45 protein-coding genes and 11 pseudogenes (1 of these 56 running past the window's edge) are annotated in these 57,671 nt (G+C 40.5%); 35 read left to right on the top strand and 21 right to left on the bottom strand.

Annotated features, from left to right (window positions below; genetic code table 11):
- From MD535_RS19775 to MD535_RS19760, 4 genes and pseudogenes are all read right to left on the bottom strand, one after another.
- A pseudogene (locus tag MD535_RS19775) lies at positions 1-306 on the bottom strand (IS6 family transposase) (its annotated part extends 331 nt beyond the left edge of the window); the annotation flags it as partial.
- Positions 307-454: 148 nt separating this feature from the next.
- Positions 455-871 carry a GFA family protein gene (locus MD535_RS19770; protein ID WP_171388290.1) on the bottom strand — a complete coding sequence of 139 codons (417 nt, stop codon included), beginning with the start codon at positions 869-871 and terminating at the stop codon, positions 455-457.
- Positions 872-1,216: 345 nt separating this feature from the next.
- Entirely contained in the window at positions 1,217-1,438 is a 222-nt protein-coding gene (locus tag MD535_RS19765; RefSeq protein WP_171388289.1) for a hypothetical protein, read from the bottom strand.
- A gap of 150 nt (positions 1,439-1,588) precedes the next feature.
- Positions 1,589-2,509 (bottom strand): annotated as a pseudogene (locus MD535_RS19760) (IS5 family transposase).
- A gap of 473 nt (positions 2,510-2,982) precedes the next feature.
- On the opposite strand from MD535_RS19760, the gene MD535_RS19755 reads away from it, so the two are divergent.
- The 3 genes from MD535_RS19755 (at position 2,983) to MD535_RS19745 (ending at position 7,242) form a co-directional block, all read left to right on the top strand.
- Positions 2,983-4,587 (top strand): hypothetical protein, encoded by a 1,605-nt coding sequence (locus MD535_RS19755; RefSeq protein ID WP_237300743.1) that lies wholly within the window; start codon positions 2,983-2,985, stop codon positions 4,585-4,587.
- Positions 4,588-4,764: 177 nt separating this feature from the next.
- Complete coding sequence (locus MD535_RS19750) at positions 4,765-5,133, top strand: hypothetical protein (protein WP_265676755.1); 369 nt, start codon at positions 4,765-4,767, stop codon at positions 5,131-5,133.
- Between the two features lie 1,098 nt (positions 5,134-6,231).
- Complete coding sequence (locus MD535_RS19745) at positions 6,232-7,242, top strand: AbrB family transcriptional regulator (RefSeq protein WP_237300744.1); 1,011 nt, start codon at positions 6,232-6,234, stop codon at positions 7,240-7,242.
- Between the two features lie 102 nt (positions 7,243-7,344).
- Here the strand turns inward: MD535_RS19745 and MD535_RS19740 are convergent.
- Positions 7,345-7,476: pseudogene (locus MD535_RS19740) on the bottom strand (GNAT family N-acetyltransferase); the annotation flags it as partial.
- 522 nt (positions 7,477-7,998) lie between these two features.
- On the opposite strand from MD535_RS19740, the gene MD535_RS19735 reads away from it, so the two are divergent.
- Positions 7,999-9,795, top strand: coding sequence for an FAD/NAD(P)-binding protein (locus MD535_RS19735; RefSeq protein WP_265676754.1), 1,797 nt, complete (start codon positions 7,999-8,001; stop codon positions 9,793-9,795).
- A 19-nt stretch (positions 9,796-9,814) separates the two neighbouring features.
- On the top strand, positions 9,815-10,987 hold the full coding sequence (locus tag MD535_RS19730) for a YbfB/YjiJ family MFS transporter (RefSeq protein WP_237300746.1): 1,173 nt from the start codon (positions 9,815-9,817) through the stop codon (positions 10,985-10,987).
- A gap of 119 nt (positions 10,988-11,106) precedes the next feature.
- Here MD535_RS19730 and MD535_RS19725 read toward each other — a convergent pair whose 3' ends face one another.
- Positions 11,107-15,324, bottom strand: a complete 4,218-nt coding sequence (locus MD535_RS19725; RefSeq protein WP_265676753.1) for a beta-prism lectin domain-containing protein — start codon at positions 15,322-15,324, stop codon at positions 11,107-11,109.
- A 1,506-nt stretch (positions 15,325-16,830) separates the two neighbouring features.
- Between MD535_RS19725 and MD535_RS19720 the strand changes: the two genes are divergently transcribed.
- From MD535_RS19720 to MD535_RS19685, 8 genes and pseudogenes are all read left to right on the top strand, one after another.
- Positions 16,831-17,421, top strand: coding sequence for a winged helix-turn-helix domain-containing protein (locus MD535_RS19720; protein WP_237300748.1), 591 nt, complete (start codon positions 16,831-16,833; stop codon positions 17,419-17,421).
- 318 nt (positions 17,422-17,739) lie between these two features.
- Positions 17,740-18,873 carry an ABC transporter substrate-binding protein gene (locus tag MD535_RS19715; protein ID WP_390902965.1) on the top strand — a complete coding sequence of 378 codons (1,134 nt, stop codon included), beginning with the start codon at positions 17,740-17,742 and terminating at the stop codon, positions 18,871-18,873.
- The gene (locus MD535_RS19710; protein WP_237300750.1) at positions 18,866-19,927 is read left to right on the top strand and encodes a FecCD family ABC transporter permease; all 1,062 of its coding nucleotides are present in this window, start codon (positions 18,866-18,868) and stop codon (positions 19,925-19,927) included. The genes MD535_RS19715 and MD535_RS19710 overlap by 8 nt, the downstream gene beginning before the upstream one ends.
- On the top strand, positions 19,927-20,694 hold the full coding sequence (locus MD535_RS19705) for an ABC transporter ATP-binding protein (RefSeq protein ID WP_237300751.1): 768 nt from the start codon (positions 19,927-19,929) through the stop codon (positions 20,692-20,694). The genes MD535_RS19710 and MD535_RS19705 overlap by 1 nt, the downstream gene beginning before the upstream one ends.
- 20 nt (positions 20,695-20,714) lie before the next feature.
- Positions 20,715-21,503 (top strand): nicotianamine synthase family protein, encoded by a 789-nt coding sequence (locus tag MD535_RS19700; RefSeq protein ID WP_237300752.1) that lies wholly within the window; start codon positions 20,715-20,717, stop codon positions 21,501-21,503.
- Complete coding sequence (locus tag MD535_RS19695; protein WP_237300753.1) at positions 21,500-22,774, top strand: opine metallophore biosynthesis dehydrogenase; 1,275 nt, start codon at positions 21,500-21,502, stop codon at positions 22,772-22,774. Before MD535_RS19700 ends, MD535_RS19695 begins: the two co-directional genes overlap by 4 nt.
- A gap of 10 nt (positions 22,775-22,784) precedes the next feature.
- Positions 22,785-23,618 (top strand): DMT family transporter, encoded by an 834-nt coding sequence (locus MD535_RS19690; RefSeq protein ID WP_237300754.1) that lies wholly within the window; start codon positions 22,785-22,787, stop codon positions 23,616-23,618.
- Between the two features lie 77 nt (positions 23,619-23,695).
- Positions 23,696-23,913: pseudogene (locus tag MD535_RS19685) on the top strand (IS110 family transposase); the annotation flags it as partial.
- Positions 23,914-24,403: 490 nt separating this feature from the next.
- On the opposite strand, the gene MD535_RS19680 reads toward MD535_RS19685, so the two are convergent.
- The 4 genes from MD535_RS19680 to MD535_RS19665 form a co-directional block, all read right to left on the bottom strand.
- A complete protein-coding gene (locus MD535_RS19680; protein WP_237300755.1) occupies positions 24,404-25,702 on the bottom strand; it encodes an aromatic amino acid transporter in 1,299 nt (432 codons plus the stop codon).
- 216 nt (positions 25,703-25,918) lie between these two features.
- Positions 25,919-26,557 carry an IbrB-like domain-containing protein gene (locus MD535_RS19675; protein ID WP_171388194.1) on the bottom strand — a complete coding sequence of 213 codons (639 nt, stop codon included), beginning with the start codon at positions 26,555-26,557 and terminating at the stop codon, positions 25,919-25,921.
- On the bottom strand, positions 26,547-27,803 hold the full coding sequence (locus tag MD535_RS19670; protein ID WP_171388193.1) for a phosphoadenosine phosphosulfate reductase: 1,257 nt from the start codon (positions 27,801-27,803) through the stop codon (positions 26,547-26,549). The genes MD535_RS19675 and MD535_RS19670 overlap by 11 nt, the downstream gene beginning before the upstream one ends.
- Positions 27,804-27,965: 162 nt before the next feature.
- Positions 27,966-29,096, bottom strand: coding sequence for a carbohydrate porin (locus tag MD535_RS19665; RefSeq protein ID WP_265676752.1), 1,131 nt, complete (start codon positions 29,094-29,096; stop codon positions 27,966-27,968).
- Between the two features lie 236 nt (positions 29,097-29,332).
- Here MD535_RS19665 and MD535_RS19660 point away from each other — a divergent pair, with 236 nt between their 5' ends.
- From MD535_RS19660 to MD535_RS19645, 4 genes are all read left to right on the top strand, one after another.
- Positions 29,333-30,532 (top strand): ParA family protein, encoded by a 1,200-nt coding sequence (locus MD535_RS19660; protein ID WP_108167740.1) that lies wholly within the window; start codon positions 29,333-29,335, stop codon positions 30,530-30,532.
- Entirely contained in the window at positions 30,532-31,605 is a 1,074-nt protein-coding gene (locus MD535_RS19655) for a ParB family protein (RefSeq protein WP_105058899.1), read from the top strand. Before MD535_RS19660 ends, MD535_RS19655 begins: the two co-directional genes overlap by 1 nt.
- Positions 31,606-32,424: 819 nt before the next feature.
- Positions 32,425-32,601, top strand: coding sequence for a hypothetical protein (locus tag MD535_RS19650; RefSeq protein ID WP_171750932.1), 177 nt, complete (start codon positions 32,425-32,427; stop codon positions 32,599-32,601).
- A gap of 114 nt (positions 32,602-32,715) precedes the next feature.
- Entirely contained in the window at positions 32,716-33,348 is a 633-nt protein-coding gene (locus tag MD535_RS19645; protein WP_171388191.1) for a winged helix-turn-helix domain-containing protein, read from the top strand.
- 68 nt (positions 33,349-33,416) lie between these two features.
- Here the strand turns inward: MD535_RS19645 and tnaA are convergent, their stop codons facing one another.
- Positions 33,417-34,832, bottom strand: coding sequence for a tryptophanase (gene tnaA, locus MD535_RS19640; protein ID WP_237300775.1), 1,416 nt, complete (start codon positions 34,830-34,832; stop codon positions 33,417-33,419).
- Between the two features lie 467 nt (positions 34,833-35,299).
- Here tnaA and MD535_RS19635 point away from each other — a divergent pair, with 467 nt between their 5' ends.
- Both MD535_RS19635 and MD535_RS19630 read left to right on the top strand, forming a co-directional pair.
- Entirely contained in the window at positions 35,300-36,586 is a 1,287-nt protein-coding gene (locus MD535_RS19635) for an opine metallophore biosynthesis dehydrogenase (protein WP_265676751.1), read from the top strand.
- 91 nt (positions 36,587-36,677) lie between these two features.
- Positions 36,678-37,106: a GNAT family N-acetyltransferase gene (locus MD535_RS19630; RefSeq protein WP_171388189.1), complete on the top strand. Its 429-nt coding sequence runs from the start codon at positions 36,678-36,680 to the stop codon at positions 37,104-37,106.
- Positions 37,107-37,226: 120 nt separating this feature from the next.
- On the opposite strand, the pseudogene MD535_RS26210 reads toward MD535_RS19630, so the two are convergent.
- Positions 37,227-37,684, bottom strand: a pseudogene (locus tag MD535_RS26210) (metal-dependent hydrolase).
- 116 nt (positions 37,685-37,800) lie between these two features.
- On the opposite strand from MD535_RS26210, the gene MD535_RS19625 reads away from it, so the two are divergent.
- On the top strand, positions 37,801-38,100 hold the full coding sequence (locus MD535_RS19625) for a hypothetical protein (protein ID WP_265676750.1): 300 nt from the start codon (positions 37,801-37,803) through the stop codon (positions 38,098-38,100).
- A 1,039-nt stretch (positions 38,101-39,139) separates the two neighbouring features.
- Here MD535_RS19625 and MD535_RS19620 read toward each other — a convergent pair.
- A pseudogene (locus MD535_RS19620) lies at positions 39,140-39,480 on the bottom strand (hypothetical protein); the annotation flags it as partial.
- Positions 39,481-40,802: 1,322 nt separating this feature from the next.
- Here MD535_RS19620 and MD535_RS19615 point away from each other — a divergent pair.
- From MD535_RS19615 to MD535_RS19605, 3 genes and pseudogenes are all read left to right on the top strand, one after another.
- Positions 40,803-41,828: a DNA mismatch repair protein gene (locus MD535_RS19615; RefSeq protein WP_105058895.1), complete on the top strand. Its 1,026-nt coding sequence runs from the start codon at positions 40,803-40,805 to the stop codon at positions 41,826-41,828.
- A complete protein-coding gene (locus MD535_RS19610; protein ID WP_171388188.1) occupies positions 41,825-42,739 on the top strand; it encodes an AAA family ATPase in 915 nt (304 codons plus the stop codon). The genes MD535_RS19615 and MD535_RS19610 overlap by 4 nt, the downstream gene beginning before the upstream one ends.
- A 135-nt stretch (positions 42,740-42,874) precedes the next feature.
- Positions 42,875-43,304: pseudogene (locus MD535_RS19605) on the top strand (recombinase family protein).
- Between the two features lie 3 nt (positions 43,305-43,307).
- Here MD535_RS19605 and MD535_RS19600 read toward each other — a convergent pair.
- Positions 43,308-43,610 (bottom strand): type II toxin-antitoxin system RelE/ParE family toxin, encoded by a 303-nt coding sequence (locus MD535_RS19600; RefSeq protein WP_171388187.1) that lies wholly within the window; start codon positions 43,608-43,610, stop codon positions 43,308-43,310.
- The gene (locus tag MD535_RS19595; RefSeq protein ID WP_171388186.1) at positions 43,610-43,870 is read right to left on the bottom strand and encodes a type II toxin-antitoxin system Phd/YefM family antitoxin; all 261 of its coding nucleotides are present in this window, start codon (positions 43,868-43,870) and stop codon (positions 43,610-43,612) included. Before MD535_RS19595 ends, MD535_RS19600 begins: the two co-directional genes overlap by 1 nt.
- Before the next feature lie 127 nt (positions 43,871-43,997).
- Between MD535_RS19595 and MD535_RS19590 the strand changes: the two are divergent.
- Both MD535_RS19590 and MD535_RS19585 read left to right on the top strand, forming a co-directional pair.
- Positions 43,998-44,505, top strand: a pseudogene (locus tag MD535_RS19590) (recombinase family protein).
- 121 nt (positions 44,506-44,626) lie between these two features.
- Positions 44,627-45,571, top strand: coding sequence for a hypothetical protein (locus MD535_RS19585; protein WP_237300759.1), 945 nt, complete (start codon positions 44,627-44,629; stop codon positions 45,569-45,571).
- A 760-nt stretch (positions 45,572-46,331) separates the two neighbouring features.
- Here MD535_RS19585 and MD535_RS19580 read toward each other — a convergent pair.
- Both MD535_RS19580 and MD535_RS19575 read right to left on the bottom strand, forming a co-directional pair.
- Positions 46,332-46,826 carry an ATP-binding cassette domain-containing protein gene (locus MD535_RS19580; protein ID WP_265676749.1) on the bottom strand — a complete coding sequence of 165 codons (495 nt, stop codon included), beginning with the start codon at positions 46,824-46,826 and terminating at the stop codon, positions 46,332-46,334.
- 138 nt (positions 46,827-46,964) lie between these two features.
- Positions 46,965-47,096 carry a cysteine peptidase family C39 domain-containing protein gene (locus tag MD535_RS19575; protein ID WP_265676757.1) on the bottom strand — a complete coding sequence of 44 codons (132 nt, stop codon included), beginning with the start codon at positions 47,094-47,096 and terminating at the stop codon, positions 46,965-46,967.
- A 585-nt stretch (positions 47,097-47,681) separates the two neighbouring features.
- Here MD535_RS19575 and MD535_RS19570 point away from each other — a divergent pair.
- The 3 genes from MD535_RS19570 to MD535_RS19560 all read left to right on the top strand — a co-directional run bounded on the left by MD535_RS19570 (position 47,682) and on the right by MD535_RS19560 (position 49,988).
- The gene (locus tag MD535_RS19570; RefSeq protein WP_265676748.1) at positions 47,682-47,867 is read left to right on the top strand and encodes a hypothetical protein; all 186 of its coding nucleotides are present in this window, start codon (positions 47,682-47,684) and stop codon (positions 47,865-47,867) included.
- 98 nt (positions 47,868-47,965) lie between these two features.
- The gene (locus MD535_RS19565) at positions 47,966-48,466 is read left to right on the top strand and encodes a hypothetical protein (protein ID WP_265676747.1); all 501 of its coding nucleotides are present in this window, start codon (positions 47,966-47,968) and stop codon (positions 48,464-48,466) included.
- Complete coding sequence (locus tag MD535_RS19560) at positions 48,441-49,988, top strand: TcdA/TcdB catalytic glycosyltransferase domain-containing protein (RefSeq protein WP_237300763.1); 1,548 nt, start codon at positions 48,441-48,443, stop codon at positions 49,986-49,988. The genes MD535_RS19565 and MD535_RS19560 overlap by 26 nt, the downstream gene beginning before the upstream one ends.
- Before the next feature lie 153 nt (positions 49,989-50,141).
- On the opposite strand, the gene MD535_RS26335 is transcribed toward MD535_RS19560, so the two are convergent.
- The 3 genes and pseudogenes from MD535_RS26335 to MD535_RS19550 form a co-directional block, all read right to left on the bottom strand.
- The gene (locus MD535_RS26335) at positions 50,142-50,288 is read right to left on the bottom strand and encodes a hypothetical protein (RefSeq protein WP_390902964.1); all 147 of its coding nucleotides are present in this window, start codon (positions 50,286-50,288) and stop codon (positions 50,142-50,144) included.
- A 24-nt stretch (positions 50,289-50,312) separates the two neighbouring features.
- Positions 50,313-50,465: pseudogene (locus MD535_RS26330) on the bottom strand (HlyD family efflux transporter periplasmic adaptor subunit); the annotation flags it as partial.
- A gap of 89 nt (positions 50,466-50,554) precedes the next feature.
- A complete protein-coding gene (locus tag MD535_RS19550) occupies positions 50,555-51,115 on the bottom strand; it encodes an HlyD family secretion protein (protein ID WP_265676746.1) in 561 nt (186 codons plus the stop codon).
- 536 nt (positions 51,116-51,651) lie between these two features.
- Here MD535_RS19550 and MD535_RS19545 point away from each other — a divergent pair.
- The 6 genes from MD535_RS19545 (at position 51,652) to MD535_RS19520 (ending at position 55,955) form a co-directional block, all read left to right on the top strand.
- Positions 51,652-51,894 (top strand): hypothetical protein, encoded by a 243-nt coding sequence (locus MD535_RS19545; RefSeq protein WP_265676745.1) that lies wholly within the window; start codon positions 51,652-51,654, stop codon positions 51,892-51,894.
- Between the two features lie 18 nt (positions 51,895-51,912).
- Positions 51,913-52,740 (top strand): CPBP family intramembrane glutamic endopeptidase, encoded by an 828-nt coding sequence (locus MD535_RS19540; protein WP_265676744.1) that lies wholly within the window; start codon positions 51,913-51,915, stop codon positions 52,738-52,740.
- Positions 52,740-53,021 (top strand): hypothetical protein, encoded by a 282-nt coding sequence (locus MD535_RS19535; protein ID WP_261891674.1) that lies wholly within the window; start codon positions 52,740-52,742, stop codon positions 53,019-53,021. Before MD535_RS19540 ends, MD535_RS19535 begins: the two co-directional genes overlap by 1 nt.
- A gap of 91 nt (positions 53,022-53,112) precedes the next feature.
- Positions 53,113-53,898, top strand: coding sequence for a hypothetical protein (locus MD535_RS19530; RefSeq protein ID WP_237300767.1), 786 nt, complete (start codon positions 53,113-53,115; stop codon positions 53,896-53,898).
- A 302-nt stretch (positions 53,899-54,200) separates the two neighbouring features.
- Positions 54,201-54,593 (top strand): Rid family detoxifying hydrolase, encoded by a 393-nt coding sequence (locus tag MD535_RS19525; protein WP_105058885.1) that lies wholly within the window; start codon positions 54,201-54,203, stop codon positions 54,591-54,593.
- An 852-nt stretch (positions 54,594-55,445) separates the two neighbouring features.
- Positions 55,446-55,955 (top strand): hypothetical protein, encoded by a 510-nt coding sequence (locus MD535_RS19520; RefSeq protein ID WP_265676743.1) that lies wholly within the window; start codon positions 55,446-55,448, stop codon positions 55,953-55,955.
- Positions 55,956-57,076: 1,121 nt separating this feature from the next.
- Here the strand turns inward: MD535_RS19520 and MD535_RS19515 are convergent.
- A pseudogene (locus MD535_RS19515) lies at positions 57,077-57,181 on the bottom strand (IS5/IS1182 family transposase); the annotation flags it as partial.
- Between the two features lie 151 nt (positions 57,182-57,332).
- Here MD535_RS19515 and MD535_RS19510 point away from each other — a divergent pair.
- A pseudogene (locus MD535_RS19510) lies at positions 57,333-57,671 on the top strand (hypothetical protein); the annotation flags it as partial.

Raw genomic sequence — 57,671 nt, 5'->3', positions numbered from 1 at the left:
ATCAATGACATGACCGTACTTATCAACCGCTCGAGAGTAATATTTCCACTGACCTTTGGCGTTAATGTACGTCTCGTCCATTCGCCACGAAGAAGCGAAAGGCTTCTTTATTTTACGAACCTGGTACTCAAGCAAGGGGGCATATTTAATGACCCAACGGTTCAAGGTTGAGTGGTCAACATTGATTCCGCGCTCTGCTAACACCTCTTCTATTTCACGATAGCTTAGCTTATAGGAAATATAGTAACTAACGGACTGCAGGATGATCTCAGAAGGAAAATGACGGCCAGTGAACTTAATAGTCATAATGTTAAAGCCGATGAATGTTGAGGGTAAGCATAACCTACCACCCTTGTTTGCGACAAAACCGCCCAAAGTAAGTTAGTGCTACGAAACCCACTAAACCTCAATAGATTAGAAAAAGTATTTTAATATCTTAAACACTTGTTCACCGCTAGCTCGGCTGCTTAGGAAAAACCTTTACATTAGTTGATATTTGATACCAATCTAGCTTTTCGCTAACCCAAACATGTGCTTGAGGTTCGAAAATATCAGCTGCAGATAGCTCAGTTGGTTTGAGCTTTAATTTAACTGTTTCCGGTGCATCCGGATTGAAATGGTAAATTCTGTTTCCACAATTTGGACAGAACATCGCGCAATTACGATTGCCACTATCAGCTAAACGCTCCCAACTTTTCAGTTGACCAGAAAACTCTATTTTCTCGGCATCGACAACTGCTGTGATGCTAAATGGACTAGTAGACAGTTTTTGGCATTCTGTACAGTGGCAAGCAAAAACCATTAGTGGTTTTTCATATAAGTCATAGGTCACTTGCCCGCACTGACATGCTCCTTTAAGTGGATATTCCATTTATTGTTCCTCCTCGTAACATATGGCAGCTAACATCGAATTAAGTAACGAGCGACGCTACCGTCTAACCTAAGTCATTACACCGTAAACATAAAAATCAACTTGAATTGAAAAATCCGAGAAGTGTGTCTCTCCCCCTGTAAAGGGGAAATTTTAAATTTAATTTCAATAACTTAAGTGAGAATTATAGCCTAAAACCATTTTTATGTAGCTAATATGTAACTTTATAGTTCTACAGACTTAAACTTCACAACAAACTGTTTATGAAACATTTCTGGACAGCAATGAGCCAGCAGCCAAAAGAACAAACGCGAGAACTATTGGTTCTCGCGTAATAATTTAACCTTACTGGTGCGCTTTCTTGCTTATCGGCTTTAAAACTTTCATAACTAACGACTGTTTCCACATACCAATACCTGTTAAAGCAAGTGCTGGTATTAGACCCCATAGCGTAGCTGTAATATATGCTTCATAGCTTCCTAAGGGTGAATAGAAGGCCGCACCAACAAATAGCGCTAACGCTATGTGTATCCATCTCATAACTATTCTTATGTTCTTACCATTCATGACGCTTTCCTTCTGATGTTATTGTAAGTTCCATGATAAAGCTGCTTTATCTATAGTTCTTATAATTGCGACAAACGGTGTTTACAGAGCGTGAGTGGCTTTGTTGCGTAATTAAATTTAGAGATAGAGCCAACCCGTTTCGCGTATTTCTTAGTCAATACGACAAGTTTCAGGCATACCTAACCTAGTAAGCTTGTTCAACGCTTTTATCATCGCGTAAGTTTCACCCACCTGGGCATTGTAATTTCTTAAGCTCAATTTCCCTCCTAGCAACTCTTTAACTCGATACATCGCTGTTTCTGAGAGTGAACGTTTGTGGTACCCAGACCGCTCTTTCCAATACTTATTTGAGCCGTATAATTTCTGGCAACCCACGGCGAGATTCCGAGGGTGACCACGCTCCCAGAAGGCAGCCCCTTCTCTTGGGGGAATAAGTGCAATGGCTCCCTTAATCTTAATAGCAGCGTGACACGCTCTCGTGTCGTAAGCGCCATCACCAGACACCTCAAGGATACCTCGGCGTGTTTGTTTCAGTAAGTTCGGGAGTACTTCTCCATCTGTAACCGTCGATAAACTTAGCTCGGCAGCAATGATCTCATGAGTGTTGGTATCGACGGCAATATGGAGCTTTCGCCAGACTCTACGCTTGCCATCCGTAACGTGTTTTTTGACTTTCTATTCGCCTTCGCCATAAACCTTAAGGCCAGTAGTATCAATGGCTAGATGCTGTATCGCTCCTCTCGTTTTAGTCTTAAATGAAACCTCAACTTGCTTGGCTCTACAACTGATGCAGGTGTAATGCGGACAACTTAACGGTACATGGGCTAGCCTAAATATCGAGTCGATAAATCCTTGAAGCGCTCTCAATGGCATAGAAAAAACTCGTTTGACCATGAGTGCTGTCGTGATAGCTAAATCACTGAACCAACGCGGCCTCCCGCGCTTATTCTGTTTGCTTTGCGCCCACCCGCTTATTGCTTCTTCATCAATCCAAAAGGTCAGAGAACCACGGTTAATGAGTGATTGGTTGTATTGCTTCCAGTTGGTTGTTTTGTAACGAGGCTTAAGCATAGGACTACGAGAGAGAATGGAGGTAGCTGAGCAGATCGTAGGTTCTTGATTTAGTTCCATTGAATTACGCAACAAAGCCTAGGGAAGTTCAGGTTCAGATAGACGATCCGCATCTTTATGAACCTCTTCGGTTTACGCTGGATTTTATTTTAGATGTAAATAATATATTAATTATAAATTATATTATTTAATAAATTATCAATCACCACTCAAGGCAGGACCATTAACGTACTGTATTTAATATAAAAATACCAAGATGAAAATTAATTACCAATAAATTTCACATTTCCCACCTTTTACCTACGCTATTTAATTTTTATATAATTATATAACATTAAAAAAGAACGAGGTCCCCTTCAAATAAAATTATTATCGAGGAGAGCTAGGGTTTTCTTAGCTATTATATCTCGCTGACTTTATTAAAGAACGACCAATTAAAATTAAGTATTTTATTTATTATTTAGGTTGACGTAATGAAAATTATATTACCCCTTGTTAGTCTTTCACTTCTGCTTCTTCTTGGTTGTAAAGAAAAAGCGGGCTCTGAGGTGCAGAAGATATTTGCCGGTGAATTACTCCTCTCACCAAATGAAATGGTTGGTTTCTCAGAAATCGTGGAGAGCGAACCTCAAATACCTGCTGCAATGAACCCAGAGTTTGAGGTCATGTCAGGGAAAGAGTTCGTAAAACTGACCAAGGATAAAAAGATCGTTGCGCTCAAAAATGGTCAAGCGCAGCTAAAAAATAAACGGAATGGTGATTTATATCACTTAAAAATTGATTCAAATGACTTAGGGACAAAATTTTTAAACATAGCTTTCATCGATTTATACTCGGGACTTGTGCTGACTGAAGATGTACCCCTTACCGTAGGTCATCACTACGCCTTAGGAATGTCTAGCCGCTTCCCATTAAAGCAAAACGATGTGAAATTAAAGACCCCGATGGGGAAACTCGTCCAACAAGATGCCCTCGGTAATATCTTCCTTACTCCTACCGAGGAAAACCTTCAAGACAAAGAAGAGGAACTTTTAATACAAATCCAAGTGAACGGTCGGGAATACGCGAAATATTTTAAAATACAACAAAAACAGTTAAGTGGAAGCAAGCTAATTACTGATCCTCAAAAGCGTTTCTTGCCTGTCGGGGCAAAAGTCTCCCCTTTGGTTTCGTATATTAACGCGGACGGGAAGGTTCACCCTGTTAGAGCGGAGTTGTTAACTTATGTAATTGAAGGACAAAAACTCTCTCTGGCAGAACTCCACGATTTTCTGTCAAATCCAAGGAACATAGGACGTCATGAGATCTTAGTTAAACACCCTAATATAGTCGAGACGGCGAGTTTAAATTATGAAATTGTAACGTTGGGCGATTTTGTGACAATGTTCGAAACCACTGTCAACCTGCCATCTTTACCAGAAGTATTACAAGCACATATCGATGTTCCATATCGTCTACTTATCACAAGCAACGGAGTAGATGTCACATCCTTAGTCGAAATCGAGGTAAGCCCTGACGGGGCTGGGAGGATTGAAGACGGTTTTCTTATTATGTCTGAAAACGCCTTAGTCTCTGTCTCGATTAACGGGAGTAAGCTTTCTTCGTACCTACCCCATCAGCCCGATTATTACAAAGTGAAGGTAGATAACACAGATCTACGTTTAAACCTTAATGTAGCAGATAGCCTCTACACGAGAAGGGATAAAGGCTTGCCCGTCCGTTTATTATTGAATGACGTTAATGTCACTAACCGTAACCTAGAAGTTGAATTCATTAACTCCAACGGTGAAAAAGTCCCCGGAAGTAAAGGAAAAAAAGCCTGGTCAACCTGTAATTTGAGTTTTTCTGAGCCTCGGGCAATGGTTCTTTTTGATGACAAAATTTATGGAGTGCCAGGAAACCAAACGCATGAATCATTGTTCACGTTTGACTGCCGCGAAAGAGATTATATCAACCCCATCCAAGCTATAGATTTTGTGGCGATAAGCAGTATGGGGAGCAATGAGATAATAAACCGCTCTGGCGCACCTTCATTAAAGCACATCGAAGTAAATGGCGTTTATAGGATATCGTATTAATCACCTATAAGCTTGAGATTGATTACAACAACATCAAAACATCAGATACTCACATATATAATCAAAATCATCATTCAATGACTCTTGCCAAAAATATTGAATTAAATGGTCAACAGCTATCTTTCGAAGATATACCTTACCTAAAATTGGGGAGTCCAATAATGGTAAGTGCTATAAATGAAGAAGGTGAAAATACGTGTCATTCAAGGTCCACACTTAGATACGTCAATACCCGTAGGCTCAACTGGTCGCTTGGCATTTAAAAGAAAAGACGGGACAGACTATGAAATTAAATTCAATCGAACCACCTCTTTTTTAAGGTCTTATCAATACATGTCTACAATGTATGGTAATATTTTCTCGAAATCAGGGGGGAATATTTTACCAGTAGATACTAAATTAAATGTAATCAATGTGATAGGCTCAGCTTATCGAAATGGCTTTGGTATCAGTGATAATCTTATGGCCGAACTAAAACAACCTATTCAATATGACTTCGAGATTATCGATCCATCAGGAAACTTATTATTTTACCAGTCCCGCTAACTGATTATCCATTGATTAACAAAAAAATAGACTAAGAATGTCGTCTGGAGCGGCATTCTTTTCTAAAAAATCACCTCAAACATCAAGATTAACGTTTAAAAACTTACACTATAAATAGCCTCCACCCTATTACATCGCACTTATCTATTTTTCGCTGATGATTCAATAAAATTTTATATTCTTACAGATAACTATTAGATAAAACCTACCCCTCTATTGGAAGGGGTTGTGGTGTAAATTTTACCACGCGCTGTATCTAAATTAATACTCCAAGTACTGACAAGATTCTAGAACGCACCATCACATCAAGCAATCCCATAAAATAAATATCATTTAGAGACTGGAGGCATTTCGCAGACAGTATCTAACTCTAAATCCCATCATAAAATCTTAATGAAAATAAATTAAATTTAAATTATTACCAAATAGCCTTCATATTCGTTATTTTGATTTATATAATGATTTAAAATTTAACTAGAATCCCCTATCTAAGGAGAACAATTTACTAGATTTAAATATATTTCCATTCAATTAACTTTAGTCGTTGAAATCATGGTTTTTCTTATAAAAAAAGAGTACGTTGCTATGATAAATAAAAAACTAGAAAAAACAATTCAAAAAAAACGAGGTTTAGAGACTCTATTACGCTATCTTCGGATTAAGTTAAAAAGTAGAAAAAATAAAAATGCATCTCTCGATGTGAGATACCTTTCTGACCATTTAAAAAAAGACATTGGGGTATATGATAAGTACCGCTAACATAATTAATAAATCTTCGTCCTCTTGCTTACTGGTTATGTCGCAAAGTTTGGTTGACTACATACGCACTAATTTTTAGATGCAATTAGGCTGCTAGCACAAAATTAATCCCAAGCAGATAAGCCTTCAGGATTGTAGAGCTGTCTATTTTCATAGCTCCAGTTCTGCAAGCGGCAGAACTGGCTCCATCATCAGGTTCCTATCCCAGGCAAGGAGGCATCTTACCTTTCCGGTAACTTTGCTCAGCTATTAGACAATGGTCAATAACATAGATGTGATTAATAACCAAATTTCCGCTTTATTATCATCTTTCAAGCTGAACAAGAGGGAAACCAAAACATGTATCTAGCCTCATTCATAGCTTTGGTTGGCTCGCTATTATTTACATATTTCGGGATACCATTAGGTGCAATGTTCGGTGCTCTGATTGCTCTTTTATTAACGTCAAAAGCAGGGTTTACTCTAACTCTTCCCAAAAGCACATTGACTGGTGTCCAGTTAATCCTTGGGACCACAGTGGGCTCAATCGTCCCTGTACAAACTCTTTCCAAGGGTTATCCGATATTACTTTTTATAGGACTCGTCCTTTGTATGTCAGCACAAGTTCTCACCTCCTATATCTGGCTTTATAAGCGAGAGAAATGGTCAAAATATGAAAGCCTACTTGGGTCGGTTCCGGGAGCAATGGCCGCGGTTCTTGTCATTAATGAAAAGCACAATTCGCCTTCTAGTAAAGTAGTTTTCACTCACACAGTTCGACTCATATTCTTAATCATTGCTTCCGCTCTTCTTGTCTCAACGGACAAATCACCAATTCCTGGACCTGCTATTTCATTAGACAATCTTTGCATACTTCTCCCACTTTTCCTCGCCTACTTTTCAGGTTTACTTTTCGATAAAATTGGGACTCCTGCACCGTATATGGTAACTGGAATGTTAGCAACTATGTTTGTAAACGCAGGGTTACCGTCATACAATTTTCTTGTCCCGACAGAACTTGTATTTATTGCGACATCCGCTCTAGGGGCATTGATAGGGATCCGTCTAAAAGATATAACCGGTGCAGATGTCTTCTCTTATGCGCGAGCAGGGATCATTGCTACAACGTTAAGTCTTACAGTAACGGTTAGTTTTGCTTATATATTCAGTAAGCTAATTGATAAGGAGTTCCTAGTACTCTTGATGTCATGGGTTCCAGGCAGTGTTGAGTCTATGACTGTTGCTGCTATTTATCTTGGGCTAGAGCCTGCACTAATTATGCTTAGTCATATCATTCGCATGATAATCCTTCATTCTATTCCTCTCTGCTCCAATGTTTATAAACATTTACGAAGCAATTATGAAAGGTGACATTGGCTTAGTTTCATTAAAAAACCTCGGTTAATATTAACGCTATTCTCCTAGGTTAGTCCAAGTAACCTGAACTCTGTAAACGCATGCGAGCCTTTGGGGTCAATTCATATAGCCAAGCCAATCAATATGACCACTTCCCCATTCCTTTGCACTCATTGGTTTTATATAAAGCTCATCGACCTGTTCAACAGCAACACCATAATTCGTGTGTTCATGAAGCCTTAACCAAGAGTTGCTTCCCTTGGTTTACTCGCCACCTTAGGTATTTTAACTTTGGTGTCGTAACTCACACTTATTTACAGAACTCCAAGTGTGACTCACCAAAACCCTAGTCATAAAGTTTGGTGCACTTATGTTATTCCAAAAAACATTTTAATCACCATTCCCAAAAACCCACTTCATATCTAAGCCATTCAACCTCCTCATCGGCACCATGCCATTTATGTCAGTTAGGAGCCTCGAAGGTATTAATAACGAAAGAAGCCACCGAGAGGTTTTATGTCTAAATTTTTGTTCAGATTAAGTGCAACTTCGTTGAATTGATCACTACCGACCGAATAATTTTGAGAGAAACTCAAGAGCAAGGGGCATAAATTATTATTACTTCGATGTGTTTCTATTCTTACGCTGTTAGCCTAAAGATTTGATGGGGTAGAATATGACCCCGACGCTGATGAAAATAGGCCATTTGCTCGAAATTATCCGAGGTTTAAATCAGGCTCACCGTGACATCTTTAATCAACAAGGCTCCTTATGAAAAATAGTACGATTGGCATCATTGGTATTGGCCCTCGAGGACTAAGCGTTTTAGAGCGTATAATAGCCCTCTCAATAGATCCCCCCCATCAACCATTAGATATAAAAGTATTTGACCCAAACCTTCCAGGCTCTGGGTGTCATAATGTCAAACAACCGAATCATTTACTCGTAAATACAGTCAGCTCTCAAATCACTATGTTCGCTGATGAGAGTGTGAGTGAAGCTAAAAATATAATTTCAGGGCCTAATTTTTATCAATGGTTGTGCGAAAGACCCAAAGATGAGCTAAGTCCTAAAACAATATTGCCGAACGAATACTATTCTCGTGCTCTTTTTGGTGAGTATCTGAATTGGGTATTTCACTACCTTGTTGATATGTCCTTTTCACATATCACGATCGACTATGTACCTTCTGAAATTATTGATATCACCAAATTAGATGATAACTCTTGGAATTTGCTTGATGACCGAAGCCTTATCACCAATGTTGAATACCTCTACTTAACTACAGGGCACACGAAAGCCAAATATATAAACCCTGATACTGCCCAAGAAATTTTTAATCCATACCCATTAAAAGAAAAACTAAAAAATATCACTTCAAATCAAACGGTCGCTCTCCAAGGGCTCGGATTAACGGCTTGTGACATTCTGGCAGAGTTGTCGATTGGGCGTGGCGGAGAATTCATCCGCCCTCAAAAAGGTTGCCTTCAATATTTACCTTCTGGAAATGAGCCCAAAATCATCGCCTATTCACGCTCTGGTCTGCCTTTGTCCGGAAGAGCGGAAAACCAAAAAGGAACATCTAAGCAGTACCATGCTAAGTTTCTAACACCTGAGAAGGTCGCCAACTTTAGAGAACGAGGGGACGTCAGTTTTATAAAAGACATACTGCCTTTGCTTATAAAAGACATGGAGTATGCGTACTACGAAAGCTACCTAAGCCAAAAGAAAGGGCTTATTGCGGCCCAAAAATTTTGTAACCAGTTTCTATACTCACGACTGAATGAACAGAAAGTGCTCGTTGCTAAAACCATTTCGATTGAAGATAGGTTTAGTTGGGAGAAACTTACCGCACCAGTCCCAAGCTACGCGCTTGCCTCTCCAGACGTCTATATTGCTTGGCTGATAGATTTCCTTGAAGCCGATATTAAAGAAGCTAAAAAAGGGAACCTCAGTAGCCCAATAAAATCGGCTAGCGACGTATTACGTGACTTAAGAGATCTCATTCGAAGTGTTATCGACTTTAAAGGCCTGACGGAAGAATCACATCGTTGGGTTGATTCTGTGTTTATTCCTTTGATGAACCGGCTCGCCGTAGGTCCACCAAAAGAAAGAATAGAAGAGATGGTCGCTTTGCTAAAAAGTGGTGTACTCAAGTTAAATCTTGGCCCTTCGCCAGACGTAAGACATAGTTCGAATACAAACTTGTTCACTCTCAAATCAACAGTGTGGCCTGAACTACAAGAACAAGCCAACATAAAAATTCATGGAAAGATCACAATACACAGCCCGGAAGACGATGGGACTGAGCTCTGGAAAAACCTTTTAGCTAAACAATATACAAGGCTTTACTTCAATGGAAATTATCATCCCGGTGGGATTGATGTAACACCAAACATGAATGTGATCGATGCAAACGGAATCGAGCAAAATAACATTTGGGCGCTGGGCATTCCGACAGAAGGCAATAAATTTTACACCTTTATCATACCTAGACCTGGTGTTAACTCTACGGCGCTTGTCGATGCAGGTAGGTCGGTCCGGGCTCTCTTTAAACAGTTGTCTTAGGCCCAGGCTTAAGATGAAGATGTCACAAGTTAAACTATTAAACCGCACCTCTTTCGCAGGGCTAGTTGCAATATTAGTCGGGAATGGCATTGGACGCTTTGCCTACATAGCCTTAATGCCTGTGCTCATTCAAAACCGTTGGTTCTCAAGCGAAGATGCCTCCATTCTTGGCGCTGCAACGCTCATTGGTTATATTTTAGGGCCCCCTGCTTCAAGTTTTTTACAGACATATTACTCAATAGCTACACTCATACGTGCCTCTCTGTTATTAAGTAGCTTTAGTTACCTTGGCTGTGCTTTGAATTCTGCTCCCTTTGAATGGTTTTTGACATTGAGAACCATCGCTGGAATATCGGGAGCTGTTCTTATGGTACTCGTCCCACCAATGATCGTTCGCCTTCACCCCCAAGATATGAAAGCAAGAATCAGTGGCGTAGTGTTTTCAGGAATTGGTTTGGGTGCGATGATTTCAGGCACGTTCACACCTCTACTTATCTCTCAAAGTGTCGAAAGCGCATGGCTTGGTATAGGAGCGATCGCTTTCCTCGCGACTGTCTTAACATGGAACACATGGTCTCTCGAGGTTAAACCAAATCACGGCGCTCAAAGTCCCTCTAGATTGAGTGCCTTATCTAAATATGAGCGTGTAAGTATTAGCTGTGTACTTTTAGCTTATGCCTTTAACGCCATTGGTTACCTACCGCATTCTCTCTTTTGGGTCGATTATCTTGTTCGTGAGCTAGGAATGAGTTTCGCGAGCGGGGGTTTTTATTGGGCAGTCTTTGGTATAGGAGCTGCGGTTGGACCAATCGTGACCGGTATATTAGGTGATAAGTTCGGACTTAAAAAAGCACTATTGGTGGCTTTTTCGTGTAAAGCTATAGGGGTAGCACTTCCCTTGCTAAATACCAATATGATTGCACTTTTTGCTTCATCTCTACTCGTTGGTATGTTTACCCCTGGCACCGTAACACTCGTATCAACTTACACCTTAGAAATTGTTGGGACACAACTCCATACGAAATTTTGGGGGGCAATGACAATGGCCTTTGCTATATCGCAAGGCGTAGGTGCCGTTGTGATGGCTCATTATGCCCCACAACTCAACAGCTATAACGCCCTATTTATAATCAGTGCGAGCGCACTCATTTTATCGATAGTCTGCATTACATTTACATCAACCAAAAAGTAACCATAACACTGCTCAAACGATCAGTTAAAAAAGAAATCGATCATGAAACTCTCCCCCATTTTTTTCTAGAGTTGGACGACCTTGGTATTATACGTCAGACGTAATAACTTTTATCGCTCTCAGTCTTCTATCACAGCAGACGGCAAAGCGTACGCTCCTTTCTGTATCACCTTTTCGGCATAATCAAAGCCAACCCTAAATCGAAAAACCCCAACTGGGTTAATCGACTTGGCTCCCAGTTTAGAGAAAGCTCTCCCAGCTTTGGTTCGAAAAGAAGAAGTCTGTGGATTGGTGGTGATACTGACCCGATTGTGACTGATGTCTTCCTCTGGAATAGAACCGGGTGCCTCTCCCACCAAGTAGTGAGCTCGCCCATCTTCGCTGTATTGGACTCGCCCTGAAGGAGCCTCTGTCGCGGTTCTCCTGCGGATCTTATCACCGCTTGTCGCGTATCGATATTCGATCGATACTGGTAAGGTGATATTACCGTCGGCTTCAAAGAACATAGTCGGGCGCTTGTCCAATCCCTGAAAAGCCGTCTCTACCGCTTCGGTGATATCTGACAGAGCATGACACAGCGTCACCGGGTCTCTTTCGGCTATCACTCCCACCACAAAACCTACAGCGCATCCTGCCACTGAAGATACGATATCTCCGGCCAACCAAGCCGCAAAATCTTCCTTATCCTTGGTCGCAATTTCAACAACATAACTCCCAGAGGCGGGGGTCGCTTTTAATGATATCTCCGGTTTGAAAGTAGTGCCCGGCGTCTTACCTCTCATCACTTTTTGCGTTTTCCACAAATTCAGTCTTGCTACCAGGCTGCCGGTAAATTTTTTGTAATAGATATCGTGTGAGCCCATGTAGCGCCAGTCGGTACTGTTGACCGACGTGAGCTGAAATGGCAGCTTACCGCCATGCTTTCTCACCAGCATTGGCAGAATATCAAAGCCAGCTTGTGATGCCTTCGCGTCTTTAAATTGTGGCATACTCCCGCTGACCACCTTTAATGCATCTCGGAAAGCAACCGACATCCACATCGTTGGCATATTACAGTCAGTGTCTGTATCGGTTTTGCAGTAGCCGTTAGCCGATTTTTTCCACGGATTGCCTTTCAGTGCTGGGCTTGGGGCATTGATAATCACTTCCAGCTCAAATACATCAACCAATCCCCTGAGATCCTGACTAGACACATCCAGCCCTAAGCGCAACAGCCAGGAAAATTTGCCATTACCACCAATGTGCTCATTGACGGTGTAGTAGTCCGGCCAGCCCTCCAACGTCGCAAAGCTGTTATCAGCAAATTGTATTGTTTGTTTGTCGACATTAGGATGCTGAGGTAAGTCAGCCAGCAAGGACGGCAACGCAGCGGTATGGAGCGATGGGTCAATCAGAACCGCATCCCTAAAACGCGCGCCAGCATCTCCCGGTGATTGGCACTGACTGACGTTAACCTCAAAAATTTTACAACGCCACCAATTGACCAAATGACCCAATTCTTCGAAATAAAATTTATAAAAATCCGCACTGTTGCGTGATACCAGATCAGAATTCATAACGATCATCGCGTGTTGATCGGTAAAGACCAGACCGGCAGGACGCTTTCCTATGGCTGTAGAATCCACCCAATAGGGTTGGCGCTGCTGATAGTACGCTGGGTCAGCAATGACTTTATACAATTCGTTGGTGACCTGATCGCGTGTCCATGATGTATAAGCAGGGTTGGATTTAGCCACATCTTCATATCCTGTTCCAAAAGAATGATTGAAAATGTTCGCCAGTTTTGTGGCGAAGAGGCTGCCGCCACTCGCATACTCAATCTCAGTCAGAGAATTCGAATCAAAGACCGTCGGGGCGGCTAAGAACGAAGCGAAGTTGCTATTCTGAGGCGTAAACTTTTGCTGGACATTGATTTCCTGCTCACTATCGCCTTGCCAGAAGTCATAGTTAATACGTTGAGCTTGAGAACGCCAGTCAACCAGATTTTGATAGTCAGACTGGATAAGGTTTACTTCACCCGGTTTATCTCGCCACAGGCCCGCTTGACGAATGCTCTCAATCACCTCATCGCCTAAATCATTGATGGCATCGGACACGACGTCTTGTAAACCTTCGCCAATAGTTGAGTCATTACTTAAATCAGTCAGCACGTCGGTCAGAAACTTTATTTCCTTTTGGTTTAACGTCCCTGGTTCAGTGGTGAGCTCGACCACCCCTTCGACTGCTTCTCCCACTGGACCCGCTAACCCCAATAACATGCGTCTGAGATTTTTCGCAGAAGGGTGGCGAGCATAATCGACAATGTGTTTGATTTCTGGGCCAACTAGTGGCAGATCTTCAATCGTCTTCAACAGAACATGCTCCGGGCTGGCATCATTAAGGTACTTCGTCATTGCAGCCTGATAATCCGTTTTGGCTTGTTGCGCGCTTTTATCGTAGCCCGCTTTAAGTGTTTTAAGGTCATCTAAGGTCTTACTTTCTTCCAGAAGTAGACCCGCAAAATGGGTTCCATCATTCTGAGCCCATGTTTCATGTAATTTATGCCAACGGCTCCCACGCGCCAGTTGCACTTTTTCCCGGGATGATTCTAGAGTCGCTTCATACTCTTGATTGAGAGCGTCAAGTGCATCTCGTAAATCATTATACTCATCGGAAGTGACGCCACATGCTACCGCCATCCACCATACCCACGCCCACGCACATTGCTCCCTCTTATCACGTTTTTTACTGGCGACACGTTCTTGTAAGGACGAGATGCGCGGTAGGTAAATGTCTTTAATCCTTTTCGCTTCATAGGCTTCCATCGTCGTGAAAAGGGTCTCCATATTGCTCAATGTAGCGTCGATGTTGGCTTGCACTGTCTGGTGGCGGAATGTTTGTCCCAATGAGGTCGCTTTGGCACACCAGTGCCCGGGTATATCGATTAAGGTTTGATTGCAAGTGACGGGCCGAGCACGACGGACAATGTCTGGATAGTCATTAATATTACGTCCTTCCTCAAACCACTCGCCGCCAAGGAAGGTCCAGATTTTCCTATCTCCAGTCGAAAGTCGATGGACTTTCCCGTTGGGTAAATAGACTGTCACTGGTGACTCCGTCAAGCTAACATCCACAATGACGCGCTTGCCTTGTTCGATAGGTGAACGATGTGTGTAAGTCTCACCCGCACTTGTTCCTGGTGGGATGAACAGGGCTTGCCCGTTAGATGCTAAAGCCTGTATATAAGCTTGTGAATTATTTGATACGGAATAGGTCATAGTCTGTTCGAAGGCTTCGGGTAGCACTAGACTCGCTAAGGTTCCTGTCCCTTGAAGATTCCCATCGAATTTAAGAATTAATTGATTGATGTTGCTAAGATATCCCGCAATCCGATTGGCATTGGTTCCCATGTTTTGCAAAATGAAAGGATTAGTAATCTCGTGCTGCTGGGTGTAATCAAGCTGAGTGACACAGAGTTCTCCATCTATAGAGTAACATTGGGGCTCCCCTTGCAAGCTATCCGAATACCACGAATTGAGCTCCGATGAATTGCCTGCAAACCATTTAAACTCGCTGTTTTTGGCCAAATGGCATGAGTCATCCAGGCTTTCATAGCCAGTGAAACCTAAGACGTTTTCATGGTTTTGCACTGCTGGGCGAGTAACAAAACCGTTATGGCTCCCACACTCAAGAATGGTCAGACGATCGTAATTTAGCTCGTGCGTTGGCACATCAATGATCGTTGTCCCATCGTAGGTCAATAAACCAATCCGTTTTGAGGTCGGCATAACTGCATACAAAAAACCCTCGCCAGCCTGACTAAGTGCTCTTTTTATTTTTAACTGAGGAAAATTTTCAGAAAAATCGTCACTTGGAGGGGCACTGTCTAACCGGGGATAGTTAAATCTGAGGCCATCAATAAGCCAGCCATTAGACCAGAATGAGATACTAATTAAATCTGGTTGAATCTCGTGTTCACTTTTGACAATGTTGGACGAAAAATCAGAACTGCCAAAGGATTTTTTATCTCCGTTGTTATAATGAAATTCGATTTTTACTATCGATGGTTCATCAGCACTTCCCCAATAAAAGTTGCCGCTATATATGACCATTTTATTTAAACCAGCGGTATCTAAGGACGAAATGATGCCGCCCTCACCACCGATCTGATAGATTTTTTCTTCAGAGTCATAAGTGTAAACAAATCCATCAATCGCGGCCCCGTGACGAATTGACAACTCATTGAGCTTACTCATCTCAACATTGACTGCGTATTTGGCATCAGTTCTGCCAAATTCATAGTGAAAAAACCTTTCGTTCGGAGGCTGAAACGCTGAAGAAATAGTGCTGAATACCAAAAAAAATATCCCAAGAAACGTCTTTGTTCCTAAGAGAAATCTGCGTTCAATAACCATATGTCCCTCCAGCTTCCCCGTAGGGCGAATAACATAACTTTATTGATAATGAAATTAGAATAGCGAACAAATAAAGAGACATAATTTATACATAATTATGTCTCTTTATCATAAATCTTAGTTTTCTCGTAAGCGTCTTCAAATCATTGAATTCCTAATATCGACACAGATATCGCCAAATAAGGCGGCATCTATCATTCTGAGTGGTATTCGGTGAGACGGACTATTTCTTCGATTTGAAGGCGCATTATTGGTCAAGCGGCTGCAATTCTTACCGGAAGGGAGCGAGGTAGTAAGCGATAACCCAACCTATAAAACATGGGAAATCAGCAAAAAAGATTTAGAATGTAAAGATTTCCAAGAAAACAGCACTTCCTCATAGCTTCTGCAGAGAGAAAGTACTGTTATAGTAATCAATTATAAACAACCTACTCTCGTAGGTTTGATGCTAGGATGAATAACAGTCCCATTAGTATGAGCTAAATATATTCGTTCATTTTCTAGAACGCATACAAATTCTGATGATGGTTCAACTTGGCTTCTACAAGAAGACGGGTATTTTATCATCAATGGAGAATGTACAATCAGCGGCACTGCAACGAAATCTAATTTTTACTATAACGTTGTTAATGCTGAAGCAACAGGTTGTACTGATTTAGCTAAAAATGGTACTAATTATAATGGGGTTGTAGTTGCCTTCAATTATAAAGGTCAAAGATACCTCAATGGTCTGTTCAAGAATAGTTCAGGAATTCTGCAAGCAAATGTAACCTCAAGCTAAATTTTCTCCAATATACGAATGTAGTTGTCAGGTGAGGAGTTAAACAACTACATTCACTGCGTATCGGAACCTTTTACTTGATTATCGTCACAAAAACTAATTAAATAATAAATTATTCACATCTTGCCAAGTATCGAGCTGCCATTTTCATCAAAATGAGCGACTTCCACGCTTGATAAAAAACCTTTAGAAGTTTCAGTGACCCTGATGTAATCGTAGAACTTCACCTGTGTCCGGCTCTCTCTTCACTGATTTGTATAAAAACTCATTAAATCGTGCCGAAACCAAGCAATTACTCTATATTTATTTTTTATAAAAAATAGAATAATGTCTCTTGATTAGTACCTATATATGTATTAATTTAAATATTATTGTCACACGAAGAAAGGAGATTAAAATGATGAAACTTAGCCCTTTTTACTTCTTTATCTCCCCGAGAATGTCTTGGTATATCCTTGATCCATCAATAAAAAACAACTCAGAAACCTCTAATAACTAATTGGAGTGTAAGTATTTAGCATTATAATCTATGGTTATTTAGCCTACATTTATGCCAAATAAATTATAATCTACATTCATCTCCTTGTTGATAACTTGAAATCATCATCAAAAGACGGGGGGAACTAACTTCGAATTTCACTGATGATGTCATATTAGATGGTAAAGTTATGCTACGACCAAAACTTGAAAACTTAAACGCCTCTATTGGAAACTGTTTATTACAACGTAATGAATCAGGCGCAGAATTAATTCTTAGTAATAAAAAATCATTTTCTATCACAGCACCTGAGAGTTGTATACTTGAGACTCTCATTAAGAATGATAAGCTCATCTCTACCAAAGAAGAGTTGGTCATTTCCGCTTGGGGGAGCCCGGATATCATTGGTTCCAACTCTTTACCAGTTGCGATTACTAATCTAAGAAAAGTCTTAAAACTTGATAATATCAAAATCGTTAATATTCCAAGAAAAGGTTACAAACTTAATATCCCTGAATCTGAAGCTTCGCTAGACTTACCTAAACAGATAAAATTAAATCACTACCCTAAATACGCATTTTGGAGTATTTATTCAACGATCTTAATTACAATAATAATAGGTGGTTATTTCTCTTTCTGGCATGAATTTGAGATTGTCAATGTAAATGTCAATAATCAATCTAGTCAAATATGTTTAACTAAAAAAGATGAACTAGAATTAATCTTAACATCTTCTGAAAAACAAGTCGCTTTTACCGCAGCCTCTCAGACGGTTCCATAATCTCTCGTCATTTATAATTATGCTAAAGAGTACAACATATAATCACTGGCTCTAGTGTACGATTTATTTAAGGTAATTAAGTAAATCGTACAACCCTTTATCACTCTCTAACAACAAGGTAAAAAATTTTTCAAAATAATTTTATAGTTAATGACACCTATATACTAAGGCACAGTCCTACTCTCTTAAAATAAAATGGCCATTCACCTCAAGCTTTGCCTCTCCGACTTCCTTGGAATTAATTATCAATAATTAATTTAAAACGTTATAACATAACAATTAATGTGAGTTGTGTTTTATTAATTAGAGATAATATCAATGAAATGTAGTTGTAGTTATCACTTGAACTTGAAATACCTCAGCATTGCAATTTTGGCTTTGAGCTGTATTACCAAGGCTTTTGCTTCGATTCACGTCAAGGACGTACTCGGAAGGGAGATAGATTTGGAAAAACCAGCAAGCAATATTTTCCTAGGGTTTTATTTTGAAGACTATCTGGCCATCGTGGGACCAGATGCGTACAAAAAAGTGGCTATTTTCCCAAAAAATTCTTGGAAAGATTACCGTCAATCTCAATGGGCAACATATAAAAAAATCATTCCAGAGTTAGAAACGATTATCGATTCAGGCTCTCTTTACACTGGTACTTTTGATTTCGAGAAGCTCTTATTAACTAAGCCAGATGTTGCGCTTATTGCGGCATGGCAATATGAGGCTCTTGATGAAAAAGTTGAAATCCTTGAAAAGAGTGGCATCAAAGTTGTAGTTGTGGACTTCAACGCTCAAACGCTTGAAAACCACGTTGCTAGTGCACGTATTATAGGTCAAGTAATGGGCGCAGAAGAGCGCGCAGAGACTATTGCAACAGAATACGAAAGCGCCATTAACCTGGTAAAACAACGTGTTATGAAACATCTGGAAAACAAAAAAGTACGCAGTGTGTATGTTGAAGCGGGTACAGGTGGGCCGAGTGAATACGGTAAATCTTACTCAACGACAATGTGGGGCAACCTTTTGAACATGGCGGGTGCCGATAATATCGCCAGTGGGATGTTTGAAGGTTCTGCTCAGCTAACGCCCGAATATGTTTTGAGTCAAGATCCAGAGGTAATCTTTATATCCGGAGCCCACTGGGCTAAGCATAGCGACAGCGCACTGCTTGGCTTCGACAGCACAATGGAAGAAGTGCAGGCTAGATACCGCCCATACCTAAACCGTCCTGGATGGAAACAACTCACTGCGGTTCAAAATGGTGACGTTTACGGTATGTACCACTCAGGAACTCGTACTATTTACGATCACGTCTTCTTATTATACCTAGCGAAGTCGATTTACCCAGAAGCATTTAAAGACATTGAACCTAAGACATTACACCAAAATTTTTTTAAGAACTACATGCCGCAAGCGCTCAAAGGCACTTTCATGATTCAGGTGGAAGTAAACCATGAATAAAAGCATTAAAATGACGTCTAACCTTAATTCCAGCGGCGGTATTTATCAACGAATGCAGAAGCAGCGGAGTAAGATTTTGCTGGTCACCTTTCTGGCGATGAGCCTTTCCGCTTTGTTTGATATTGGTACTGGATCATCGTGGCTCGGTGTTGAGCAAGTTCTTGAAGCTCTCCTTGGTGGCCCCTCTGGTGACAACTTATCAACACTCATCGTCTGGCAACTTCGGCTCCCCATCACTCTCACCTGTATCATGGTTGGTGCCTCACTCGGCCTCGCTGGCGGCCTGATGCAAACCCTGCTAGCCAACCCCCTAGCAAGCCCCTATACCCTTGGCATCTCCGCCGCTGCTGGATTCGGTGCTGCCATGGCTTTATTAACCGGTTTTTCAGTGTTTGGTTTGCATTGGTTAGGCGTGCCGTTTGCCGCGTTTTTGACGTCTGGATTAGCGAGCCTAGCGATCTACCTTATTGGTAAGAGTCGAAATATGGACACCAAAGTACTCATTTTATCGGGTATTGTCGTTCTGTTCTTTTTCCAAGCTCTCCAGTCATTAACCCAATATTTAGCGTCACCAGAGGTGCTACAACAAATTGTTTTTTGGTTATTTGGCAGTTTGTTGAAAGCGAGTTGGTTGTCCTTCTTTGTTTCAGGAGTCGTTTTCATGTTCAGTTTATTCTTTGCGCTGTCGAAAGTGTGGGCACTTACCGCCCTCACTTCGGGCGAAGATCGCGCACTGGCTTTGGGGATTAAGGCAAGCAAGTTAAGGCTACAGATGTTTCTGCTTTGCTCCTTATTAACTGCGGGCGCAGTGTCGTTTGTCGGAACCATTGGTTTCATTGGCTTAGTAGCCCCTCACCTCGCAAGAATATTAGTCGGCGAAGATCAGCGTTTCTACTTACCTTTGGCCGCATTGATGGGCGCGTTGCTTTTATGTACCTCGTCCCTTGTTGCTAAGTTGATCGTACCAGGCACTATCATTCCAATTGGTATCGTCACATCCTTGATAGGTGTCCCGATACTTCTTTATTTTCTAATAAGCAGGAGGTTTATCTAATGAAGTCACTTTCAATAGATAATCTCGCCGTCACCGTAGGAAGAAAACTCGTTTTGGAGAAGGTAGAAGCGCACTTTTGGGGCGGAGAATTTTCTGCTATTTTAGGCCCAAATGGTGCAGGAAAGACGACCTTACTCAAGGCCGTCATGGGCATTATTCCTTCTGATGGGAAGGTTAATTCCAGTGGAGGGGACGGAAAAAAGTTAGCACCTAGCGCCTTCTCGTACCTGTGTCAGCTCAACAAATCATCCTGTCAATTAACTGTTTTTGAGTTTGTGTTGCTTGGCTTTGTGCATCAGCTGGGCTGGAATGTCACATTTGAACAAGAACAAAAAGCAGAATCCATCCTTATCTATTTAGGTCTGATAAATCTCGCTCCAAGACAGTTTTCTCAGCTCAGTGGCGGTCAGCAACAGCTAGTTTCCTTGGCACAAGCGCTGGTTGCTGAGCCCGACGTCTTGCTTTTAGATGAACCAACAAGTGCCCTAGATCTTAGGCATCAAGTTCAAATTTTAGACCTTGTTCGTCAATATACACGAGCAAGAGGTATCATCACCATTGCAGTACTGCATGATCTCTCTCTTGCAGCTCGGTACTGCGACCACCTTCTTTTGCTTAGTGATGGCGTCGTACAACACAGTGGTAAACCACAAGACGTGCTCGATTCTGAAAGGCTCAGCCAGATATATCAGGTTCAGGTGAACGTAGGTTGTTGCGTACATGGGCATACTCACGTCACCCCAATTCGGATCCTTGACACTGATTAAAAGCGTAATTGGAATTTATTATGACAATGACTAACAGGCATTATCAATTATTACTCGCTATATCTACATTTGAATCTCAGATCCAAGCTCTGACGCACTACAGTCTTGAAAATTGTGAGTGTTTTGCCCTTTTGCAGGAGAAACTGGATGAATTATCTTCTTGGATTTTGCAAGAAAAACCTCAGGCCATTAGCAAAGAGTTGGAGGTTACCCCTGAGCATGACCGTCGAATTAAACAACTTCGTGAAACTACCATAAAAGCCTTGTGTATGTTGGAGAAGCATCAATCCCAATGTGCCAGAGAGCATCAGCTCAATCTCAGTGAATATTTATACCAACTGTCTGAAAACACCAAAATTGAACTAAAGAACGCAGGGATTGGAAACAACTCACGAGTGCTGTTTATCGGCTCTGGTTCGTATCCGATTTCTGCATTCACTATATCTCAGTTTACCGGTGCTGTAGTTCATGGCCTCGATATTGATGAGCAAGCAGTGACGATGGCGAATCAACTAGACTTATCTCACTTGTCGACCACTTTTAGCTGCAAAGATCTAATTACTGAGTTCGTCTCTTTTCGACCAACCCATGTCGTAATCGCATCTTTAGTAGAACACAAATGGGAACTACTTAAGCAACTTCAACCCCACCTTAACCGCTCTCACCGTATCTTAGTCCGGTTTGGCAACGGTTTGAAATCCGCATTCAATTACCCTTTTAACCCTAACCTCATTGAAGGATGGGGAACAAAACTGATCCCAAACGATACAGCTATATATGATACCGTTTTGATGGAGCGAGCAGAATGACGGCTTCATTAGGAAAAGTATTAATCGTAGGCACAGGTCCAGCCGCATTTCAGACAGCAAAAATCATTAAAAACCAGTGCGAACAATTAGGGTTAGTAAACCGCTCATCCGAGCGCTGGAAAGCCATGTTCGAAAGTTTACACAACGAAAGTATTGCACATGTTATTGCTGCAAAACCCTCTTTGGAGCCACTGGCTGGACAAGTGATATTTGATGCTATTTTTGAAGATTTACGAGCAGTAGGTGGAGAATGGGATACATTAGTTATAGTCACACCATCTCATGCTTATGCAGATGTTCTGGTAGCTTTACCCAAATCTTGTTTAAGCACTATAAAAATAGTGGTTCTCATTTCATCCTTATTTGGAGGGCACCAGCTTGTAAAAGGTTTTTTTGCAGAGCTGAGTTTAGCCCCTAATGTGCTAGTGTTTTCCAATTACTTTGCAGCCACTAAATTCATAACTGGACAAGCTGGGATTCGTGTCATTACAAAAGCAGTAAAAAAACGTATTTATGCATACTCCAGTCAAGCTGAATGTGCAGTCCTGAATCTGTTGGCTCAAACTTTAGCAGATGTCAGTGTCGCAGTTGTCGAGTTGGAAAATGGATTTAGCGTCGAGGGACGAAACATTACCTCTTTCGTTCACCCCGCATTTTTCATTACACCATTCTCGCTCAATCATATCTTAAGTGAGACGAGAGAAGTTAAGTACATGTACAAACTTTTCCCTGAGGGGCCGATCACAACCGAAACCATTCACACTTTGGTTGAACTATGGCGCGATATATCAAGATTGCTGCTGCACTTTAACGGAACACCATTTAATTTGTTACAATTTCTCAATGATGACAACTACCCTGTGCATCCAGAAACCATCCATCGTAGTCAAATTAAAAAATTCATGTCGCTCACACCAATAGAGCAGGAATATTTAGTTTACGTACGATATAGTGCGATTCTGATAGATCCTTTTTCTAAACCGGATACCAATGGATGCTACTTCGACTTCTCTGCCGTGCCCTACACCAAAGGCAAGGTAGAGGAAGGCGAATTGTATTTACCTCGAATACCCAGAGAAGATATACAGACTCTTTACTGGCTTCAAGTATTGGGTATAGAACATGGGATTGCATTACCGAGCATCAACCGTGTATTAGCCATGTTCGAATCTTGGTTAAGAGAGTCTCAACTCCCTAACCTCTTGATTGAAGAATGTCACACTCAAGCGCAAAAATACCTCAAGTGGGTACGCCGAGCAAACGAGCTTTAGAGAGAGACTCATGAGTAACGGTGTAACGTTAGCTATATTTTCTGCTTTTATTTTTAGTGTTATGAACGCACTTATTAAAGCGGCCAGCTTAACGATTCCTAGCTCTGAAATTGTCTTCTTTCGAAGCGCCATAGGAACGGTTCTGATTTCGTGGTTAATGTGGCAAACAAATATCAGGTTTTCTACCACGGGTATTCCATTGCTTCTGCTCCGAGGTCTGTTTGGGGCGTTTTATCTGCTGGCTTTTGTATACACCATTGCCCACATGCCTCTAACGGATGCCATCATTTTGGCTTACCTGTCCCCGTTCTTCGTTATATTGCTTTCCAGCCTGATTCTAGGCGAAAAGCTGCCTAGAAAAGCGGCGCTCCTTTTGCCTCTCGTTTTAGTCGGAGTCGCTTTAATTGTTGATCCTTTTAACTTTGACACGTTTAATCTCTACGCACTAGCAGGGATAGCAAGTGCTTTTTTCGCAGCGGCAGCCTCTATTACTATTCGCCACCTAAGCAAGACCCACCATATTTACGAGATTGTTTTCTACTTTCTTTTCACTGCTATGCTGGTATCAGGTTACTTAATGAAAGATGAGTTTGTGATACCACAGGGCCTTGCCTGGATTTATCTGATTGCCATTGGTGTTGTATCACTGATTGGGCAAGTTTTTTTAACAAAAGCATTCAGTCATGAAAATGCTGGAGTGGTTGCAGTCACCCGCTATATCGGTCTGGTCTTCAACTTACTTTGGGGGGTTATTTTTTGGCATGAGATTCCAGACTGGATGACGGCATTAGGCAGCATCACTATTGTATTCGCATGTATATACCTTTCTTTGAAGAAACAATAGCTCACTTAAGTAATTAATGGCTCCTTGTATATAAAACAAGCCCAAATAGATAAACCTTCGTGGTGGTTGATTTAACTGAGTTATCCCACGTAATGAGAAACTTACTGCAAACCTTATACTGTGACTTTATCAACATTAGCGGCAAAATTCAGTGCATCACTACACCTGAGCCAACAGAGTCCGAGTGACAAGGCGATTAAGAATATCCCTAGCTTTGACCCGATCTTAACTGCTTCGATTGTTAGTGAAGTTAGTTCTGGTGAAAACATTTCAGAATGGTCGGCAATTTTCGGCATGTTTTAGTCACTGATTGTGAGTACGACGTTAATCGCCTTTCAAGCCTATGTAATTGAAAAGGTACTTATTGAATACGCAACTGAGTACAATAGCTGATGAAAAACGATGAACTACCCTTACGACAATCTTATTACGTAACAAGTTCATTGAAACCGTGACTTTGAATAGACACTAAGGAGCGGAATACATCATGGCGCAGGTCGCACAGATGACCTAGAAATAGTTCGATATATGTTACAACTTGCTTTGCGCCCAGCCATACTGCATCTTCATCAATCTAAAAGGTCAGAGAACCACGGTTAATGAGTGATTAGTTATATTGAACCCAATCAGTTGTTTTTTTAAGAATTTTAGGAATAAGGCTACGAGAGAGTGTGAATGTAGATGAGCAGATCGAGGTTCTGAATTTAGTTTCAATAAATGACGCAACAAAACCAGTTTTAATGCGGGTAGTTAAGTGGCACGGTGTGCCACTTAAGTAATTAAGGTTAAACTCCCTCAAAAACGGGCAGTGCTTCGAACATAACTAATATATTGATCACAATGATGACCACACCGTAAATAAATACACCAACCAACACCAACTCTCCTCCCGGTACTTGGTAAGGCTTTGATTTTTTATGACCTTCTTCATTATCCTCAAAATTGTGAGAGGTTACTTGCAGCCTCGATTTCCTTGCTAACAAGGCCGGTACTATACATGCCCAAATTGCAGCGGCCGATGCAGCATAACCAATTGCAGCAAGAAAGCCGAAAGGAAAGAGAAGAGAGAAAATCAACGGCGGAATAAATGTGACCGCCCAAGTTTTGGTTCTGCCTTTCGAAGTGGCATCAAATTGGAATAAATCGGCTAAAAAATCGAATACCCCCAAGCCAACTCCTATAAAACTCGACAAAATAGCGGCCGCGGAAAAAGCGCTAATGACATTTGATAACGTCTCTTCTGCTAATACTGCTTTTAGGCTAATGAGTAAAGTATCTATATTGCCACCTTCGGCAATGATAGGTCCGAAACTTACTCTTGGTAAGTTCCCATAAATACTCATTAACCAAACGGTGTAAGTAAAAAGAGCGATGATCGTTCCACCTATGATGGCTTTTTGTGCGAGCCTTTCCTCACGGTAGTAATCTCGTAATGTTGAGACGCTATGGTGGTACCCAAACGCAGTCAAGGCAATGGGGAAAAAGACCCAAACGTATTGCGCATACTCAAATTTCAGATGAGCAGTATCAAGCAAAGTACTGAGATTAACATTAAACCAAAGGCCTACGGTGCCAAAGCTAAAGCTAATGATCATAAAAAGCATTAGCACAATCGAAATACGGTCGACCATTTTTGTTGAATGCCAAACTAGCCCGGAAAAGATAAAAACGAAAAGGATGGAGGCTAGTTGGGGGGCAATACCAAAATATTCATTCAAAATTAGTCCTGAAGAGGTGATATAGGCATACAGCAAGATCCCCCCAACAAAGTAAATCATTAGGTTATTAAAGAAATTAACCTCTTTACCTAACAAATCTTTCGTTATGGAAGAGAAAGATGACCGGTAAGGGTAATCTTTTAAAACTTCGAGCAATAAACAACCACTGGTTGTCATGATAATCATGGTGAAAACCAAAGCCATTAAAGCCCCGATGGTCCAGACTCCAGCCCCAGCGGCTGGGAGCCCAAGCATACCAGCACCAACGCAAATACATGCGACGATGCAAGCACCTCCAATAAGTGAAGGCGGCTTGGTTGTTATTGCTGGTTTTGCACTGTCCATAACCTGTTTTGTACTATCCATAAGTGGTTACCTTTCATTAGTCCGACATTGCTTTTATGTATGAACATCACCCCATCCGTTCTATCTAATTCTTCTGAAGGATGACTATTAAAAAGCGCTAGAATCTGAACTCTAGCGCTTAAATCTTAGAAAAAAATAATAATTACATACTAAATTAGGCACATAATCTGACTTAAACAGAATAAAGTTCGTCTTGGTTTTCATCTTACTAAAGGATTATTCCCATGAGCGGGAAAAATCCTGATCTTTAAAGGCTGCAGCCAGGCCTGTGACCTGCTGCAATCGTAAAACCTCGTCTTGGTCCATCCCAAGTTCGTAACAAATTTTGTTATTCGTCCAACCCATTTCTTTAAGCTGAATGATAAGGTCTGCAGTGAGCTCTACTTGATGGGAGCCTCGCGCAAGGTTATGACGAACAGATGCCGACATACACTTTTCTTCAGGTAAATTAAGTACCACTGCGGGGATATAACCTTTTAAGGCTTGTAACTCTGGGTTATTTAACAGTAATTGATAACGATGGAAGCCATCGATAACGACGTATTTTTTCGCTGCATTCTTTAAACGATTGACCAAAATAGGCATAGTTACGCCATTTTTCTCCATCGACGTTTTTAGGAGGTTACTTTCTGGAGGCGCCATTTTATTCGGGTTGTATTGGTTAGCTTCTATTTCATCAAGTGGAAGCATTTCAACATGACAAGCCGGCGGTAAATCAGGAATAAGCTCGATGAGTACTTTGGCGGCTTTATTGTAAATTGCTACCTTATCAATTACTTGTTTGTTCGAGTGATTGATAGATTTCAAAGGCTTCTTGGGACGATGCTGATAAGCTAGAATAGGCTCACTTTTCATTAGTATTACTCTCTTCTCCATAGAGGGCATGGTATTGCTTTGCTAAGGACTTGTTGTACCCAAAAGAGAGTCCTCGGCACCAATAATCATTTTTAATCAGTACTTTACAAATTCTTCTCCAACTAGGAACTTGCTTCCTAGATTCCAATTTACTCTCTGCGTAATCGGGGATGCAGGTCACTCCTTTTTGAGGACCGTTTTTACGCCACCATTGTAAGAATTTAAAAATTCGATCACGATAGTGTTGTTCAACATGTGGCGGCATAGTTTTTAGAAGGTATTTACTGTATTGCCGGTAGCTAAGCCCCGGTGGTAATTCAAAGCGATAATAACCAAGGATACGGCCCTGATTTTTTGAATACCGAGCGCCAAAGTTACAGCCTTCAACTCTGGCTACTAATTTTTGCCAGGTATGAGGCTCCAAAATTTGATATAACCAAAGCCCTTTTCTTTGCTCATCCCCAAAAGGTTGGCAAAGCCGTTGCTGTGAAAGAGGAACGCCAGCCTTATGCATTAAGTCGTAAATACAGTTGTAATCCCAATTGAAGCGCGAGTTAGCGATCCAAATATCTGGAGTTCTCCAATCATAAAGAGGGTAAGCCATGTAGACATCGCTCTGCATTTGAGTCGTCCAATATTTATCATCTAATTTCTTTTTGGCACGATTTTTAATGGTTTTAAAACGATGTAAAGACTCATCCGCTCGTATACCAATGAGCACAGCAATTGGCGAGTCTTTCTTTTGTTGGTACCAACGAGCAAATTTAAAGACGAAATCCTCAAACTCCATACCTTTTTTAAAAAACGGGAAATACTCCAGATCGGAAATCACGCCTTCATGTTGTGGTATCTCTCTGACCCATTGCGCTTCCTTATCAGGATCCCAACAAAGCCATTTAGGCTGAAATTGTGAAATTGAATTTCTTAAGCTCAGCGGTAAACAAACCCAGTATGGATTTACTTCACCACGAAGTACCATACGCTCAATAAAAGCATGAGTTTCATGGTATTGGGCTTCGAAATCGACAATGAGTACATCAACAGGTAATCGACCACGTTTTTTTGATTCTTGGATAGTTAAATTTAAAAGAACACCAGAATCTTTCCCACCGGAAAACGAGACATAAAAGTGGCTAAAGTTATCGAGAAGGTACAATATTCTTTGGCGCGCTCCTTCGAGCACATTGTAATCCAGCTGAATCTTGTCTCGAGAGAAGGAACCTTTTCTTCTGCCCTTGGTAATCATAGGTCCGCCAATTTATTAATATTCAAATAAAAATATATAAATCCCGTGCCTTTTATAAATTAATTATTGGTAATTAATTTAATTTCTAAGCACCGATTTAAAGCTTCACAGTAAAGGGCCTCTCTTCCGTTTGTGGTGTAGGGAAGAGCGGCTTGGCTTACATTAAAAACTGAAGTGAATATTACCTCTTAAACCAACAACCCAGCTGTCATCAGCTTTTGAGTTATTCGGTAAAGAATAAAGATATTGCACGTTAGGGGTTAGGGAAATCGGCCCCCAATTCATTCGGTAATAAATTTCTGAGTTATAAGATTCGTCCACTACCCTAGGGCTATTAGGTTTAGCCCAACCAACAGCAACACCAAGCAGACCAGGCCCTACCCCACTATATCCGGTGCCCAACACGACAGAAGATTTGTATAGAGCCTCAGGTCCTTGCGCGACACCGGCTCTGAAAAATGGTATCCATGAGCCCGTTTTATATATGGACGACCAATTTGCGCCATAGTTTTCGCTAGCTTGCTCTTTTCGCCCATCACTGTGCCAAACGGTTAGGTGTGAATTCTTCAAATAAAAATCGTCTTTCGACTCCACCCAACCTATTTCTAGGGACTTAAAGTATTGATTATCATTAATGAACTGTTCAACACCATCGAAAGGCTTAGTCGAATCAGCTTTTGCATCAGAGAAACTTGCATAAAAATAATAATTTTCCGACATCATATGGCGTAGAACGCCGCCGAATGTTGATTCATCTGGGATTGGGATGGAACCGGAACCGGTACTAAACTGTAAGTTAGAAAAACCATAGTAAGGGTTACCCAACTGATAAGTATCAACATAATCAGTCGCATCTAAAAAACCAACCATCATATCGGTAGATTGTTTATTAAAGGTTTGTGTCCAATAAAGATTCGTTAACCTTAAACCTATATCACTAAAAGCGGGTTGGATTAAACCAAACCCTCCGACATTAGCCATGACAAACTCATAGGGCGTACTATCTGTATAACCGTGCTTATGATCGACCCTCAGCTGCAAAGCTCCAGTATCACTCTCTTTTTGATATGCAAGCCAATTTAATGTAATGCGTGCTATGCCAGCCGCTGCGCTGCTCTCCTGATCCGACAAGTTTTCACTCGACGTTAAACCAAACACATAGTAATCCACCGCACCCTTTAGAGCCTTCTCTTCAGCAGCACTCGTCCACGTTGGTGTGATAAAAACGCCAGCACCGACAAGCGTTAACCAAAAACGCTTGGCTTTCTCCGTAAATGGGACTTTTTCTCTCATATCAATAACTTCCTGTTGTTGTCATGGGGTTGTACGACTCAGCTCAACTTTATTTTTATTCAGTCGATTATTAATACGGATTTGGAAAATGAATACTTGTAATTAATAAATAATTTAAGTGTTCTGCTTTATTGATTTGTCATAATCATTTGTTAAAATAAAAAATCCCTCAATTTTAGATACCAACATCAAAAAATGAGGTATATACTATTTCTCATTCCTATATGGAGGCAGAAATGGAAAACCAACACACTACAACCACGTTTCAAGCGCTTAAAACCGGTGCAGACGCTTATATTCAACGTCGCAATCAACGTTTACTGGCTAATCACCGCAAAGAGTTGCGTAACTTCACCCGAGCAGAGGCATCAACCTACCTTGGCATTGATGCAAAAACGCTTGATCGGTACGTTACTGCCGCTGAGATAGATCCTCGTCGTCATGAAGACTCCCAATGGTCGATCGATATCGCGGAAATGTACAAGGTACGTAACCTACTGCCAAATAATCTACGTAAAGACGATAAGTTTATACGCAGTGAGCAGCAAAAAACGCAAGTGATGGTTATCCAGAACCAAAAAGGCGGGGTTGGCAAAACCGTTTCTGCCGCAACTATCGCATCAGGTTTAGCGACCGAGTTTCACCAAGAGTACCGTATTGGTTTAATAGATATGGATGGCCAAGCCACACTTTCAATGTATTACGCCCCCGAAGCCGAGCAAGAAGGTAACTTGTCTGTTGGTGATCTGATGATGAAAACCTTCGATCTTGATGAAGGTGAAACCGTTGAACAAGTTATCTCTGAAGCCTTTCTTGAAACGACTATCCCAAACTTACGCATTTTACCTGCAGCACAAAGTGATCGGGCGATGGAAGGTTGGTTTCATGAGCAAGTGTTCGGCCAAACCTTAGCTTCACCTTATTCACTACTAAAAGACATCATAGATAACGTTAAAGACGAGTTCGATATCATCATTATCGATACCCCACCTTCGCTCGGCTATGCGACCTTTAACGCGTATTTTGCCGCAACGAATGTAGTGTTCCCTTTGTCGATTACAGAGAATGACATTGATGCTACCTGCTCTTACTTCAGTTACATTCCACAAGTGTGGGCGCTGTTAGAGAACGCAAACCATGAAGGCTACGACTTCATGAAAATACTACTTACTAACCATCGTGATAGCTCAACCACGACCGAATTAATGAATAACCTGTACGATCAGTTCTCTCCTTACTTGTACTCTAAAGAGTTTAAGCACAGCGAAGCTGTCCGCCAGTCATCTTCCCTACTCTCGACCGTGTTTGACCTGTCCAAAAGTGAATACCCGAAAAGCAAAGCAACCTTCCAAAGCGCGCAACAAAACAGCTATGAAGTGACAAGCCAGATCTTGCGCGATCTTCTCAACGTTTGGCGTGAACAGGAGAACAAATAATGGCGAAAAAACGTGGCGGTAGCCCTCTAGGCAATGCTCCTGGTTCAGCGCAAGCACAACAGTCCGCGGCCAAAGCTAATTTAGACACACTCACAAATCAACTCAGCACTGAGCTAGAAAAAAGTGGACAAAACGCTGAAGATTACCTTAGAGCGACATTCGGATTAGAGTCCGTTGGCCAAAAAATGGTTTGGCAACTAGCTTCTGGTTCAACAGCGACCTTTAACGAAGTGACATTGTCACACGATCAGGTTAAGCAGAACTCTTTTGTGACTTTTGATGTTAATGGCCGTGACCAATCTTTGCTAACCAAAGAGTCATTGGAAGATTTAAACTCGTTAGAGTTTCAACAGTTTTACCCTGCTGTTGGTCGCGAAATAGATGGTCGTATCGATGTGCTTGATGGCTCTCGCCGCCGTGCTTGGTTCTTATTTCAAGAAGGCCGCGTAAAAACATTTCGAATTCTCGTCACCCAAGACGAACTGTCTACTGCCGATGCCAAAGCACTAGCAAAACAGTTGCAAACCGCAAAAGAGCACAACCAGCGCGAAATTGGATTACAGTGTCAAACTCTCATGAAGAACGGCGAACTCACTCAAGAGGATACGGCAAAAATCTTAAATATAAGCCGCCAAGCAGTAGGTCGAGCGCTAAAAGCAGCCAGTATTGACAGTAAATTGATTGCACTATTCCCTGTCGTTAACGACTTGTCTCATACTGATTATTCACTGCTAGCTAAAGTGATGAAAGCCTTTACCAATGATAATAAAGCTTTGAGTAATTTCATAAAAAAAATAACCAGTAAAGCTGTCAATGCTCAGCCTGAGCAGAGCCAAGAAGACGCCAAAGACGAGCTGATTACTTGCATTAAAACTGAGTTAAAGATTGTTGAAACCAAACAACAATCAGACAAAGCTACCGTGACTTTGTTAGCTGAATTCGACAGCAAAGGTATGTTCGCACGTAAAAGAGTGAAAGGCCGTAACTTCTCGTATGAATTTGGGCGATTATCCAAGGATGTTCAAGCTGAACTTGATGAAGCTATCCAATCAATACTAGGTAAACATCAGTAACCCTCTCAAAAAAGGCTCTATTTCCTCGGAGCCTTTCTCCTTCTCTATAATCACTAGAATCCTACAAAAAATAGGATGACTACAAGTAACACGACTAAGCCATTAATAACAAAATAGGTTTGGGGAACTTCATTATTAGACTTAGCATGACTTCATCCTCTATATCCAAAAAAATTGGCTAAGTGCAGAGTGCTTGACTCGAGGTGAGCCAACGTTTAAATGGTGGTTAAAACCTGACAAAAAAACCATTAATTTATGGCTAATAAATGAACTCAAAGACCTTGAGTTAATCCCACCCTAAAACAATCTATATTTCCGATTCTTGCGCTACAAACTGGGGAAGAAAAGCAAAATAATGCTACTTTCGGGTTGAGAACATCGACAAACACGCTATCCCAAAAGATTTTACGAGGGAAGTGACTAAAAACCGTAGCAAAACCGTCTGAGCGACACTATAAAGCATAGCTGGAAGGCGTAAAGAAGAACCACCGTAACAAACATCAACAACTGATTATTTTCTAGTATTCTCACCCTCCTTTTATTTCCTACTACACTAAAAAAAACCATGACCTCATAAGGACTGCTCTTTTGAAGGATTCTATCCTATACAAATAAAGAATTTATAATTTCATATACTCACCCAGCTAATAACGTATAAGTTAATGTTATTATACTGGTTTATCTATAAATAATATAAATCAGTACAAACTAATGGTTAAACACGTTTATTAATAATCATTTTTTATTAAAAATTCAGAATGTATAACTATAAATTGAAAGGGTACGATATGAATACATTCTCAAAAGGAGTTTTGGGGTATGGAGACACTTATATGCCGTTCTTTCCAATCATTTATCGACTTCTGCGACAATGATATCGTTGAGGGCAAAAATGTTCATTGCACCTTTAAAGCCTGTAAGGATAAAGACTGGCGTTGGATGCAAATCTACTTAGAAGAAAAAAGAGGTAAAGATCTCACCTTTAGCTTAATATGAAATTGGTGGCACAATTTCATTTTTTAAAAAACTCACACTTCAATTCAAAATATGAAACATTATATTAAGTCTAGATATAACCTAATACCCCCCCTAAGAATATGGAGAAATGCTATGTTAAGAGCACAATTGGACAACGTAAAACTACCTATAGGTAATTGCGTATTGCAAAGAGACGAATCGGGGGCTCAACTCATTCTCAGTAATCAAAAATCATTTTCAATCACCCTGCCTGAAAGCTGCATATTAGAAACTCTGATCCAAAAAGAAGAATCTATCTCGACTAAAGAAGAGTTAGTCATTGCTGCATGGGGTAACCCGGATATCATCGGCCCTAACTCTTTGCCAGTCGCTATTACCAACCTCAGAAAAGTATTAGAACTTGATAGTATAAAGATCGTTAATGTTCCAAGAAAAGGTTACAAGCTCCATATCCCTGAGTTTGAAACTTCTCTAGACCCACCCAAACCGATAAAATCACTTCATTCTAACCATTTCAAAAGAACATCCAATAACTACCTAAGACTCTATCAATGGGCTCTTGTGGTCTTATCTTCTACTACCCTCTCTGTACTAATAATCAGCTATTTCTACTTTTGGCACACATTTGACATCGTCAACGTCAACGTCAATAAGCAATCGAGCCAAATCTGCCTAGCTAAAAAAGATGAACTTAAATTCATCATCTTAGCCTCTCAAAACAACTTAGTTTATCAGCCCCTAGAAAGCTATCACACTAACCCATAACCCTCATTACTCTTTAATTTTTCAGAAAAAGAGAAACAGCCCCTTTGCTGTATGCAAAGGGGCACGACTTAAAGTGCAGGTTCAAATGTAGCGTTAAAGTGTCTCAATACCTTAGGCTCATAAGTAAACTTTAAACCTGCAATCGATGAAGCACGTTTCTTTACTTCTTTAAAAGCGGCAATAATGTAATCAAGGTGGGCCTGTGTATAGGTTGCTCTGGGAATAGCTAAACGAAACAATTCAGCTGGGCAAGGAAGCTGCTTTCCTGTTTCAGGATCACACCCTAGTAATAAAGAACCGATTTCTGCACCTCGAATTCCTGCCACCTTATAAAGCTCACAAGACAAAGCATGTCCCGGAAACTGTTCTGGTAAAATATTAGGTAATAATGCACCAGCATCAACAAAGGCAGCATGCCCACCCGCTTGCTGGCAACGAACCCCTAACGCTTCTAAGCCATTAACTAAATATTCGACTTGCTGCAAGCGTGACGCTAACCAGTCTTCTTCCATTCCATCATAAAGCCCAACAGCCAAACGTTCCATCGCCCCACCTTCGAGGCCTCCATATGTTGGAAAGCCCTCCAATAACACACATAACGTTTTGCATTCCAACTGCACATCTAAGAAGCTATCGTCTTTGAAAGCGAGTAGCCCCCCAATAGGAACCATTGCATCTTTTTTTGCTGACATAGCAAAAATATCGGCATATTTAAACACTTCTCTAGTGATCTCTTGAATACTCCACTCTGAATAGCCTACTTCACGCTGCTTAATAAAATAAGCATTCTCAGCAAAGCGGGCGCAATCCATAACAACAGGGATATCATAAGATTTCGCTAATTCATAAACAGCCTTAAGATTTCCAATAGAGACTGGCTGGCCACCTGCAGAATTGCAAGTAATCGTGCTCACAATATAAGGCACGTTTTTAGCTCCAACCTCTTCGATTCCAGCTGCGAGCGCTTTCAAATCAAAGTTACCTTTAAAGTCTGCTTTAATTTTAGTATTAAAAGCTTCAGGTAAAGGCACATTGATCACTCGACAGTTATTGTGTTGGGTGTGCCCTTGTGTGGTATCAAAAAAGTAATTTGAAAATGCAGCCATTTTGTTTCGTTCTAGCCCCTTATCTCGCTCACATTTATTGATCAAAGCGGGGACATATAGCTGTTCAGCTCCCCGCCCTTGGTGTGTGGGGATGGTAAAATTATAACCAAAAATATTTTTTACCGCTTGACTAAGTGTCCTGTAGCTTCGACTGCCACTGTACGACTCATCACCTCTCAACATTGCAGACTGCATGGCTTGCGTCACTGCACCTGTACCACTATCAGTCAGCAAATCGATAAACACATCGTCACTCTCTAATAAAAAAGGGTTGTACCCTGCTTTCATCAGCGCCTGCTCTCGTTCTCGCTCCGTTGTTCTTTGAACTGGTTCAATAACCCTGATTCGATAAGGCTCCGGCAAATAGTGTGAATCCATCGGATGTTCTTGATTATTGCTACTTACTGACATAGGTATTTCTCCAGACATTTTTATTATTAAATGAGTGCTTGGGGAAGGCATAACTAAAACTCTGTAGTCAGTACATTCCATCCTGGTTAATTACGGATTAAGGCGCTTCTAGCTTTTCTCAATCCAACCTCATTAAAATTAACCCAAAAAATGGGTTTGGATATTAATTTCAGCGTAAATTAACTATTAATAAACAAGGTATATTAAGTAAAAAATGGAACTGGAGAGGCCAAATAATTGCGCTTTCCCAAGAAAGAAAATATTCAAATTCACGCGCAATTGGCAAGAAGGAGAGTAAAGCTAAGTCATTAATTTTTATTATTAATAATAATTAAATAAAAGATATATTCTCTATAGTTTTACTATAGAAAATCATGGTATTGATAAAGAAAATAAAGATACCTTTCTGGTAAAATAGAGATAGCGATTTTATTATGATTCTAGGCAATACATTAGTTGTAGGCGCAGGACCCGCCGGCATTCAAACCAGTCAGATTCTTTCTCCTTTTAGCAAAAAAATAGCTCTCATAAGCAAAAGTTCTCATCAATGGGAGAATAGAAAAAGACTAATGCGACAGCACGAAAACGTTGCTAACTGTGAAGTAAGTAATCCACAATTAGCACCACTAGTTGGTCTTATTAAATTTGATGAGCTTTATACAGACTTATCTCCCCTTCCCTCTTCCTGGGATACGTTAGTCCTAGCGACTCCCGCTCACGCTTATTGTGATGTGCTGGCTTCTTTTTCTAAACTCTGCTTAAAAAATCTAAAGCAAATCATCCTTATGTCATCCATGATCGGTGGGTGTCTTATTCTAAAAGGGATGTTAAAAAAGAAAGGGGCATCTCCAAATATCATTCTTTTTTCTAGCTACTTTGCAACGTCTCATTTTTCATATAATCCAACAACACAGCACCCCCTTACTGTCACGACTAAAACTGTGAAAAAAAGGGTGTATATTTATCTCTCCGAACCCAATGAGGTATTGTTTAATGCTTTAAGAAACGCCTTAGAAAAAGTTGAAGTTCAAGTCATCCTATTTGATAACCCATTTAGTGTAGAAGGCAGAAACATCGCAACTTATGTACATCCTGCTTTTTTAATCAATACGTTTTCTTTAGATCATATTATTTCAAACGAAGAAGACATTAAATATATGTACAAGCTCTATCCCGAAGGCCCTATCACCATGGGGTTGATCAAAGAATTACTACATCATTGGAAATCAATTTCTCGACTACTAGAGCATTACTCAGCGGAACCAATCAACTTGCTTCAGTTGCTCAATGATGAAAACTTCCCTATACATGAGGTTACAATTCCAAGGAATAAAATAGATTCTTTCAATGAACTTAGTGAGATGGAGCAAGAGTACCTACTCTATGTCCGATATAGCACAATACTGATAGACCCAGACCCTTTTTCAGAATCCAACACAAAAAAAAACACTTTTGAGGTTTCAGCTAAACCTTATCTCAAGGGAAAGGTTAGGCAAGGACGACTACAACTACCTAGAGCACCATTAGAAGATTTGCAGACACTTTACTGGCTTAATCACTTAGTTCAACAATCTAGCCTTGTTTCTTCTATCACCTTTCAATCAATAGAAGTATTTGAATCTTGGGTAAAAGAAAGAAACCTACCCAGTACATTAATCCAAGCCTTAAAACAACGCGCTTATGAATACTACGTTTATGCGACACCTTCTCTCAGCCAATAAATTATCCTTAATTACTATAAGCATAGAAGGTGTTTGCTTAGCATTTTACTGTTTTGCTTCACAAGAAGTAACGAAGGAAAAGGAGATTAAGGTGCGAATAAGAAAAGCAACTATCAACGACATATCCTCTATCAATGCTCTATGTCATGAACAGCTGGCAGGCAGCCACAGTAAAATTAGGCATTACAACAGAGAGCAAAACGAATACAGCTTGAATGATTACAACTTAAGTAATCTAAGAATTATTGACTTACTTTTCACCGAATCCTTGATGAAAGAAAAGATCGAGAATAAAAACATTTATTTTTTTGTCGCTGAAACAAAAAAGAAACAAATAGTAGGCTACCTAATAATCAGTGTTCATTATCCTAAAAAAAAGCCAGTAATCCAACAACGAGCTCCATCTTTCTATGCTTATATCGAACGGTTCTATGTATCGTGTCAATATCACGGACAAGGTATTGAACTAGCACTACTCAATAGTTTTGATTATTGGAAAAAACACAAATCAACCCACTAATATTATCTTTCAAAATACGGGGAAAAGTTGTCAATGCTCAGGCTGAGCATTGACAACTTTTCCCCGTATTTAAATTAGTCTAAAACGATTAGCTTTCCATTCAAGCGCCTCAATCACACCTTATTGATACATGCATCCCCAATCAAAAAAGAAAAGGTGAAAACCAGTCCCACAAGTAAGGTGGGAGAGGGTAGTACACACCATCACCCCTCCGGCCGAAATAGCATATTCAATTGGGTAGCCTGTCCGAAATATTCCTCCAAACAAATAAAAACTTCTGTCGCTGTAAGGCTAGAAAGGGACCCCAGACACTGTCATCACATCAATCAAGATATGGCTAGCGCCGCCCCAAGCAAATGCCATCCCGATCCCGTAGGAATCCTAAACCGAAATAAAGGCGAGGGCAGCGAGTAACCATGAGTAAATACATGCGTAGAGCCTCGATGCTTGATGTGTCTATTACCAAGCTTAAGCACGTATTCAAACCAATTGGGGGCAGTTACACCTTCAACACAATGAGGCGATGAAATTACAGCGCAAATAGCGCCAACAATTAATGTGTGATTGAGCCATTTAATTGTGAATAAGTATCGGAAGTAGAGCGGAGAGGAAAGCGAGTTTTTGAAGGTAAAGGTCAAACTTGGTTGTTACCACCGTATAATTGGACTCATTCCTAATTACTAAAGAATTAGAAGTGAGTCCTTCCATGGTATCTAAGTGGATAAATGAACTTGTTGAAAGCGGTCTATTATCAACAGAATCGTCATTAGAAAATAACACAACTGATTATTCAACAGAGCAGCTATTTTTCATCGTAATTGATACTGCAACAATGTCTGAACGAGAGTTGGCTGAATACTGTAAGCTAAAGGGTTATTTGTCGATGACGTTAAAGCCAGGCGAACACTATCAATCAAGGCACAGAGTACAACATCGGCCTCCTCATTATCACACAATGAAAATAAGCAACTACGTGAATATCGCCGAAAAATAAAAACTCTAGACAAAAGAATTAGCACGTAAAGAGAAATCACGCACTGAAACGGCTTTATTACCTGATTCTGCGGGAAAAGTTCAATGCCCTCAGGGAAACCAGCGAGGAAGACTGATTCCTATTCCAGAGCGGCTTAAAATTGTCACTATTGTTGACGAAGCTGTACGTAAGGGGACAACAAAGACAACAGCTTGCACTACCCATTGGATTGTCCATACGAACGTTTCAGCGCTGGACACAGAATACAGGAGAAATCTCAGACGACAAGCGACAACACCTTCATAAAAATGAGCCTCACAACAAGCAATCAGAAACAGAAAGACAGCAGATCTTAGATACCTGCAATGCTCCAAAGTATGCAAACCAAATCAGGTCTGGAATTGGGGGAATAGGAAGCAGAGTTACTCCAAAGGACAATATGGCGAGAAAGGTGCGTTCATAGGAGCACTGCACTCTGACAACGGTGCTCCTATGAGAAGCTACACTATACTTGCAAAGATGTATGCCCTTGGAGTAGTAGATCTTACCTTACTCTAGGCCTTGAGTAAGCAATGACAACCCATACTTAGAGTCGTTGTTTAAACCAATAAAGTATTGCCCTTCTTGGCCACTTGATGGGTTATCTTCCATTGAAGAAGCTCAATGTTGGATGGATAACTTTGTAGATTGGTAAATAATGAGCATAAAGTATATAACACCTCAACAGAGACAATGCAGCGAGGATAACGAGACTCTCCGTCAGCGTATATAAATCTACGGCCAGACTCAATTGGCTCATCCAGGCAGAATCGGCAAACAAGAGACTGGAGTTATATCTATGAGGTGTACTTGACCCTAAAAAGTGCAGCGTAACCATTAGTGTTACTGAATTGTAAAAAAACGACAACTTGCTTGAAAAACAGCGGGAATCAGTGATCGGTTTAAACCTAAATGGATTATCAGAATGCTCCGATATACACAATCCAATCGGTATATGTAGCTTCACACATCACCACCAAAAAGAGATAAAGCCCCATTAGTTTCTATCGATCGATAGCTTGCTTGCTACTGAGGTAACTGTGGCGATACGACGTTGATACTCCCATTCAGCTCGCGAGATTGTTCAGTTGTCGAGTAAAACGGCATCTTGCCAATAACCCCAATGTAATGCTTTGTGGCTTCAAGCCATCCTTCTGGGTCATATTCATCGATATTGAATTTCATGCCAGCACCAAGCTTACTCTTCTCTGGGTAGCACTTAAGTACAGTATTAAAAATTAAATCCGGATCCACTTTTGGTGCCGGCGGGAGGGTATGGGTTGAGACATTATAGTGGGGATCTTAACCTTTTAACTTTTAAAGTAGGGGGGGGTCGTAAGACTTGATTTCTGACGGAAGCAACTCAGCTTCTTCTCAAGGGATACTCATCCCCCAATCATTGGCGTAAGCAGCACTGAACCCAAATAAACTAATCCATATAAGGAAAACATTAATCAACACGCGTTGACCTTCTTCCCATTCCTAACATCTGTAAATCACCAAGCACCCACAACCATAAACCAAATCAAGGTTTTGCTGTGTCTAACTTACATCGCTTACTAAGTTAATTAACTGTGAAAAAGACGTGACAATAGGCCAAAAAGATAGAAGAAGTAGTCCTTGCTTGACGCCATTAACCACACTTTGGAAGATAGTAAACATTTACGTACTATCTGTGCTTTCTAGTCAGTTTATGCGTATCATCGAAGTAAAGCTTGAGTATCAAGAAGATAATCAGCCAAGAAATCCACTTTTATCAAATTGAGCCTCCTCCAAGGCTTATAATGTTCTGAATGTACTTTGTTGTCTTGGGACCATTTTGCAATGTATTTCATCTCCCTACCTAAATTGTACACTCCAGTAATTGTCTGACAGCAAACTGGTTTCTTTACGATCACAATTTGACGGAAAGCATCTTGGATCATTAACAATCAATGATCCACATAACGTGTTTCCATCTAGACAATGTGACACTGTTACTTACTATTTTTACCAAGCTAAAAACTTAGTTCCCCCCATTTATTTTATATCACTGGTGAATACCTACAACGATCAGAGTAGTAATCCCCTAAGATGCAAGTACATAACAAAAAGTTAATGGATCAAATAAGATTGTTAGAGTGTTAACACTTACTTAATGAGCAACGTCAAAGCTCCCTAGAGATTTGACGTTGCTCGTTAAGTCACCGGCTGAACCTAAGTGAAGTTGGTATTGTTATAAAACTAGATCCTAAAGGTTCTAGTTTCTTAGTACCCGCCTAAAAATATGAACATTTGCCGAAATCATATAGATATTCACCGAAGGTATATCAATATTTACCGAAGAAATATTGATATTAAACGATCAAACATATAAACATTTACCGAATTAAAGAATTTCACTGTTAACATTAACCGATCTAGAAGATAGGGAAGATCATGATTTAAATTTAATTTATGGTTATTAGGCAAAGTTGTCTAAAAAACGATCAAAACATAGGCTTGATTATTAATCCAATAGTTAGTTTGATCCTTAACACTCAAGTAAACATTTACCGAAGTAAGTGGTTATTTACCGATATTTATACATAATTTATGTGATGTACTATAGATATTTACCGAAATCATATAGACATCTACCGAAGTTAGTGAGGTAAGTAAGGTTATCTGTTAGAATAATACTATCGCGTTATTAGGTAATGATCATGACTTCAACATCTAGCTCTAGTTTGACGGTTATTAATGAAGAAGACCGTAAAAATCGGTTTATCTCATCCATTTTATTTTCGAGAGCTACCATCTTTCATCCAGCTTCACGCTTAACATCCACAATGCAATCCAAACTCATTGAGATTGCACAAAGCGGGGGGACTGATCCTAACTATCCATTAGAAAGCGTGAATATTAACAGTTATGGAAAAAACTTCAGAGTTGATCTGCATGTTGATTACCTACTTCAACCACATCGAGATATCTTAGAAACCATGCTGGCCTATGCCCAAACTATTCAATTGGACGACAATTCTTATGATGCTGGCTCACGTTTAACTTGGTCTCAGGTATACCAAACCATAACGGACGGTGATATCTCTGATACTCAACAAGATGGTTTCGATTCATTTATTGATCGAGATGCGACTGTTCTGTCAATGGGTATGTATGAGTTAGCAACCCGAATGGGTATGGCGACCACTCGCGCGAACTATGATCAAATAGAGCGTCGTATTACTCAGTTAGCAACGGCTCACTTGGTGATAAATGAACTTGATGAAGAGCAGAATGTAGTCAGCAAAAAGCCGTTAGAGTTTGTTCAAGATTACCGATTTTATTGTGATCGAAGTAAATTCAAAACAGGTCGTAAGAACAGTAAGAACCTCACTAACCACGTGTTCTTAGTGCCAGATATGCGTTTACTGCAAGCAATACGCGACCATGGTTACTACTATCGATTAGAACAACACAAAATGACCAACTACAGTAAACCGTCGGTTCGTTCATTCTTAAAATACATTACTACGCATAAAGCTGAATTCTTACACAACAAGAAGTTTGAGTGGGCACTCGATAGCTACATTCAATCTATTGCTTCAAAAGTCAGCCATAGCTTCCGTAGTGATCTCAGAAAAGATTTGTTGGCTAATGCCGTACAAATCGAAAAAGACTTTAGCCTTCAATTTCGCGATGTAGGTAATGGTATACAGATATTTTATATAGGGGAGGGTGGATCATGAACACTCAATCTCTTGATAGCTTGATGTCTTCATCTGCAAGTCAAAACCTAAGCTTCAGCCTGAAAGGTTTACTTAAAGGACATGTAGGCATGTTGATTGCTGCGCCTAATGTCGGTAAGTCTCATCTAGCATTGTGTATTGCAATGGAACACGCTTCTTCAATGTCTTTACTCGGGATGAGCGCGGCCGGAAAACCCGCAAAAACTTTGGTATTGAGTTCAGAAGACGGAGTTGGCGTGATTCAATCTCGCATGAAAGAAAAGCTGACTAATTGCACTGCCACTATTAAGTCAGAGCTAAAAAATAATCTCCACTTTCTAACCGATATTGAACCGATAGTGATCCCGCCAGATAGCTCTGCACAAGAACAGGCAGAACATAAGCAGTATTTAGCACAACTCAAGCAAACCTTCTCGGAATTCGACTTAGTGATAGTGGATACGGTGACGGAATCAATAGGCCGTTGTGAAGAGGTAAAACACGATCGCTTAATCAAAAATGTTTTTCAGAGCCTTGCCAGTGAATCAGGTGCCAGTTTGTTGCTTGTCCATCATGTAAATAAAGATGAGATCCGCGGTAACCAAGAAATTACCATGGCATCAGGCGCAGGTTTAACATCGGTAATGCGACTAACAAAGTGCTTGTTTACGTTAAAGAGAAACAAAGAATCTTTGTCGATTAAATATCTTAAGAGCAATTATTTACCTGAAAATGAAAATCAAGAGTTTGCGGTTGAAGTGAGACAAAGCCTCACTATTAATCCACAGGTATTCAGTTTAAAATCTAAGGCGTCTAAGCCTGCTCGCTCAGCGCAAAGCATTAAGCAAAACCCAAAAAAAATCACACTGCCCGGAACTATTCCAGAGCAAAAAGAAATTGAAGAGCGAAAAAACCTTAGAGACGTCTTGTAAGTAACCTATCACACTTTGAACAGCACCGACATCCGGTGCTGTTTTCTTATCTGACACTGTTCGCACTTTCTGTTACTCGTTCAACTTTTTCGCTCAGCTTGTTCAGTTTGGATCGCTTTTACTTAAGTAGAAAGCATGGCGAACTACGCGTATTTAAGAGTCTCCTCAGACAGCCTAGATGTGGCAACAGGAAAGAAAAAATGGCGGTAACGTAAGTTAGTCGAGGGTATGACGAACGGAGATTACATCGTGTTTATTGAAGTCATTCGAATTGCTCGTTCGATGTTACAAGTGCTTGAGGTACTTGAAGTGCGTATGGAAAAGAAGATCAATGTTTATATAGCTAAACATAACTTACCACTGGATGGTTTAATGCAATCTTGCATAACCGCTACGGTGCTAGGACTTACGGCAGAAATAGAGCGTGAGTTTATCTCGATGAGAGCGAAGGAAGTACTTAAAGATGGGCTTGGGGATTAGTCCCACAGAAAAATTGTTCGATGAAGCGCCGAGTACGCTGCGTGACTATATTAAGCAACGCAAGTTAACCCTTAAATTAGCTTGAGGGTTAAGAGATTTGTGAAAAGTGCTTAGCTGGAGATATGTGTTTACTCAGAACGGCTGCAATAACTATGTGCTCTTGTTTCTGGATGTAATAAATTACATGGTGCTTTAAAGGAAACCGGAAGTAGTTTTGGCCCAGTTCAAAAACTTCTATGCTGAGCAACTTGTTGTTCGCCAGTAATTCCATAGATTGCTTTAGTTCTGAAAAGTAAGTAGTCCATTGTATTTGCCCCCTTCGCTCTAATGTATAGCGACGAATCTCAATGAGATCAGATTGCGCTGCAGAAGAAAGCTTATAGTGCATCATTAATCAAATTTACCTTGGTCAAATGCATTCATGAAGTCGTTACCGTCAACTAGGTTATCTGATAGAGCGTCGGCTTCTGCTTGTTCGAAGCGTGATTTAACAACCATCAATTTCAGAGCTTCAAGTTGCTCATATTCTTCACAAGACATCATCACCGCAACTGGTGAGCCGTTCTTATTGATTTGTATGGGTTCACGTTGAACTTTCATCAACAAATCGCCAAATTTGGTTTTAGCTGTATTAGCTGTAAGTGATTGCATAATATTCTCCTTTTCGTTCATTATAAACGAATCGAACGATTTAACCAATTTGTATGATTCTGTGATTGGAGGCAATATGAAACAATGTACATAAAGGTATCTTAATGTTCACTTTAAGGTTCGTTTTATGAAAATCAGTTATGCCTGTGTTAGTACTCAAGACCAAACGTTCAACTTGAACAGCTTAAAGCCATAGGCTGTGAAAAAATTTACCAAGAACAGGCGAGTGGTAAATCCTCCTATAGAGAACAGCTTAGTCTGTTGTTGGACTTTATGAGGGAAGGGACGTCATTCACGTTACTAAAGTCGACCGTATTGCTCGTAATACTATCGATGCATTGCAAATTGCATCAGCTAGCGCAAAAGAACGCAGGTTTGGTTTTTCATTGATCTAGGAGACTTGGACATCAACAGTGATGTGGGCCAGGTTATCTATACCACCATTTCGGTGTTCGCAGAGATGGAAAGAAAACGCATCTTACAGCGCTGTAACGAGGGTAGGGAGCGAGCTCGCACACCTCGGACGATTTCCTAATAAGCAGTTTCAACAACGCATTCAAGAGCTTGCAGAGCAAGGGATGAATAAGCATACGCTCAGTAAAGAGTTAGGGTGCAGTCGCACAACTTTTTATTAAGGTACTAGATTGAAGGATTGGGTAGTGAAATAACAAACGAGCATAAATTTATAAATTAATATTCGAAAGAAGTGAGCGTAATTTTTCTGAAAAGGAGATTAAATAAAAGTTCGGACAATACATGCTCATTGTTTTAATAGGGATTGTGCTAGCAGGCTGTAGCGACAAGGAAGATGCTATCTGTGGAAGATGTATCAACCTCACCCTCAGAGCCGAAGAACCCAATGCCTTAGGTAATTTAGTCGAAATAAAAATACTTCCCCCCGAAGGGCAATTATCTGTTCCCGCAAATAGTAAGATGAAATTGCGGATAATTGGTGTCTATGAAAATGGGGAAGAAGACCTTACTGAACAAGCCGAGCTGAGAATACTAGATAATGTATCAAACATTACATTCACAGAGGATAACCAGGTACAAGCCGGTGTTTGGGATCCATCAGGTGCTTCTTATAATAACACAAGGATAGAAGCCGAGTTTGAAGGCATAAAAGCTGAGTTAATCGTCAATGTTATGGAAGGTGTATGTGATAAAGCGCTGACGTTAGCCCAAGTAGAGTCCTTGGATGGGACTTGTGTGATGTCTCATTCATATGACGGCAAAGAGTACCTATTTGTTCCACGAAAAAAATTTATGGACAGGCTAGGGTACACCGCTTCTAATATCGAAGAAAACGAAGGGCGAACTTATGCGATAATTCATAATGATAGTTACCCTTATGCACTGTTTAGAAGAGATGGTAAAGGAATAACTTTGGAAAATTACGAGAACGAAAATAATCCATACGGCCAAGCTGAAAGGTATTGTAATGACCTCGTCAAAATGAGTTTTAATAATAAAGATGGCTGGAAAATGTCAACCTTTGAAGAGCTGGAAGAGCTTATATTCCACCATGAAAACAATAACTTATTGATTTCTGGAGGCTTACCTCTGGACTACTTTAGCATCTGGAATTCGGACAAACCTCCTTCAGGCCTATTATATGGTTTTCTAAATAATGTAAACAACGTGGAGAAGGTCCCCCACTATTTATCTAGTAGACATGCGATTTTGTGTAGGTCTGAATAGATAGAACCGCACACGGCACGTGCGTGCTGTAAGGCAGCCAGACAAGCTGCCTTTACCTCCTATTACTTTTTCAACCTTATCCAAACTCAATTTTTCCATATCCATATCCCTCTTGATTAGTTTGCTTTTTGTACATCAACATAACGATTACCACTAAAACCGTTACTCACTCAAGTAGACAAATTCCTTTTTATTCAGAGTGGGATATATCTATCGATGATTAAATAAATAACCTGATTATTTAAATAAAAATAGACCTTGAGAATTTGTTTAATAATAAAATTGTCACATATCTATAAATAATGGAATTAAAGGAACTAAGATTATTGTATTTGGCAGCTCTGATTTGATAGGCGAATAGCCCTGTTTAATTTGGTACGACCAATGCTGCGCCCCATCCTTTGGTTTAATAAGCTTTGTGGCTGCTGTTGTTCTATCTGCTTAAGTTGCATTATCACGTGTAATTTATTGGCGCAGCGGTGGTCGTGTCGTGGTGTTATTGTCAAATTTTACACCTATTGGGGCTTCTCTAAATGAATGGTTCGCGTAGCTGAAACTATGGTTTCTGCTCGGTGCGCAATGATGATGCGAGTGATATTTAGTTGCTGCACGTGTTGGTTAATATTAGCATCAAGGTGGCTCGTAGATTCATCTAAGCAGAGAACTTTGGGCTGATTATAAAGCGCTCAAGCGAGGCAAAGACGTTGTAATTGCCCGCCGGAAAAGCTAATTCCCATTTTTCTAACTAAAGAATAAAAGCCTAAGGTAGTCGTTGAATCTCGGCTAAAATGTTAGCGTGGCGGCAACTCTCTTTTAATCTTTCCTCATCATATGGGCTATCAAACATGGTGATATTTTCACTCAGTGTTCCTGAAAGTAGAGGATCATTTTGCATTACACTTCCTAGGTGTGAACGATAGGTTGTTTTATCTAGCTTTTGGATATCGATACCATCTAGGTAAATGGTTCCAGTCGTCGGGGAGAGTAACCCAAGAAGGAGTTTAAGTAAGGTTGTCTTGCCGCATCCATATTCGCCTGTGATTGCGATACTTTCTTCGGGTTCTATTTCAAAACTGAGTTGGTTTAGCACCCAAGGTGCTTGGTCAAAATAACGAAAGCTTACGTTATCAACTACCCACTGCATGTAATAAGGAGCTATTAATGCGGCGGATTGAATGACCACTGATAACATTAATAGTGTAACTAGGGTGCGTTTTAACCCATGAATCTTCTCCCACAGTTGGCTAATTCGCATGGTCTCGCGTTTGCCTTGTTTTTTAAAGTTACTACTGGGGGGTAGTTCGAGTGCGATCCCGGTAAAGCAGCGAGCAAATTCAATTGTAGATAACTGGCGCTTATCCTGAGCGGGGTCATTGATATCAACCTTTCCATTTCACACTTTCGTTAGCACTACAAAATGGTTTAAGTCCCAATGAATAATGCATGGCAAAGTAAGCTGATATAACTCTTCTATTTCACATTGTACCGCTCGTGCTATGAGTCTTATTCGACTAGCTAATTCCATGACCTGTTTTAAATTCATGCCCTGTGCACCAACCCTTACCATGCGTCTAAGTGATGCGACATTATCCGGAAATCATCGCGACGTACGCTAACGCGCATTCTGATACTTCGGATTGCATCACCAAAGGTACGTGTTTTAGATGTGTGTAATGTAATCGATGAAGAAGGTTATGGGGAGTTCCTGACATACTCTGTTTTCTTTGGTTGTGAGTGGTCCTGGGGGCCTGTGCATGCTTTTTATAGTTTGAGCAACGAGTTGCTGTGCTCTTTTTTGATTAATTAAATGCCACTCAACCTTATGAGCGTTTACGGCTAATGACATGTTATTAAAGGAGAAATTACGATTGATTATCTATGAGGGAGCCGGGGGGCGTGGTTTTTTATGCCCCTGGTAGATAAGCCAATAAGAAGTGAGGGTTATCAATAAATTAACTCATAAATTAATTGTGGTACTGATGGAATTTAAGTCTTGATAAAGCTAGGGCTAAATACCTGTAGGCCTTACGTTTACGCAAGAGCCAAGATCTATTGCTGCGTTGTAAAGGCGTTATTCAGGGAGAAATATTGGTTACGTTAAGGATGAGTAATGAAGAAAGTTATGTGCCAACAAGTAGCGTCATTATCAGAGGATATGCTTGATAAAGTTGTGGGCGGGAAGGGATACGACGGTTGTACCTCTAAACCTAAAAAGTTGCATAAAGCAGCGACGAAAAAAGGAAATTCATCAAAGGGTCGTGATTGGAGCGGGTGCTACAATAGCCGCTCTTCCTAAGTCTTGATTTTTTAATGATGGATGAGGGTTTGTGAGGTAGGCCGCTTACTTACTTCACTTTTTCCTCATGAAGATGTTTCCTATTCACGGATCACATTATGAAAACGTATTTGTTATCACTGTTTGTAGCTCAATTCCCGTTGCCTATGGCTGACAAGCCTTCTCTTGTCTCTATGTCAGATAATGCCATCGTATCTATTACTCGGCAGGTGTTGGTAGGTTGGTGGCAGTGTTGGTTTACTTTCCCGTTGATTGGTGACCGCATTCTCAACGAACATTTGAGGTTGGATAAAGATGGCAGTTTTTCATCGCAAGGGACGTTTGAATACTTTTTGAGTAATCATGACAAGCCAGCTATCTTCTCTTTTTCAGCTCAAGGAAACTGGGACTTTTATCAGCATCAACTTCGCCTTGATTATGCCCCTTTTGATATCGAACCAATGGGCGAGTTGAGCGAACAGTATATAAACGACATCAAAAAAATCTACCTCTCTCCATCCTATAAAGGGACGCGTCGCACTGTGTTTGATGTAGAGTTGTTACGCAAAAACTCCATGACAATTGGTAATGAATATGACAGCTGGCAGTGCGTTAGATAACAATCTCCAACTTGTTTTTGAGCTTATCAATAGTTCTGATTCCACGCTGTTTGATAAGAAAAAAGCATGTGGCTTCGTAGAGAAGTTACTGGCGTTTCAAGGGCAGATAAATCAAGAATCTGTGTCTATTTTCATTCGGTTATTGGACGAATTGCTTTTAGCTGACAAGGAACAATATCTTGCTCGAGATGTGTTACAGCGTATTAGTTGGCTCGAACCAAAGGACCTTGTGATGTTAGATAAGGTATTTTTTGTTTGGATCGGTTGTTTGAGTGAGCGCCAGCTTGAATATTTTGATGTGTGGGAAGAAGTTTGCCAAGACGATACATTCATCTATTACGATAGCCGCTGTTTACTTGCTAGTGAGATTAAGGATGTTCTCTGTCGAATACACAACTGCAGTCATGAAGATGTGGCCTTTATAAAGCACCAAAGTGACTGGTTTGAGGCGTTTGTAGAAAGTAAGGAGAGACACCTCGATGAATGGTTAATTGATCATACTAGAGTCTATGATGCCGACATCGCAACTGAGCTTGAACATAGGCTCTACCGTGTTAGGCATCGTTACTACCGGCTAACGAAACTAGTCACCTTGATAGATATTGCGTCTATTGACTCATTATTTGTATTTAGCGGCTTTGATTTAGAACCTTACTACCTGTACGAAGTACTTCTGAGAAATAATTTAGCTGCAGCAAGTGATATCGTTCGGTTGTTGGTTCTTTATCATCAAGGGGGAATGTACGTTGATTTCGACACACTTCCAAGTTTTGAGCACTGTTTTCCTAAAACAAATCGGCGCTTTCCTGAATGGGTGAGTAATAACATGGTCGATGTACTTAAAGCCGAGCTCGTTATGAATGTGTTTCGAACTCAGCAATTGACTCGTTTTGCACGGTGCCAAGGTGATCATCAGCTAGTAGAGAATCTCGTAGCGACGTTTTTTGATGATGATAAAGAGCAAATCAAAAGTTTGCATGAAGATGTTGCTGCGATAACTGAAGATAAACTTTTTCACCCTTTTATCTTGCCTCCCGTTCACAAAGAGGGTTTGGCATTAACGAAAGCCAAAAATAGTGTGGGCGAATTCAACAACAATGTGCTGATAGCGCCTAAGGGATCCAAGTTAATAAGAATTGTCTTAACGATGATGAGCAGTCGTTACCGTTATATGGAAGATAATGGCATTATATTTGATGATATTTTCACCTCTCGCGACTGTGACGTTAACAATAGAGTGATGGAGAGCGAGGAGTATTGGCTTCGTTTTTCGGACTATCGGTATGACCATTTACGGTCAAGTGATAATGTAACTCTCTTCTTGTCTGGGCCTTCATTGGTATTAGAGGTACTTATATCGCTTGCTTATGAAGTTTTTGACATTGAAGGCTGCAGTCCGAACGCCGTCGCGTTCGCAATGAGCCACCCAGGCTTGAAGATGGCATTTGAGCATCAAACTCAATTTACAGTAGAGCATATGCGCTCAACTTGGCTTCGAAACCAAAACCTCTTTTCTGATTAGTTCGATTTTAGTCATTGTCTAACATTTAAGCTGACTTTTTAGTACGGTTTGCTCATTAAAGCTTACCTTGGATCGCGTATGTTGGGTCAAGTAACCATTCTAGGAGCGTGCGCGTTTCTAAAATATTATCAGCTTCAGCTAACATGCCTGTTTTCAATGGAAATTCTTCACCATAGGCGTTCTAAATTGCTCTGGTAAAGAGGCTGTTACTCGATACATGGCTTGTTCTGTCTGAATGGGGAGGGCTTTGTCACTTGGCAAGATCAAAGCTTTGTCAATGCTCGTGATAGCATCAGTCATTAAACCGAATTTCTGATACGGAAAAGCATCAAAGCGGATATTGACGGTATCACCTTGTTGAAAAAAACCAGCAGAGCGTGTGGGTAGGAGTAATTCTAACTCAAGGGGCGAGTTGGTGGGGATGATACTTAAAATCGGTGTACTTGGGGATACTTGGCTCCCTACTTTAGCCTGAATCGCTGTAACAGTGCCTTGCTTGGACGCTTCTGTGTAAATTCATATTCGCCGTTTAGTTCTACTTTTTGGGCCTGTAATAAAGAGATATATTATTGTATCTCAAGTAGTTTTAAGTTGTGTTGTTCAGGCAGTAACTGTTGTTGGGTTTGTATTTGTGCTATCTCGACCTGAAGCGAACTCACCTCTTTATTTATTGTTTGATTCGCTTCTTGGTATTCTAATAATGCTTCTTGAGCTTCTATTAAGGCTGTTGCTGAAAGGTATCCATCTTGAGATAAGGTTTGTCGTTTTTCATAGAGTTGGGTTTGTAGGTCAAGGCGTATGGTGTTGGTTTGTTTGGCTTTGTTAATTGCGCTTAAACTTTGATTCAGGCGCTCTAACTGGTGCTGCAAAGTGAGAGTTTGCTTGTTAAACAGGGCGTCAGAAATAGTTCGCTTTTTTTCCAACATTTTCAAATGTGTGTCTATTTCTTGGATGAGAGCTGTGGTTCGCTCTTTTCCACTGCTTAATCCTTGGCTATTTTGAATCCGTGCAATCGGCTGACCCTCTGTGATTTCTAGTCCTTCCTCTCCCCAGAGCTGATTGAGTACTCCTGAACGAGCAAAATATAAAGTGATGACGTCTTTTTGTGGAGCTAGGTCTTCCTTCACAGTCTCTTTACGTGCGAACTCAAATTGCGAGAGATAGAACAAGATGAGAACAAAGAGAGCGAAAAGTGACGCACTGATACCATACAAGGACAGTGACTGAATTAAAACGATGCGACCTGTTAGCGTTTGTTTTTTGCTTCAATAACTTGTCGACGAAATAACATAATAATTCCTTTTTCTTTTTTATTCCTTGGGTTTTTAGGTCAAATGGCAAGTTTATGGATGGTTAGGGGGATCTCTCCATGCTAGAAGGAGTGGAGAAAAACTCAGCTTATTAAACATTAATTACGAGTGATTTTTGGGGGATTGAACTCTCTTGATGCAAAGGAAAACCACTCGAATAACCATGAACTAAGAAACTCAATGCCTCATCATTAATTAACCATAATTAAATACTTTCTCCCAAATAAGCACGTTAATTTTTTAACCTCCAATCAGGGAGGTTAGGTCGGAATGCAACAGATTTTAAACCGACAGGTCAGTTGTCCGTCCGCTCTCTCTTGGAACCGTGGATTTAATTGAGGAAGAGTTTAACAATGAAAGTATTAACTACTGTTCATGAGATTGAGCAAGTTGTTGGAGGGAGTCCAGGTCGTGGAATTGGAAGCTGGCTCCGTGATTCGCTTGATAGAGCACACGCACCAGTTGCAAGAGCTCGTTATAGTGAGTATCGCCAGCGAAGAGATCGCTCGGGAGATCGTGCTGCACAGGCTCCCGAGCGCAACGATATGAACGACCGCCATGACAGAGGTGGCAGTAACTGTATTGGGGACCGTTAGGTTTCGGGGTAATTTACGATGCGGTTAATGATCTCTGCTGTGGTGGTAGTCTATATAGGTTATTTTTTTCCAAGTTATATTCTGCTTGATTACTACCTGAGCATTACCCGAGAGTGGATACTTAATCCGAGTTTGGATCGAGTGCTCTACTCAGCTATCGCCTACTACTTGTTACCCGTTAGCGCTTTTTTCGCGCTGTTTGTTGGTGCTCGACGAGATAAGCATTGGAAGCAGTACTCAACCTCCTGGCCTAGAAATACATGTACATGGGGTGAAGGCGTATTGGTATTGCTTGGTTTGATCTCATTGAATTCTGTATCAAATTATATTCAATATATTGTTTTTGATTGGTTTTCTCCAGGCTCTTGGCAGGCCCAAGCCTACAATTTCACTCCTTTGTTTTCAGCCTATGATGGTGTGATTGATTGGTCGAGTGTGTTACGCAGCGCTATGGACGGTGTGTTTATTTCTCCCGTGATAGAAGAGCTTATTTTTCGTTATTTGTTGTTTGTTATTTTCAGATCCGTTTTGGGGGTTACCGGCGCCGCATTACTCTCAAGCTTAATATTCGCTTCAATACACCAGTGGGAACTGTACGCCTTTATGTCAGGGGTATTTTTATGTTGGGCCTTTGAGCGATATCGCCGCCTAGAAGTGGTTATTGCCATTCATGCTGGTCATAACCTATTTATTTTACTTTATGACCTTGTTTATTACTCGATCACACAGCTTCACTTTAATCCTTGGGAGGTGGTTGATATTAATATTGTTGCACTACAATCGGGTTATCTGGTGCTGTTTTTGCTCTTTATTGATTATCAGCGAAGAGAGTTCAGGAAGGAGTAATGCTAGCAAGAGGACTGTTTCTTTCACTTATTTACTTAAATATCGCCATACTGTTTTTAAGCGTACTTTGGTTGTTAGTCCCATCTTTCAAACAGTATTCGTTAAGCGATTACTACGCCTACATTGCCATTGTAATCTTAGTTCTGAGCGCTCTAGTCTCTCAAGGTGGCCGAAATAGTACTGAAGTGACTGACAATAAAAATAATTACCGTGCTGTTGTGTTCTTGTTAACGTTGGGCTTGATATTAATGATTAAAAGCTTCGTGTTAACTTTGATTTAGGGGAACGAACATAATCCATCATTGTCACCATCAAAATAGTGGTTCGTACAAGTTTTGGTTGCTTAAGGTTGGTTTGTAAGAAGAAAAGTTTATGTTAAAAAACAAAAGTATTCTCGTATGTGGCTGTGTGTTAATCGTGTTTGCTATCATGATCAGCCAGCGCAATCTTAGCCCGGAGTTAATATTTCCTAAATGTGAGATTAACAAGCCAGTTCAATCAAAGATAACTTTTTATCTTGATGAGTCCGTTGTGTATAAAAGTGAAATTGTCGGAAAACTGCATGAAGCAGTAGCAATGTCTAACACAATATTGGCCAACTCTTGTGTACCTATTATTCGCTCTTTTAAAGAGAGCCAATTTATATCTATGCCAAAGAGTGTTTCATCTGTTTCCTCTCTACATTCTGCCTTACAAGAAGAAGTAGGCGCTTCCGAAATTGACCATCTTAGAAGTAACCCAATAGAACAGTATGTGGTGGTTCTTGGTGAGAATCACCCTGTCGTCATTGCACAAGAAATTCATGGCATGACGATGATGAATATGAATGATAGCTTTATTGTCTTATCGGAAAGATTTCCTATTACCGTTTTAGAACACGAATTTGGGCACTTAGCTTGGGCTATGCATGAGCAGCCTGATACTGAAAGTGGTAAGTTTTGGGTTAATGAGCAGGTTTTCCCTGACAATAGAAAAAAGGTAAAGCCTTACGCGGGAGCTTACCATTGCTCGAATTACGGCACTGTCATGAGCTATGCTACGCAAGTAGTTCCTGCCTACTCAAGCCCCCTGATTAGTAACAACGGAGAGTTCTGTGGTCACGGAGTTAAGGGTGATAATACTAGGGTTATGCAGGAATACGCTGAAAGTTTAAGATGATTCATTCTAAACATATTTGCCCTTCACTTAGAGCACCCTTCTGGCTACCTGCTTTATCTCGTGAACCTTCTCGTTCGTTCCTTACTCTTTGGTGGTTCAACCAAGCCATATTATCTTCAATCACAAACAACGTGCTTTAGCTTGTGCCCTAGTTGTCCTTTGGTTGGGTTTTAACGCTTCGTTGGCATCAGTTCTGATTCAATAAGGTTAAAAACTGATGAAATTATGATTAAATAATAAGTGTTTTTTCAGTTAATCCTCTAATTTTGTTGGGCATCTAAAACTAATAGGATTGAGAAAATATGCGCAAAATCATTGATACTCAAGCGGCCCCAAAAGCGATTGGCCCATACTCCCAAGGGATCATCACCAGTGGGTTAATTTTCACTTCTGGTCAATTACCACTGAGTCCCCAGACTGGGTTTTTGGTTAAAAATAGTCTTGAGAAGCAAACGGTGCAGTGTCTAGAGAATATGAGAGCAATTTTGCTCCATGCAGACGCTGACATGTCAGACGTAGTGAAAACAACTGTTTATATTACCGATATGATGAGCTTTTCAGTTGTAAATGAAATTTATAATGATTTTTTCATTAAGCACGGCGCCAATTATTTTCCTGCGAGAACCTGTATTGAAGTATCGAAACTTCCTCTCAACGCCATGATTGAGATAGAAGCCGTTGCTGTTGCACCTTAGTCATTAATCATTTTTAATTTTTTAGCTCCAGCTCCAGCTCCAGCTCCAGCTCCAGCTCCAGCTTAGGCGCTGGGGCTATCTATTTAGGATTACCCTAGTGCGAACTTTGTCTCCGTATGTTTAATATAGTTTATATAATACTCAATATACGCTCTCTTATTTATAAGATTTTTTTCGTGAAATACCGCGAAATGAGTAGAGTTACATTTTTCGAGAGTTAGGGTGTCAAATGACTTAGGAAGAGGTCGAGAAATTGTTTTTTAAAACGGTTATAACCGTCATGGGTTGGGAGGGAGATAAACCAGTAGCGTCCGAGTGCAAAAGGATTATATGAATGGCTAAAGGGAGGGAATCCATCATCTACTTGAGAACGCAAGAGCGATAGCTAATATAAAAATGGGACTAAAAAAGAATGGTTCTTTTAGAGTTACCTCTAATAGAGTAGTTCTGTTGTTGATACTTCTGAGCTAGGGCGTTCTCGCTCCGCTTGGTTCATTCCGTCGATTCTCTCCTCTCTCGATAACTTGAGTCGCTTTATCGAACCAGCTCGAGATGCTTTACTTTCCTGAGAACAATTACTCAATGCGCTTCTCTCTACGTTTGATGCGCCTCGTCGTCTCTCCTTGTTGCACTCCCTGTCTTTGAATAAGTTCGATTAAGGGCTTGTTTTCTTATGCGTTAATTTCCTATCACTCGATTCATTTACGGGCACGCAGGGTGTTAACCGTTTCTCACCACAACCTGTTTTTCAAGTGAGGCTTCGCCGCTGCGCGCCCTTGCAAAGCAGAACGATGTTGAGAGAGCGGACAGCCAAGCGGCTCCGAAAAGTGATACTCAAAAAAGGAAAATCTCATGGCGCAACAAAACTCAACCCCAACTCTCTCTAATTCAAATTCAGCAACCAGCGTTTCGCCGCTGGGACACGAAAGCTCACCAAAAAATGATGCCTCTAGTCCTTTGGCAGTATTAAAGTTGCGCTATCTAGTCAAAAAGTGTCGTGATGAGGAAAAAATAAAGTCTGATTTGGTCTCAAAAATTCATCGTTTAAAAATGTTCAGCCGTCGTCAGTCTCCAGAGCAACAGGCCGATATAAATGCGCTCAAAGAGCAAGGGTTGGTTGACGATATCAAGCAGAAGTTTCCGCAATTGGTGTTTCGTCGTTTTGCTTTGCACGAGGTGCGTAACTTCTTTGTTGAATTGAACAGGGCAGACTTTGGCGAATGGTTTCTCCATGAGCGAGTGGATCACATAATCCTTTACACCACCTACAGGTCAGTGTTTCCAGCCTTACGATTCGTGAAAACGGGTGAGGGTACGTTTAAGTGTTCGGGGTTTTGTTTCGATATACGTTTTGGTGCTTAGGAGATCACATTTAAATACGTTCTACGGTTTCCGCTGACATATCCAGGCACGTGATTTCGGTGAATTTAACCGAGGTAAGGGGGTAAGTATTTGTGTGTGATAACACTACCATCATTAAACAGATCAGAGGCGAGGTCTACGAGAAGAAAGCTGAAAAAATGTCCGAGCATCGCACGTCGGCTAATCGGCTAAGGCTTTTCTCTCTTGCCTGTATGACAATTAAGGTGTTTGTATCAAACAGTCATCAGTCAAGGTCATCAAGATGTCTGAATTTTGTTTCGGTATTCAGGTCGTTCTCGGCATTCAAGCGGGTCGTGTTTTGATACGAGCTACGTCTTTTTCGATCCAGCCATATGATCGAGTGTGCACGTTGATGTCCTTTGCGACAAGCAGTATTTCCTGAGCGTGAGTTGCTCTACTTTAGATAAATTGCAAGTTCCAATATAGACATACAAACACTTAGAAAATAATAATTAAGTAATTCTAATAGAGCAGGTTGAAATCAAGTTTGCTCCCGCTCTGGTAAACTTAATGGGGGCAGATCCTAGCTAGACATTGACCTTCGGAGCTTGTCACTTTGGGCAAAAAGTAAAAATAGAGTAAAGCAAATGATGGCAAGTCCTGAAGATATTCCCAGCATAAATAAGCTTTCTTCATATATCAGAGGTAAGGCTATTGATAAAAAAGCGAGCATGACAACAAATAATTCACACCCTGCGCCGAAAATAGGACGCTGATGACGAAATACAGCCCATTGATAAACCATTGTTGATAACCTCCTTACAACCGAGCTTAGTTACTATCTTGAGTTAAAATACGTTAAGGTCAATTTTGTTTCCGCTTTAGACTCGGAAATCGACTTAGGTAACTTTTGAGCTACCTCCCTATTTATTTTTTAATATAACAATATCCTTTTACACGGAAAGTGATTGGAATATTATTTATGTGTAATTAAATTATTGATAGGCATCTCATCGGAAGTTTGGCGCTTATCAATTAAATTAATACCAACCCACAACCTAAGCTGACTATCACTAGCTCAATACAGTCAACCAAATTAATCTTTTCAGGAGAAAAGTTATGGGTAGCCTACCGCACTTATTTTGTTTGCTTTGAGCTCAGCCACTTACCGCTTCCATATCAACCCAAAAGGTCAGAGAACCACGCTTAATGATTGATTGGTCGTCTTACTTCCAGTTGGTTGTCTTGTAACAATATTTAAGTATAAGGCTACGAGAGATAATGAACGTAGCTGAGCAGATCGTAGGTGCGTATTTCGGTGATTGTTCTTAAATCAATAAATTAAATTAAATTAATACCATTCTCCCTGTTATTACCCGATTTTTATAAATCCTAATAAATTAGTATATAATAAACATGATTAAACTATATTCATCTATATTATTTCTTCTTACCTCATTCTTGACAGGTTGTAATTTAGAATCATCAGAAGAAGTTGTAAAAACAAAGTTAACCTTAGAAAGGATCGATATTAGCGTATCCTCAACAATAACTTATGGAACAAGTCGGTTAATATTGGCCAAAGGTAACAAACAAGCATTCATCGCCACAGGTTATTACTCAGATGGCTCCTCAATGGTACTCGCAGATTTAAGCTTAAGCGCTTGGCGTACAAGTAACGAGGAGATTGGTTTTTTTTCTAAACCGGGCGTATTTTCAACGGGGAATACAACTGGGGAGGTCGCTGTTTATCTA

The sequence above is a fragment of the Vibrio qingdaonensis genome, assembly GCF_026191675.1.
In the GTDB taxonomy this organism is placed as follows: Bacteria; Pseudomonadota; Gammaproteobacteria; order Enterobacterales; family Vibrionaceae; genus Vibrio; species Vibrio qingdaonensis.
Note: the sequence above shows the minus strand (reverse complement) of the source record. Positions and strands in the feature narration are given on the sequence as shown.

What these genes read in the sequence shown, in the direction of transcription:
- MD535_RS19770 (WP_171388290.1), bottom strand. Translation starts at nt 871, where the DNA reads ATGGAATATCCACTTAAAGGAGCATGTCAGTGCGGGCAAGTGACCTAT.
- MD535_RS19765 (WP_171388289.1), bottom strand. Translation starts at nt 1,438, where the DNA reads ATGAATGGTAAGAACATAAGAATAGTTATGAGATGGATACACATAGCG.
- MD535_RS19755 (WP_237300743.1), top strand. Translation starts at nt 2,983, where the DNA reads ATGAAAATTATATTACCCCTTGTTAGTCTTTCACTTCTGCTTCTTCTT.
- MD535_RS19750 (WP_265676755.1), top strand. Translation starts at nt 4,765, where the DNA reads ATGAAGAAGGTGAAAATACGTGTCATTCAAGGTCCACACTTAGATACG.
- MD535_RS19745 (WP_237300744.1), top strand. Translation starts at nt 6,232, where the DNA reads ATGTATCTAGCCTCATTCATAGCTTTGGTTGGCTCGCTATTATTTACA.
- MD535_RS19735 (WP_265676754.1), top strand. Translation starts at nt 7,999, where the DNA reads ATGAAAAATAGTACGATTGGCATCATTGGTATTGGCCCTCGAGGACTA.
- MD535_RS19730 (WP_237300746.1), top strand. Translation starts at nt 9,815, where the DNA reads ATGTCACAAGTTAAACTATTAAACCGCACCTCTTTCGCAGGGCTAGTT.
- MD535_RS19720 (WP_237300748.1), top strand. Translation starts at nt 16,831, where the DNA reads ATGCTACGACCAAAACTTGAAAACTTAAACGCCTCTATTGGAAACTGT.
- MD535_RS19715 (WP_390902965.1), top strand. Translation starts at nt 17,740, where the DNA reads ATGAAATGTAGTTGTAGTTATCACTTGAACTTGAAATACCTCAGCATT.
- MD535_RS19710 (WP_237300750.1), top strand. Translation starts at nt 18,866, where the DNA reads ATGAATAAAAGCATTAAAATGACGTCTAACCTTAATTCCAGCGGCGGT.
- MD535_RS19705 (WP_237300751.1), top strand. Translation starts at nt 19,927, where the DNA reads ATGAAGTCACTTTCAATAGATAATCTCGCCGTCACCGTAGGAAGAAAA.
- MD535_RS19700 (WP_237300752.1), top strand. Translation starts at nt 20,715, where the DNA reads ATGACAATGACTAACAGGCATTATCAATTATTACTCGCTATATCTACA.
- MD535_RS19695 (WP_237300753.1), top strand. Translation starts at nt 21,500, where the DNA reads ATGACGGCTTCATTAGGAAAAGTATTAATCGTAGGCACAGGTCCAGCC.
- MD535_RS19690 (WP_237300754.1), top strand. Translation starts at nt 22,785, where the DNA reads ATGAGTAACGGTGTAACGTTAGCTATATTTTCTGCTTTTATTTTTAGT.
- MD535_RS19680 (WP_237300755.1), bottom strand. Translation starts at nt 25,702, where the DNA reads ATGGATAGTACAAAACAGGTTATGGACAGTGCAAAACCAGCAATAACA.
- MD535_RS19675 (WP_171388194.1), bottom strand. Translation starts at nt 26,557, where the DNA reads ATGAAAAGTGAGCCTATTCTAGCTTATCAGCATCGTCCCAAGAAGCCT.
- MD535_RS19670 (WP_171388193.1), bottom strand. Translation starts at nt 27,803, where the DNA reads ATGATTACCAAGGGCAGAAGAAAAGGTTCCTTCTCTCGAGACAAGATT.
- MD535_RS19665 (WP_265676752.1), bottom strand. Translation starts at nt 29,096, where the DNA reads ATGAGAGAAAAAGTCCCATTTACGGAGAAAGCCAAGCGTTTTTGGTTA.
- MD535_RS19660 (WP_108167740.1), top strand. Translation starts at nt 29,333, where the DNA reads ATGGAAAACCAACACACTACAACCACGTTTCAAGCGCTTAAAACCGGT.
- MD535_RS19655 (WP_105058899.1), top strand. Translation starts at nt 30,532, where the DNA reads ATGGCGAAAAAACGTGGCGGTAGCCCTCTAGGCAATGCTCCTGGTTCA.
- MD535_RS19650 (WP_171750932.1), top strand. Translation starts at nt 32,425, where the DNA reads ATGGAGACACTTATATGCCGTTCTTTCCAATCATTTATCGACTTCTGC.
- MD535_RS19645 (WP_171388191.1), top strand. Translation starts at nt 32,716, where the DNA reads ATGTTAAGAGCACAATTGGACAACGTAAAACTACCTATAGGTAATTGC.
- tnaA (WP_237300775.1), bottom strand. Translation starts at nt 34,832, where the DNA reads ATGGATTCACACTATTTGCCGGAGCCTTATCGAATCAGGGTTATTGAA.
- MD535_RS19635 (WP_265676751.1), top strand. Translation starts at nt 35,300, where the DNA reads ATGATTCTAGGCAATACATTAGTTGTAGGCGCAGGACCCGCCGGCATT.
- MD535_RS19615 (WP_105058895.1), top strand. Translation starts at nt 40,803, where the DNA reads ATGACTTCAACATCTAGCTCTAGTTTGACGGTTATTAATGAAGAAGAC.
- MD535_RS19610 (WP_171388188.1), top strand. Translation starts at nt 41,825, where the DNA reads ATGAACACTCAATCTCTTGATAGCTTGATGTCTTCATCTGCAAGTCAA.
- MD535_RS19600 (WP_171388187.1), bottom strand. Translation starts at nt 43,610, where the DNA reads ATGATGCACTATAAGCTTTCTTCTGCAGCGCAATCTGATCTCATTGAG.
- MD535_RS19595 (WP_171388186.1), bottom strand. Translation starts at nt 43,870, where the DNA reads ATGCAATCACTTACAGCTAATACAGCTAAAACCAAATTTGGCGATTTG.
- MD535_RS19585 (WP_237300759.1), top strand. Translation starts at nt 44,627, where the DNA reads ATGCTCATTGTTTTAATAGGGATTGTGCTAGCAGGCTGTAGCGACAAG.
- MD535_RS19580 (WP_265676749.1), bottom strand. Translation starts at nt 46,826, where the DNA reads ATGCGAATTAGCCAACTGTGGGAGAAGATTCATGGGTTAAAACGCACC.
- MD535_RS19575 (WP_265676757.1), bottom strand. Translation starts at nt 47,096, where the DNA reads ATGGAATTAGCTAGTCGAATAAGACTCATAGCACGAGCGGTACAATGT.
- MD535_RS19570 (WP_265676748.1), top strand. Translation starts at nt 47,682, where the DNA reads ATGAAGAAAGTTATGTGCCAACAAGTAGCGTCATTATCAGAGGATATG.
- MD535_RS19565 (WP_265676747.1), top strand. Translation starts at nt 47,966, where the DNA reads ATGAAAACGTATTTGTTATCACTGTTTGTAGCTCAATTCCCGTTGCCT.
- MD535_RS19560 (WP_237300763.1), top strand. Translation starts at nt 48,441, where the DNA reads ATGACAGCTGGCAGTGCGTTAGATAACAATCTCCAACTTGTTTTTGAG.
- MD535_RS26335 (WP_390902964.1), bottom strand. Translation starts at nt 50,288, where the DNA reads ATGACTGATGCTATCACGAGCATTGACAAAGCTTTGATCTTGCCAAGT.
- MD535_RS19545 (WP_265676745.1), top strand. Translation starts at nt 51,652, where the DNA reads ATGAAAGTATTAACTACTGTTCATGAGATTGAGCAAGTTGTTGGAGGG.
- MD535_RS19540 (WP_265676744.1), top strand. Translation starts at nt 51,913, where the DNA reads ATGCGGTTAATGATCTCTGCTGTGGTGGTAGTCTATATAGGTTATTTT.
- MD535_RS19535 (WP_261891674.1), top strand. Translation starts at nt 52,740, where the DNA reads ATGCTAGCAAGAGGACTGTTTCTTTCACTTATTTACTTAAATATCGCC.
- MD535_RS19530 (WP_237300767.1), top strand. Translation starts at nt 53,113, where the DNA reads ATGTTAAAAAACAAAAGTATTCTCGTATGTGGCTGTGTGTTAATCGTG.
- MD535_RS19525 (WP_105058885.1), top strand. Translation starts at nt 54,201, where the DNA reads ATGCGCAAAATCATTGATACTCAAGCGGCCCCAAAAGCGATTGGCCCA.
- MD535_RS19520 (WP_265676743.1), top strand. Translation starts at nt 55,446, where the DNA reads ATGGCGCAACAAAACTCAACCCCAACTCTCTCTAATTCAAATTCAGCA.